This window comes from Flagellimonas sp. MMG031 (genome assembly GCF_040112705.1).
In the GTDB taxonomy this organism is placed as follows: Bacteria; Bacteroidota; Bacteroidia; order Flavobacteriales; family Flavobacteriaceae; genus Flagellimonas.
The window spans coordinates 3055650-3113194 of record NZ_CP157804.1 but is presented as its reverse complement, the minus strand read 5'-3'; the positions used below and the strand labels follow the sequence as shown (position 1 = coordinate 3113194).

The 57545-nt window shown below is 44.6% G+C and carries 58 protein-coding genes and 2 pseudogenes (2 of these 60 cut by a window edge); 30 read left to right on the top strand and 30 right to left on the bottom strand.

Going from position 1 to position 57545, the window contains the following annotated elements:
- The 4 genes and pseudogenes from ABNE31_RS14155 to ABNE31_RS14140 form a co-directional block, all read left to right on the top strand.
- On the top strand, positions 1-346 hold the end of the coding sequence (locus tag ABNE31_RS14155; protein WP_349351577.1) for a CusA/CzcA family heavy metal efflux RND transporter. It extends 4028 nt beyond the left edge of the window; 346 of the gene's 4374 nt are visible here — the last part of the coding sequence; its start codon lies beyond the left edge, outside the window; its stop codon occupies positions 344-346.
- A 4-nt stretch (positions 347-350) separates the two neighbouring features.
- Positions 351-1548: pseudogene (locus tag ABNE31_RS14150) on the top strand (efflux RND transporter periplasmic adaptor subunit).
- Between the two features lie 15 nt (positions 1549-1563).
- Positions 1564-1978, top strand: a pseudogene (locus ABNE31_RS14145) (transcriptional repressor).
- A gap of 42 nt (positions 1979-2020) precedes the next feature.
- Entirely contained in the window at positions 2021-3988 is a 1968-nt protein-coding gene (locus ABNE31_RS14140; protein WP_349351576.1) for a heavy metal translocating P-type ATPase, read from the top strand.
- Between the two features lie 445 nt (positions 3989-4433).
- Here the strand turns inward: ABNE31_RS14140 and ABNE31_RS14135 are convergent, their stop codons facing one another.
- A complete protein-coding gene (locus ABNE31_RS14135; protein WP_275648321.1) occupies positions 4434-4634 on the bottom strand; it encodes a hypothetical protein in 201 nt (66 codons plus the stop codon).
- A 237-nt stretch (positions 4635-4871) separates the two neighbouring features.
- Here ABNE31_RS14135 and ssb point away from each other — a divergent pair, with 237 nt between their 5' ends.
- From ssb to ABNE31_RS14085, 10 genes are all read left to right on the top strand, one after another.
- Positions 4872-5225, top strand: a complete 354-nt coding sequence (ssb, locus tag ABNE31_RS14130; RefSeq protein WP_036385938.1) for a single-stranded DNA-binding protein — start codon at positions 4872-4874, stop codon at positions 5223-5225.
- Positions 5226-5287: 62 nt separating this feature from the next.
- A complete protein-coding gene (locus tag ABNE31_RS14125; RefSeq protein WP_036379048.1) occupies positions 5288-5737 on the top strand; it encodes a JAB domain-containing protein in 450 nt (149 codons plus the stop codon).
- A gap of 150 nt (positions 5738-5887) precedes the next feature.
- Entirely contained in the window at positions 5888-6109 is a 222-nt protein-coding gene (locus ABNE31_RS14120; RefSeq protein WP_036379046.1) for a hypothetical protein, read from the top strand.
- Between the two features lie 306 nt (positions 6110-6415).
- Positions 6416-6595, top strand: a complete 180-nt coding sequence (locus tag ABNE31_RS14115; RefSeq protein ID WP_036379042.1) for a hypothetical protein — start codon at positions 6416-6418, stop codon at positions 6593-6595.
- A 469-nt stretch (positions 6596-7064) separates the two neighbouring features.
- On the top strand, positions 7065-7652 hold the full coding sequence (locus ABNE31_RS14110) for a BfmA/BtgA family mobilization protein (protein ID WP_349351575.1): 588 nt from the start codon (positions 7065-7067) through the stop codon (positions 7650-7652).
- Between the two features lie 2 nt (positions 7653-7654).
- Entirely contained in the window at positions 7655-8674 is a 1020-nt protein-coding gene (mobB, locus tag ABNE31_RS14105; protein WP_349351574.1) for a MobB family relaxase, read from the top strand.
- 10 nt (positions 8675-8684) lie between these two features.
- Positions 8685-10271, top strand: coding sequence for a type IV secretion system DNA-binding domain-containing protein (locus ABNE31_RS14100; protein WP_349351573.1), 1587 nt, complete (start codon positions 8685-8687; stop codon positions 10269-10271).
- 197 nt (positions 10272-10468) lie between these two features.
- Entirely contained in the window at positions 10469-11359 is an 891-nt protein-coding gene (locus ABNE31_RS14095) for a sce7726 family protein (RefSeq protein ID WP_349351572.1), read from the top strand.
- Positions 11340-12272 (top strand): sce7725 family protein, encoded by a 933-nt coding sequence (locus ABNE31_RS14090; protein WP_349351571.1) that lies wholly within the window; start codon positions 11340-11342, stop codon positions 12270-12272. Before ABNE31_RS14095 ends, ABNE31_RS14090 begins: the two co-directional genes overlap by 20 nt.
- Positions 12273-12275: 3 nt before the next feature.
- Positions 12276-13295 (top strand): RES family NAD+ phosphorylase, encoded by a 1020-nt coding sequence (locus tag ABNE31_RS14085; RefSeq protein WP_349351570.1) that lies wholly within the window; start codon positions 12276-12278, stop codon positions 13293-13295.
- 32 nt (positions 13296-13327) lie between these two features.
- Here ABNE31_RS14085 and ABNE31_RS14080 read toward each other — a convergent pair whose 3' ends face one another.
- From ABNE31_RS14080 to ABNE31_RS14050, 7 genes are all read right to left on the bottom strand, one after another.
- Positions 13328-13630, bottom strand: a complete 303-nt coding sequence (locus ABNE31_RS14080) for a hypothetical protein (protein WP_349351569.1) — start codon at positions 13628-13630, stop codon at positions 13328-13330.
- A 443-nt stretch (positions 13631-14073) separates the two neighbouring features.
- Positions 14074-14886 (bottom strand): hypothetical protein, encoded by an 813-nt coding sequence (locus tag ABNE31_RS14075; RefSeq protein WP_349351568.1) that lies wholly within the window; start codon positions 14884-14886, stop codon positions 14074-14076.
- A 107-nt stretch (positions 14887-14993) separates the two neighbouring features.
- A complete protein-coding gene (locus ABNE31_RS14070) occupies positions 14994-15335 on the bottom strand; it encodes a hypothetical protein (protein WP_349351567.1) in 342 nt (113 codons plus the stop codon).
- A gap of 20 nt (positions 15336-15355) precedes the next feature.
- Positions 15356-15868, bottom strand: coding sequence for a hypothetical protein (locus ABNE31_RS14065; protein WP_349351566.1), 513 nt, complete (start codon positions 15866-15868; stop codon positions 15356-15358).
- 60 nt (positions 15869-15928) lie between these two features.
- Positions 15929-18565, bottom strand: a complete 2637-nt coding sequence (locus ABNE31_RS14060) for a P-loop NTPase fold protein (RefSeq protein ID WP_349351565.1) — start codon at positions 18563-18565, stop codon at positions 15929-15931.
- A gap of 93 nt (positions 18566-18658) precedes the next feature.
- Positions 18659-19684 carry a hypothetical protein gene (locus ABNE31_RS14055; RefSeq protein ID WP_349351564.1) on the bottom strand — a complete coding sequence of 342 codons (1026 nt, stop codon included), beginning with the start codon at positions 19682-19684 and terminating at the stop codon, positions 18659-18661.
- Between the two features lie 145 nt (positions 19685-19829).
- Positions 19830-20294, bottom strand: coding sequence for a hypothetical protein (locus ABNE31_RS14050; RefSeq protein ID WP_349351563.1), 465 nt, complete (start codon positions 20292-20294; stop codon positions 19830-19832).
- Between the two features lie 775 nt (positions 20295-21069).
- Here ABNE31_RS14050 and ABNE31_RS14045 point away from each other — a divergent pair.
- The 3 genes from ABNE31_RS14045 (at position 21070) to ABNE31_RS14035 (ending at position 27923) form a co-directional block, all read left to right on the top strand.
- Entirely contained in the window at positions 21070-24105 is a 3036-nt protein-coding gene (locus tag ABNE31_RS14045) for a SusC/RagA family TonB-linked outer membrane protein (protein WP_349351562.1), read from the top strand.
- A 105-nt stretch (positions 24106-24210) separates the two neighbouring features.
- Positions 24211-25533 carry a RagB/SusD family nutrient uptake outer membrane protein gene (locus ABNE31_RS14040; protein ID WP_165357471.1) on the top strand — a complete coding sequence of 441 codons (1323 nt, stop codon included), beginning with the start codon at positions 24211-24213 and terminating at the stop codon, positions 25531-25533.
- A gap of 83 nt (positions 25534-25616) precedes the next feature.
- Complete coding sequence (locus tag ABNE31_RS14035; protein WP_129655941.1) at positions 25617-27923, top strand: zinc-dependent metalloprotease; 2307 nt, start codon at positions 25617-25619, stop codon at positions 27921-27923.
- Positions 27924-28220: 297 nt separating this feature from the next.
- Here the strand turns inward: ABNE31_RS14035 and ABNE31_RS14030 are convergent, their stop codons facing one another.
- From ABNE31_RS14030 to ABNE31_RS14015, 4 genes are all read right to left on the bottom strand, one after another.
- Positions 28221-28457 (bottom strand): DUF6520 family protein, encoded by a 237-nt coding sequence (locus tag ABNE31_RS14030; RefSeq protein WP_129655943.1) that lies wholly within the window; start codon positions 28455-28457, stop codon positions 28221-28223.
- A 52-nt stretch (positions 28458-28509) separates the two neighbouring features.
- The gene (locus tag ABNE31_RS14025; protein ID WP_129655945.1) at positions 28510-28962 is read right to left on the bottom strand and encodes a MauE/DoxX family redox-associated membrane protein; all 453 of its coding nucleotides are present in this window, start codon (positions 28960-28962) and stop codon (positions 28510-28512) included.
- Positions 28963-29058: 96 nt separating this feature from the next.
- On the bottom strand, positions 29059-29985 hold the full coding sequence (locus ABNE31_RS14020) for an AraC family transcriptional regulator (RefSeq protein WP_349351561.1): 927 nt from the start codon (positions 29983-29985) through the stop codon (positions 29059-29061).
- Between the two features lie 18 nt (positions 29986-30003).
- On the bottom strand, positions 30004-30390 hold the full coding sequence (locus ABNE31_RS14015; RefSeq protein ID WP_349351560.1) for a hypothetical protein: 387 nt from the start codon (positions 30388-30390) through the stop codon (positions 30004-30006).
- A gap of 198 nt (positions 30391-30588) precedes the next feature.
- Between ABNE31_RS14015 and ABNE31_RS14010 the strand changes: the two genes are divergently transcribed.
- The 13 genes from ABNE31_RS14010 (at position 30589) to ABNE31_RS13950 (ending at position 42644) form a co-directional block, all read left to right on the top strand.
- Entirely contained in the window at positions 30589-32994 is a 2406-nt protein-coding gene (locus ABNE31_RS14010; protein WP_349351559.1) for an aminotransferase class I/II-fold pyridoxal phosphate-dependent enzyme, read from the top strand.
- A gap of 12 nt (positions 32995-33006) precedes the next feature.
- The gene (locus ABNE31_RS14005; RefSeq protein WP_119618892.1) at positions 33007-33846 is read left to right on the top strand and encodes an RteC domain-containing protein; all 840 of its coding nucleotides are present in this window, start codon (positions 33007-33009) and stop codon (positions 33844-33846) included.
- 284 nt (positions 33847-34130) lie between these two features.
- A complete protein-coding gene (locus ABNE31_RS14000) occupies positions 34131-34409 on the top strand; it encodes a helix-turn-helix domain-containing protein (RefSeq protein WP_306013269.1) in 279 nt (92 codons plus the stop codon).
- A complete protein-coding gene (locus tag ABNE31_RS13995; RefSeq protein WP_349351558.1) occupies positions 34360-34950 on the top strand; it encodes a hypothetical protein in 591 nt (196 codons plus the stop codon). Before ABNE31_RS14000 ends, ABNE31_RS13995 begins: the two co-directional genes overlap by 50 nt.
- On the top strand, positions 34947-35609 hold the full coding sequence (locus tag ABNE31_RS13990) for an ATPase (protein WP_306013267.1): 663 nt from the start codon (positions 34947-34949) through the stop codon (positions 35607-35609). The genes ABNE31_RS13995 and ABNE31_RS13990 overlap by 4 nt, the downstream gene beginning before the upstream one ends.
- Before the next feature lie 292 nt (positions 35610-35901).
- Complete coding sequence (locus ABNE31_RS13985) at positions 35902-36189, top strand: hypothetical protein (RefSeq protein ID WP_163636516.1); 288 nt, start codon at positions 35902-35904, stop codon at positions 36187-36189.
- The gene (locus ABNE31_RS13980) at positions 36189-36467 is read left to right on the top strand and encodes a hypothetical protein (protein ID WP_163636517.1); all 279 of its coding nucleotides are present in this window, start codon (positions 36189-36191) and stop codon (positions 36465-36467) included. Before ABNE31_RS13985 ends, ABNE31_RS13980 begins: the two co-directional genes overlap by 1 nt.
- Positions 36460-38871 (top strand): TraG family conjugative transposon ATPase, encoded by a 2412-nt coding sequence (locus ABNE31_RS13975; protein WP_163636518.1) that lies wholly within the window; start codon positions 36460-36462, stop codon positions 38869-38871. The genes ABNE31_RS13980 and ABNE31_RS13975 overlap by 8 nt, the downstream gene beginning before the upstream one ends.
- The gene (locus ABNE31_RS13970; RefSeq protein ID WP_275648316.1) at positions 38868-39473 is read left to right on the top strand and encodes a conjugal transfer protein; all 606 of its coding nucleotides are present in this window, start codon (positions 38868-38870) and stop codon (positions 39471-39473) included. The genes ABNE31_RS13975 and ABNE31_RS13970 overlap by 4 nt, the downstream gene beginning before the upstream one ends.
- On the top strand, positions 39473-40312 hold the full coding sequence (locus ABNE31_RS13965; protein ID WP_275648315.1) for a hypothetical protein: 840 nt from the start codon (positions 39473-39475) through the stop codon (positions 40310-40312). The genes ABNE31_RS13970 and ABNE31_RS13965 overlap by 1 nt, the downstream gene beginning before the upstream one ends.
- Positions 40313-40322: 10 nt before the next feature.
- Positions 40323-40949 (top strand): conjugal transfer protein TraK, encoded by a 627-nt coding sequence (locus ABNE31_RS13960; RefSeq protein WP_090294852.1) that lies wholly within the window; start codon positions 40323-40325, stop codon positions 40947-40949.
- Positions 40930-41862 (top strand): conjugative transposon protein TraM, encoded by a 933-nt coding sequence (gene traM / locus ABNE31_RS13955; RefSeq protein ID WP_275648314.1) that lies wholly within the window; start codon positions 40930-40932, stop codon positions 41860-41862. The genes ABNE31_RS13960 and traM overlap by 20 nt, the downstream gene beginning before the upstream one ends.
- Positions 41859-42644 (top strand): DUF4138 domain-containing protein, encoded by a 786-nt coding sequence (locus ABNE31_RS13950; RefSeq protein WP_090294857.1) that lies wholly within the window; start codon positions 41859-41861, stop codon positions 42642-42644. Before traM ends, ABNE31_RS13950 begins: the two co-directional genes overlap by 4 nt.
- A gap of 271 nt (positions 42645-42915) precedes the next feature.
- Here the strand turns inward: ABNE31_RS13950 and ABNE31_RS13945 are convergent, their stop codons facing one another.
- From ABNE31_RS13945 to ABNE31_RS13860, 18 genes are all read right to left on the bottom strand, one after another.
- Positions 42916-45000, bottom strand: coding sequence for a copper-translocating P-type ATPase (locus tag ABNE31_RS13945; protein WP_275648313.1), 2085 nt, complete (start codon positions 44998-45000; stop codon positions 42916-42918).
- Between the two features lie 19 nt (positions 45001-45019).
- Complete coding sequence (locus ABNE31_RS13940; protein ID WP_090294862.1) at positions 45020-45313, bottom strand: phosphoribosylpyrophosphate synthetase; 294 nt, start codon at positions 45311-45313, stop codon at positions 45020-45022.
- Positions 45314-45319: 6 nt separating this feature from the next.
- Positions 45320-45970: a hypothetical protein gene (locus ABNE31_RS13935; RefSeq protein ID WP_090294866.1), complete on the bottom strand. Its 651-nt coding sequence runs from the start codon at positions 45968-45970 to the stop codon at positions 45320-45322.
- Positions 45967-46860 (bottom strand): ribose-phosphate pyrophosphokinase, encoded by an 894-nt coding sequence (locus ABNE31_RS13930; RefSeq protein WP_090294868.1) that lies wholly within the window; start codon positions 46858-46860, stop codon positions 45967-45969. The genes ABNE31_RS13935 and ABNE31_RS13930 overlap by 4 nt, the downstream gene beginning before the upstream one ends.
- Before the next feature lie 16 nt (positions 46861-46876).
- A complete protein-coding gene (locus ABNE31_RS13925) occupies positions 46877-48379 on the bottom strand; it encodes a thymidine phosphorylase family protein (protein ID WP_090294871.1) in 1503 nt (500 codons plus the stop codon).
- A 3-nt stretch (positions 48380-48382) separates the two neighbouring features.
- On the bottom strand, positions 48383-49759 hold the full coding sequence (locus ABNE31_RS13920) for an MBL fold metallo-hydrolase (RefSeq protein ID WP_275648312.1): 1377 nt from the start codon (positions 49757-49759) through the stop codon (positions 48383-48385).
- Positions 49746-50603: an ATP cone domain-containing protein gene (locus tag ABNE31_RS13915; RefSeq protein ID WP_090294876.1), complete on the bottom strand. Its 858-nt coding sequence runs from the start codon at positions 50601-50603 to the stop codon at positions 49746-49748. Before ABNE31_RS13915 ends, ABNE31_RS13920 begins: the two co-directional genes overlap by 14 nt.
- A gap of 3 nt (positions 50604-50606) precedes the next feature.
- A complete protein-coding gene (locus tag ABNE31_RS13910) occupies positions 50607-51437 on the bottom strand; it encodes a universal stress protein (RefSeq protein WP_349351557.1) in 831 nt (276 codons plus the stop codon).
- 163 nt (positions 51438-51600) lie between these two features.
- Complete coding sequence (locus tag ABNE31_RS13905; RefSeq protein ID WP_090294879.1) at positions 51601-52968, bottom strand: NAD(P)/FAD-dependent oxidoreductase; 1368 nt, start codon at positions 52966-52968, stop codon at positions 51601-51603.
- Positions 52969-52970: 2 nt separating this feature from the next.
- The gene (locus tag ABNE31_RS13900) at positions 52971-53693 is read right to left on the bottom strand and encodes a lycopene cyclase domain-containing protein (protein ID WP_090294881.1); all 723 of its coding nucleotides are present in this window, start codon (positions 53691-53693) and stop codon (positions 52971-52973) included.
- 18 nt (positions 53694-53711) lie between these two features.
- Positions 53712-53990, bottom strand: coding sequence for a DUF5676 family membrane protein (locus tag ABNE31_RS13895; protein WP_090294883.1), 279 nt, complete (start codon positions 53988-53990; stop codon positions 53712-53714).
- Positions 53987-54226 carry an SHOCT domain-containing protein gene (locus ABNE31_RS13890; RefSeq protein ID WP_090294886.1) on the bottom strand — a complete coding sequence of 80 codons (240 nt, stop codon included), beginning with the start codon at positions 54224-54226 and terminating at the stop codon, positions 53987-53989. The genes ABNE31_RS13895 and ABNE31_RS13890 overlap by 4 nt, the downstream gene beginning before the upstream one ends.
- Positions 54227-54292: 66 nt before the next feature.
- The gene (locus ABNE31_RS13885) at positions 54293-54499 is read right to left on the bottom strand and encodes a hypothetical protein (RefSeq protein ID WP_275648310.1); all 207 of its coding nucleotides are present in this window, start codon (positions 54497-54499) and stop codon (positions 54293-54295) included.
- Positions 54500-54561: 62 nt separating this feature from the next.
- Positions 54562-55014: a hypothetical protein gene (locus tag ABNE31_RS13880; protein ID WP_090294890.1), complete on the bottom strand. Its 453-nt coding sequence runs from the start codon at positions 55012-55014 to the stop codon at positions 54562-54564.
- A gap of 24 nt (positions 55015-55038) precedes the next feature.
- The gene (locus ABNE31_RS13875; RefSeq protein ID WP_139150385.1) at positions 55039-55356 is read right to left on the bottom strand and encodes a hypothetical protein; all 318 of its coding nucleotides are present in this window, start codon (positions 55354-55356) and stop codon (positions 55039-55041) included.
- A gap of 20 nt (positions 55357-55376) precedes the next feature.
- Positions 55377-56534 (bottom strand): hypothetical protein, encoded by a 1158-nt coding sequence (locus ABNE31_RS13870; protein WP_090294894.1) that lies wholly within the window; start codon positions 56532-56534, stop codon positions 55377-55379.
- Positions 56531-56938, bottom strand: coding sequence for a cytochrome c (locus ABNE31_RS13865; protein WP_036385883.1), 408 nt, complete (start codon positions 56936-56938; stop codon positions 56531-56533). The genes ABNE31_RS13870 and ABNE31_RS13865 overlap by 4 nt, the downstream gene beginning before the upstream one ends.
- Positions 56939-57013: 75 nt before the next feature.
- Positions 57014-57545: the 3' portion of a helix-turn-helix domain-containing protein gene (locus ABNE31_RS13860; protein WP_036385881.1), read on the bottom strand. Its footprint extends 50 nt past the window's final position; 532 of the gene's 582 nt are visible here — the last part of the coding sequence; the start codon falls outside the window, past its right edge; its stop codon occupies positions 57014-57016.

Below are 57545 nucleotides of genomic sequence, written 5' to 3'. Positions count from 1 at the left end.
TTTGTTTTCAGGTGGACAGCGTAGTCAAGCCAAGGCCGCCAAAATTGAAAGTGAAATCGCAAAGACCAATGCGGATTATACCAAACGCCAGCTGCAATCCGAATATCGGCAGGCGGTGCAAGCCTATCGGAAATGGAGCGCATCGTGGCAATTTTATAGGGACAAGGCCTTGCCGCTTGCCCAAGAGCAGCGCAGGGGAGCATTGTTGGCCTACGCGGAGGGTGCGGTGGACTATGCAGCGTTCACACAGATTATTCGGGATGCCATAAACACGGAAATGGATGCACTTGACGCTCTTGACAACTATCTGGAATCAGTATTTGAACTACAATATTTTAAACAATAGACAAATGAACAATCTTTTTAAATATAGCGTTATCGGGCTCGTGACGATGCTCTTGGTTCTTACTTCCTGTGGGAATTCCAAAGCCGATACTGAGGAAGCAAAGCAAAAAAATCCTGAAGTGGGTGAAATGCACAAAGAAGGTGAAGCCAAAGAAGCCATGCTAACGGAAACGCAATTCCGCAACCTTAACATGAAAATCGATACCGTTGCCCCACGTGTTATGAAGCAATATGTGGAGGCCAATGGCCAACTGGAGGTCCCACCACAGAACGAAGCGACCATTACTACCGTCGTGGGTGCCAATGTGGTGTCCATAGAGGTCATTGAAGGCGACAAAGTAAGCAAAGGTCAAACGGTTGCCTCTGTCCCACCCCAATATCATCCAGAAACAGACCGATTTCCTGAACGCCTACAGTAACAGCCAGTTTCTTAAGAAGGAATTTGAAAGACAAAAAACCCTGTATGATGCCGGGGTGGGCAGCGGGGCCAACTTTCAAAAGGCCGAAGCGGAATACCGGGCCTCCCAAAGCCTGGCAAAAGGATTGGAAGCACAGTTGGAACAATTGAACATTAGTGCATCCGGGGTCAGAAACGGTACGATTTACCAACGGGTGGCATTGCGAAGTCCCATTGAGGGATTTGTCCAAAAAGTAGCGGTGAAGACCGGGCAGTACGTAGAACCGCAGACCGACCTATTTGAAATCGTTGACACCCATCACGTCCATGCCGATTTAATGGTGTTTGAAAAGGATGTGTACAAAGTAAAGGTAGGCCAGCAAGTATCCTTCAATGTACAATCCATTCCCGGAAAGGAACTTACTGCGAAAATTTATTCCGTAGGGAAAACTTTCGAGCAAAATCCCAAAGCGATACACGTCCATGCTGAAATCGAGAACAAGGAAGGGCAGCTGATTCCAGGGATGTATGTTGAAGGACGGATTGAAATCCAAAAATCCGAGACCGTTGCGGTGCCTGAAAGTGCAATAAGTTCGAACGAGGGAAAGAAGTATATTTTTAAAGCGGAGCGTGAAGGCAATGACTGGAGCTTCAAACCTGTCGAAATTAACACAGGCCCAAATGACGGGGATTGGGTCGCCATCGATTTTGTAGATTCCGTTGGGCCATATACTACATTTGCATACAACAATGCCTACTATTTAATGGCCCAAATGAAAAAAGGGGATGCGGGACATAGCCATTGATAAAATTACAATATGATGACAGACATTGAAAAAACATTGGAAAACAAAGGTGTACGCCCAACGGCGATGCGTATTTTGATCTATAAATATTTGGCTGAAAAGGAAGTGGCCATTGCCCTGACCGATATGGAGAACGCTTTCTCAAAAGCGGACAGAACCATTGTACCGGACCCTGAAGACCTTTGAGGAAAAACGAATTGTGCACCAAATAGATGATGGCACCAATATTTCAAAGTATGCCCTGTGCGAACCAGGTTGCAATTGTGAAATGGAACAAGATCTGCACCTGCACTTTCATTGCGATAACTGTGATGAAACGGTCTGTCTCACTGAGCATAAGATTCCCCATATCAATCTACCTGATGGGTATGTGGCAGAAAATGCCAATTTGGTCATTAAGGGAATCTGCGACAAATGCAGCGGTCAATAAATGCACTTCCGTTGCACGAAACTAATTACGACCTTACCGTCTATGAAAAAGAAAAAAGTAAAACTACGTGATCTAGGTTCAAAGGAACGCCAAGGCGAACACGGACACGAGAGTGGCCATAACCATGGCGGTCCTGAAGGTGTATCTAAATTCAAGACCTATTTACCGGCCATTTTCAGTTTTGTAATGCTCATCATCGGCATAGCAGTGGACTATTTTGATGCTTTCCCGTTTTTCAAGGGCTGGATAAGGATCGCATGGTACACCCTTGCCTATTTGCCTGTTGGTTTCCCTGTCATCAGAGAAGGTTGGAACAGTATAAAGCATGGTGATTTCTTTACTGAATTTTTCCTGATGTCCATTGCCACTCTAGGGGCCTTTGCCATAGGCGAATACCCAGAGGGCGTGGCCGTAATGTTGTTTTACGCCGTGGGCGAACTGTTCCAAAATGCAGCAGTCAATCGGGCAAAGGGAAATATTAAGGCCCTTTTGGATGCGCGACCGGACGAAGCTTTGGTGCTTCGTAACGGGAATTTCGTTACCGTAAACCCCGAAACCGTCGAAATTGGCGAAAGGATACAAGTACGTGTGGGGGAGAAAATCCCCTTGGACGGTATTCTCTTATCCGAAAGAGCTTCCCTCAATACGGCGGCAATTACTGGCGAAAGTAGGCCCGACACCATAAACAAGGGTGAAAAGGTCTTCGCCGGAAGTATAAATCTCGATGGTGTTATCGATGTAGAAACATCCAAAGAATTCAAGGACAGTTCCATCACTCGAATCTTGGATATGGTACAAAACGCTACAGCCAGAAAATCAAAGACAGAACTGTTCATTAGAAGATTTGCAAGAATTTATACACCCATTGTGGTTTTCCTTGCCATCGGTTTAACGTTCTTGCCCTACTTTTTTTTAAATGACTATGTTTTTAGGGATTGGCTCTATCGCGCTTTAATATTCCTTGTGGTTTCCTGTCCCTGTGCCTTGGTTATTTCCATTCCGCTCGGCTATTTTGGTGGTCTGGGAGCGGCATCCCGAAACGGGATCCTCTTCAAAGGTGCATCTTTTTTGGAAGCAATCACCAAAGTGAACACGGTAGTGATGGACAAAACGGGAACCGTTACCAAAGGGGTTTTTAAAATCAAGGAAATCAAGGCTGTCAAATTTGAGGAAGTCGAGCTTATGAAATACTTGATGGCCATGGAGGAACAATCTACCCATCCCATAGCAAAGGCTATTTTGGAATATAAAGCCGAAGGCACGGATATGAAGGCAACCGATGTAACGGAAGTTGCGGGAAAGGGATTAAAGGGAACGGTCAATGGGAATACAGTGCTGGTGGGCAATAAAGCCCTAATGGCCTCAAACAACATTGATGTGCCTCCAGAAACCGATGATATTGTAAATTCAATTGTAATGTTGGCCATTGATGAAAAATTTGTCGGCTATGTTACCATTGCGGACGAACTCAAGGAAGATGCCCATCAAGCCATCAAACAAATCAGGGATGCTGGGATTTCGAAAATCATAATGCTTTCGGGTGACAAAGATTCCATAACGCAACATGTCTCGAAAAAGTTGAACATTGATTGGGCAAAGGGCGGCCTGTTACCAGAAGATAAGCTCAGCGAAGTTGAAGAACTCAAAAAACAATCCGACACAAAAGTGGCTTTTATGGGCGATGGCATTAATGATGCGCCTGTTCTGGCCGTCAGCGATGTGGGCATTGCCATGGGAGGCTTGGGTAGTGATGTGGCCATTGAAACAGCCGATGTCATCATTCAGACCGACCAACCGAGCAAGATGGCACGAGCCATTAAAATAGGACGCTCCACCCGAAAGATAGTTTGGCAAAATATTGGGCTCGCTTTTGGCGTGAAGGCATTTGTGCTCATCCTTGGAGCGGGAGGCCTAGCCACGATGTGGGAAGCAGTTTTTGCTGATGTGGGGGTTGCCTTATTGGCAATATTGAATGCTGTTCGACTTCAGCGGATGAAGTGGAACACTTAGTTTCAAAGAGGAACCATTTTTTGGGCTAACTTATATTTCAGCCGTTGTTGGCAGCTCCATGGTTGGCCAAGACCTTCAATAAAATTGTATATGAGACACTTCGCAGGTTGTGACACCCAAACAACTGTCCTTGTTTTGGAGGGGACTTCAGGAAGGTTAGGGGTCTGATTCTTCGAGAAACGGCGACAGGACTTATGAGACAATATGAAAGCTTCCGGGCATAAAGAATCTTATCCGAACAATTACGAAATGCTTATCACTGTAGATGAAAAATAATCCGGTCGTAGGGTAACTCCAATACTTTTGTTCCCTTATTGTCGTAATGTTTGATGAAACTTCATTTGGGCAAAACGGAAGTCGCCCAAACGGATTTTTGGTGCGTCCTTCCTTTGCAAACCCTTCTTGGGGTTTTGCCTATAAGGCCGCAAATCCGCTTGTCCGCCCATCAAATTTTAAGGGTCCCGTAATAAAAGAAGCCCTGATTGTTTTTCGGGGCATCGAAAAACAGGGCAGGGCCCAAGGACTTCCAATCAGGACACCATCGCCTGCAGTCGCTTAACTTCCCGTACGCTCCCTTGCCAATGGGTCGGATGGAATTCCTAGGGCCCTCATCGAACCTGTCAAGGCCAAGGCAGGTTTTGTCCATAAATAGGGTTTCCACTTCCTTGAAAACCTTAAGGTTTTACTACGTCGCGGAGCCTCCCGATTTCTGTCCAAAAGCCTTGACAGAACCCCCTTCTTTTATTGTGCTACGCACGTAAGAAGCAAACAAACGCCCCTTAAAATTTGGGAGACAAAAACCAAAAAAATAGAGGGGAAATTTTTAACCCTGTTTGCTGATCTGTCCATACTGGAGGACGGCAGGCCTTTAAAACTTTTTATCATGAGTACATTGAGAAACAAAGTGCAACTTATTGGAAACGTGGGGCAAGACCCTACCATCACAGACCTTGACAAAGGCAAACGTGTGGCAAGGTTCACCATGGCCACCAACGAACATTACAAGAACTCCGAAGGGGAACGGGTGACCAATACCGAATGGCACACCATCATCGCATGGGGGAAATTAGCCGACATCATCGAAGGCTTCGTGACCAAGGGCAAGGAAGTTGCCATCGAAGGGAAATTGACCTCCCGATCCTATGAGGACAAAGAGGGCAATAAAAAATATGTGACCGAAGTGGTGGCCAGTGAGATCCTGCTTTTGGGCGGTGGTGATAACAATACCACCGAGTAAAATGGATAGGGGGTGTCCAGTCTTTGGGCATCCCTTTCTTTTTCATCCTTAACACATTTGAAATGGAACACCGTGTCAATGAAATACAGATCAGTTATCGGGAAAAGCTCAGTACCCTGAAATCCCTGTCCGTGACGAACTCCAATGAGGTGGCGAATCTATTGTTCCAAAATTGGGACAACAAGACCATAGGCCTGCACGAGACCTTTAAGATCGTGCTGCTCAACCAGTCCAACAAGGTAAAGGGCATTTATCCACTATCCCATGGGGGCATCACAGGTACCTTGGTAGATCTGCGCATCCTTTTTGCCATTACCCTAAAGACCCTTTCCGTGGGGATCATCCTCGCCCATAACCATCCTTCTGGACAACTCAAGGCAAGTTATCAGGACAAACAATTGACCCAAAAGATCAAAAAGGCGGCACAGCTTTTTGACGTCAAGATTTTGGATCATCTTATCCTAGCGCCCGATGGTAGGTATTACAGTTTTGCTGATAATGGAATTCTTTAATCCAATGGTCATGGAAGCGAATACAGCGAATACAGAAATGACGGAATTTGAAAAATGGTTGGAAGAACAATATGACCCAAGGTATTACCCCGATGGGTTCGATCCAAGCCTATATGATCTGTGAGCAATGAACTATCAAAGTTTTGAATAATGGTCTATTTGAACGTTACCAACCTTGATAGCGAGACCCAGGAACGTTTGCTTTCCGTATCCAAAGAAGATGTGGAAAGCCGTTCCGGGACCGAATTGCTCCAATTTGCAGAAACGCATGATAAGGACTATGATACCCTCTTGGAAGATGCCTGCCCTGAGCGGAGTCGAAGGGAAGCTTTGCGAAACCTATACCATTATGATTTCGTATTCAATATGTGAATGCCAAAACACACCATCGAAGCCCATCCATCACGATGGGCTTTTTTTATGGGTTCATGGTTGGTTTTTAGGTGGGTCGAACACCCAAAAACCAATTTGGGAAATTCTTGTTTGCAAAGTACTGGGCAACCCCAAAGAATACCTATCCCTTATTTGACCGCAAGTTCGCCCTTCAAAAATGTTCCCATCAAAAGACTACGGCATAAACCGTTCGTACCTCACTCCTTATTCCGTTTCCTTTTGAGCTGAAATTTTTGGGAAGTGCGGGGATGCCCTCAAATAATTAATAATCTAAAATCATGTATTATGAAAGCAATTGTAAAAAAGTCATTGGAGATCCCTGCAAAGAAACATCCAAAGAAAAGCGTTGTCAAAAAGACAGCGGATGCCACGGTGGACAAAACCTACTCCTTAGTGGTCAATCTCTGGATATTCAGGTATGAATACTACAGGGAACAGACCACTACTGTCCCATCGGAGGACTGACGGGAACAAGACCCTTGAAAAAGGGTCTTTTTTTTGGCGTTCCGTAGCGCATCTGACGCTGGGGAAAACGAAAAATGCCCGTTTCATATATGTTGCGGGCAAATGATGCATTTGCCCGCAGAACGCATTTTTGTACCTAGAGGAATGTGGGTATATTTAAGAGGCTACATCGTAGTCAAGTTTGCACGGCATTACAACTTGATCTGACTTTCCGAAAGTCCGTGCTCCATAGGGTAAAATAGGATAAGGGACGACGGTCTTTTTAAGATGGTTTGTGCGATGCTTTTTGGGCCTTTGGCGCAAAAAGGAGAAGCAAGAGGATAGCGTGCTGGCGCAGCGCTACCGATCATGGTTGCTCCGCAAGGCCCTGTTTATGGGGGTTTTGGGGAATCTTGAAGATTTCAGGCAATCTGCTTTTGGTGAAAAAGTCCCCCGAGGCCAATAAAAACAAGGAATATTTGGTGAAAAAATGGATAAAGGATACGAAAAAGAACGGTTTGCGGCCATGAAGGTCAAAGTTTCCGTTGCTAGGAAATTTAGGCGGTTTTCCAAAACGTTTGGGAAATCACAATCCCTGACCCTTTTGGCCATGATGGAATTTTTTGAACGACATGGGATTTCCCCGGACCAACATTTTGGGGAGACCATCGCCAGTATGAAATTGTTCATAAAGCGACGCTTCAATGCCATGGTGGCCATCATGCGAAGCATCGAAAAGGAACAGACCCTGCCCACCGTCAGTATGATGCAGGCCCTCTTTCAGCAGGAACTGGACCCCGAGGAGGGGGACGAATGGGAAGGGGACTTTGAATTTTTTGAAAAACAATTGACCGAGATCAATACCCCTACCAACCCTGAACTCTTGGATAAGGAGACCACGGTGCCCAAGATCGTCCATGAACTGCTGAAGGAACAACTGGAGGAACTGAAACAGGATTTTGGCCATGTACTGGACCATGTATCGATGGCCAAGAACCGCTTCGGGAAGGATCATCTTAAACTGGACCTCAAACCAGGGGCCATTGAACAGTACCGCACCAAACTCAAAAATCTATAAGCATGTACATCGCCATCACAAGACAACACTTGGGAAATAACTATCATGGCAGTGCCGGTGATTTTGTCAAGTATTTGGAAAAGGAGAACGAAGGGAAGGCCTTGGAAGAGCAAGAACTTTTTTTCAACCAGACCGAAAATGACATTGATGCCCAAAGGGTCATTGCCGAGATCGATGCCAATACGGCCAAACTTTCGAAACGGGATCCGAAGTTCTATTCGATCATGGTCAGCCCCTCCCAAGCCGAGCTCAAGCATATCGGAAATGATCTTGAAAAACTGAAGCAGTACACCCGGGAACTGATGAAGACCTATGCGGCTTCCTTTTATAGGGACAAAGAGGTGACGGTCAATGAGGTATTGTATTTCGCGAAACTGGAAAGGGAACGTACCTATTCCGAAAAGGACAAAAAGGTCAAGGAGAACCAAGCTTATGCCAGTAAGATTTTGGAACTGCAACACCAGATCAGGGCCATAAAAGAGGGTAGGGAGCAAGGGGACATGGACAAACTTCAGGAAAAAATCAAGGCTCTGGAAATGGAGGTACCCCATAAACAGAATGGGAAACGCATTGTTCCAGGCATGGCCAAGGAAGGCCACCAGAGCCATATCCATATCATTGTCAGTCGTAAGGATGTCACCAATTCCCATAGCCTCTCCCCAGGGTCCAAGTTCCGGAACTCGGAAACCACACTTAATGGGGAAAAGGTAAAACAGGGCTTTGATCGGGACAGATTCTATCGGACGGCTGAAAAGACCTTTGACAAACAATTCGGGTACCGCCGGAACTTTGTGGAGACCTACCATGCCCGAAACTTGTTGGATAAGGATCCCAAGCAATTCTTTGCAGCCCTTTTGGGATTGCCAACCAATGAAAAACAGGCTGCCAGACAATTGTTGTTCAAGGCGGGAATCAAAGTGCCAAGCATCCCCACCAATAAAGCGCAGTTGGCCTATAAAGCGATGATGCAACTGAAAAAAGGTATCGGAAAGGCCATGGAGTCAGGATCGATTGGAATTTAAAATTAGCTATATGGAAAATTTAGGATGGATTGAAATAGTATCTGGTATGGTGTTCGGGGGAGGAATTTCCTATTTGGCCAATCGGTATCTCAAATTTGGGTTTGTGATATGGTTTTTGGGCATTGTTCTTTTGGCTGTGGCCAATGGTTTATTTTGGGGATGGGATGTTTTTATTAAGGGGTCATTGGCACTTTGGTTGCCGTTGTTTTTTGTCCATGTGGTGATCTATGGCCTTGTAGATCACTATAAAGACGATAAGAAACCCTCCAAAGTTTTTGAGGTGAAAATGAAAGTAAGAGGGATGCCCTTGGTGTTGAGTAATATCAGGCGAGGGGTTTCTGTCATGGCTTCTGCAGGGAGCGGAAAGACGGAGAGCGTCATCTATAATTTCTTAAAGCATTTTCAAAAGGAGCATTTTTCAGGGGTCATCCATGATTACAAGGATTTTGAGATTACAGAAATGGCCTATCCCCTTTGGAAGGGGGAACAGGTGCCTTTTAAGATTGTTTCCTTTGGACCTATTTATAATCGGGTCAATCCAATAGCTCCCCGATACCTTCCTGATGAGGAGAGTGTCCATGAGGTATCCCGGGTGCTGTTGGAGAATTTGATGGAACATCGGGACTCGGATGAGAATAGTACCTCCCGGTTCTTCAAGGATGCAGCAGAGGGCTTGATCAGTGGATTGATTTGGCGATTAAAGACCGATTATCCGCACTATTGTACCCTCCCGCATCTAATGGCTGTTTTCCAACAATTGGCCACCAAGAGCTTGATTAAGTTTTTAAAAGGGAACATCACTTCTCGGGCCATGTCGGATGCCTTTATCAGTGGCATTGGGTCGGAAAGGCAAACAGCAGGGGTGCTCAGTACCCTGGCCAACGGTTTTAAAAAGATCAGTACCCGAAAGATCTTTATGGTGCTTTCCAAGGATGAGATTTCCTTGGATATCAATAATGAAGACCACCCTTCCGTCATTGCCTTAGTGAATAACCCTCAAAAGGATGCTTCCCTTTCTCCTGTGATCGCCACGATCATCCATACGATCTCAAAGCAGATGAGCCAACGCAATCGGAAACCATCCTTTATGTTGTTGGAAGAAGCCTCGACCCTACGGCTATTGAACATGCATCGAATACCGGCCACACTCAGGAGCTATGACATCGTTAGTGTTTATGTGCTGCAGGACAAAATTCAAAATGATATGATGTACGGGGAGAAGGCGAGCAAGGCAATCCTTTCCAATCTATCATATCAGTTTTTTGGGAAGGTGAACGACCCGGACACGGCACGATACTATGAACGTTTTTTTGAGTTGGTCAAGATTCCGACTCGAAGTGTGAGCAAGAGTTCGGGGCTGAATCTGGAGCGGCGTATCACTGAAGGGGAGAAAGAGGTATCCAAACGAAGGGCAGAAGTGTTCTTTCGGTTGCGACAGGGGGAGTTTGTGGTATTCGCTGATGGTAAGGACAGGAAAGTGCAGTTTCAGAAACCAAGAATTGAAAGGGGATTACCCAAGCCTTTAGGGATTTCAGAATTGGAGTTGGAGCAGCATTATCTAAAAGTGCATCATGATATTGGGACGATTTTTAGTTGAAACAATAGGATTGTTTAGTTGTTCTTGATAGGTTTAGATTTCTTTAAAAACCAAAGTTTTTTCAAGGAATTTGCAAATGTCCAGTAATCTAATGCCAAAATATTGCCTTTTGCATTTTGAGACGATTAATACCATAACCAAAACTTGTAATTTCTTGAAAAGCAATGAAAATTAAATTTTAAACCTAACTTTGTTTTATGGCAAGTACTTCCTCCTTTTCAATTAATCAATTACGGGATTATTCCTCCTTGTTTTCCAGAAATCAGGTCAAATCATGGTTCAAAAATGATTTTACCTCCATTTACCATAAAATAATAAGATATGATGAGGATTGGTTGACCATGGACAATACCACATTTGTTGAATACCTTAGGTACGTTTATAAAATTCTTGAAGGTCATTACCAGAACGAGTATATATTTAAGAATAGCTTTTTGAATGAATGTTTGATTCAGGAGGTCAACGCCGGTGATTCACAGGTTTTCTCGGAATTCAGAGTAGGAAATTCAGTCGCCGACCTTGCCATGTTCAATGGGACTTCCAAGGTCTTTGAGATAAAGACTGAGATGGACTCGGCCAAACGTTTGGATTTCCAATTGGTAAATTATCAAAGGGCATTCAACGAAATCTACTTAGTACTTTCAGAATCAAGACTTGGTCAATATGAGCATTTTGGAAAGGAAATCGGAATAATTTTGTATCGGCCCGATAGTAATGAAAAATTTCAGGTTCACCGCAAGGCCATTCCCAATAGTGAATTGGACAAAAATACCATAATGAAAGTATTGCACACACACGAATACAAAAATCTGGTCAAAAGACATTTTGGAAGCTTGCCAAAAATGACTAGTTTCAACCAATTTGAGAGATGTAGGGAATTGATCTTACAGATTCCAAATGATGAACTCAATTCCTATTTCATTTCTGTTATGAAGGCTAGGCAAAAGCCCATTGCCCTCAATAAGAAACATTACAAGGAATTCAATCAAATGAGTCTTGCCCTGAAGTTGTCAACAGCGGACAGGAAAGCATTGATGGATCATCTTAAATCACCAATTAAACCTACCCATGTATTATCCACTACTTAGGGCACGGCAATTTGAATTGATTGCACTACGGGATTTGGCCAATACAAACACTTCCCAAGGTACCATTGTGCCTATTTTGGAACCGGTCAAAGAATCGTTCAACAATTTAAACATTGCACTTTCAACATTTGCCGCTACCAGTCAACAAGCGTTTATCATTGTGAACCCTTTGGTCGGTGAGGTGACCGGTGATCGTGAGGTTTTTTTGGAATACCTGCAGCAGGGTCAGTTCTCGATAGGAAGAGCATTTTATTTCAGAAACAATGCCGACTACATTTTAAAGGCAATAGCAGATTACGGATTGGGGGATTGTATGGTCATTTGTCAAAATGATCTTAATCCTGATGATCCTGAGTTCAGGAGGCTAGTGGAGTCCGCTTCAGTTCAGTCCGTTGTTGTGGAAGACCCGGGAAGAAATAGAGCCTTGGATCGTTATGTCAGGGGCTTAGGCAAAACCTATATCCGTTTGGATGATTTTTTCGAGAAGCAACAGCGGAACAGTGATTTTCTTGACATTCAGGAGCATCGATTTTCCGAGGAACATCTCCATTATGTAAATGAAAGCTTCAGTGGTTTTTCTGATTATACGGTGCTTCCCAGTGAATTCAGTGATAGTGGGAGCACTCCTAGGGCAGTGGTTATCCATTTGACATATATGAAAGCCGACAACCAAATTTGGATCAGGCATTTTACTTCCGACACCAATGATTCCATTGCCAACGTTCAAGGGAAATTCGCCGAAGCTGCTGAAAAAGCTGTAGGATTTTGTAGGGCTAACGGATTCAACAACCCAGCGATTGCGGAATTGGAGGATTACTACGACCGTCAACATTATCCTGGGCTTGGAACCGTAAAGAAAATCAGTATCAAGAACCATCTTCTTATCCTTCAAAACTATCTTAGCCAATATTGATACATGGAAGTTTGCCCTAGTTGTTTTACCGATACTGAATTGAAAGCCTTTGTTTCCGCCTCGAACTCAAAAGGGGATTGTGCTATTTGTACCGCCACAGATCAGCCTATCATGGACATCAACGAGCTCATGGATTTTTTTCAGGAACTCATCGATAATTATAGACTTGTCGAAGATGGGGATAGTATCAAAAACAAAATCCAAGGAAATTGGAGTTTTTTTTCTAATCATCAAGTGGCCGAAAGTATCTTAAACTATGTTTTGCCAAAAATCGATACCGAGATAAATAATGCCAGTAGCCCTGTTGATTATATCCAGGAAATAAACAACAACCATGAATATTGGGAAATTCTTAAAAAAGAGTTGAAATGGTCCCATCGATTTTTGTCCAATCTGGACCAGCTGCTTGAATTGGGTTGGGATGGATTCTTCAATACACAATATGGCTTGACACCAGACACTTTTCTATATAGGGCCAGGGTCCATCACCAAAGCGGGAACCAAGCCTATCCCCATGATAAGATGTATGCACCTACACGCGATTTTGCAAAAGGAGGTAGGGCTAACCCTATGGGAATACCCTACTTATATTTATGTGATAATCCGAAGACGGTGCTTTATGAAGTACGGGCATCCTATTTGGATGAACTCAGCATAGCCACATTTCAACTCAAAGAGGAAAATGAATTTGTCAATATAGTGGATTTTACTGAGGACACACCTCTGTTCCAGCCAGAAATGGTACGGGAGACGATTATGGCCAAGTTATTACGGGAAAGGGTCAGTCGAGATTTGTCCAAGCCTATGAGGCGGTATGATTCGGAAATAGAATATATCCCAACTCAGTATGTCTGCGAATTTATCCGAATCTATACTGGAGCCAGTGGCATACGATTTGCCAGTTCATTGCATCCCTCCGGAAAAAATGTTGTCATTTTTGACCAAGACCTTATGGATTGTACAAGTGTTAACCTTCATAAGGTAACAACCTATGATTTGAACAGCAGAGAATTATCGCAATAGATCAATCTATAAAATTTTTGGATTGAAGTTATTCAATCAATTTTAGCCTTGGACATTGTATCTATCTTGATTGTATCATGGACTTTTTCAAAATCTCTGTTCGTTGTATTATCTAAAAACTCTTTTTTAATTTGTGTTTCCAAGGGTTGTTTGGTGCCATTTTCACTTTCTTTACCGTTGATGAACAGAAGCGATGCACAGAGAAAAACTACCAGTACCGCGGTTGACACGATACCAAATTTGAAAAAATGATATCCCCTTATCAGATGGGTTGCCTTTCGGTTGTTCATTTCGATGTTATTGTTGATGCAATACAACGCATCCTTGATTTCCATTTGCATAAATTTTTTTTCACTCAAAGATTGGTGGTTCAATATGGTCATTGGGGACTTGTACCCATAATTAAACTTCTTTACATTGAAATTTTTTAACGAGTTGATTATCGCTAAAATGTAGCACAGAAAGCATATGATTAACAACATTATGAAAACCACCCGAAAAATAATATGCACATTCAGAACGAATTCAACGATGAAAGGAACGAACAAACTCAGTAGTGCAAATACAAGCCCTGTTTGCGAAACCAATTGTGCGGTCTTATTTTCAATCATTAACAACCTTGAATTCTCCTCGGATTCCATTTCTTTTAGATAGGATTTATGTAACTCCAATTGCTCTCTCCTTAGATTCCGATAATTATTTTTATCATAATCAAAGGGTTTTTTTGATTTCAATTGCCGGGGTAAGAAAAGAAATTTGAAAAAACTCATGGGATAATTTAAGTCAGACCATTTATTATTGCCTCGGATATTTTTTGGCCTGTTTGCAATTCAATCCATGCCCATTGACCATTAGGGTTCAGTTCTAGAAAAAAATATTCATTTTCCATTGTCTTTATCATATCGATGGCCCCAAATCCCAATTTGCATTCCTTTACCAGTTGAACACACTTCTTTTCTATTGTTTTGGGTAGTCTAGTTTCCCTGAAATCCAATTTTTTCCGTCTCCAATCCACCTTGGTGGCCTCATCTTCTTGACTATCAACAGCGGCGGCAAAAACCTTGTCTTTTACTACAGTGACCCGAATTTCATATTCCTTTTGTATGTTTTTTTGGAGAATACAAGGATTCATATCGAACGAATCAAGGTCTTTAATTACATCCTTCCCAACCACGTTTGTAAAGATAAATCCTGGCTGGTCCTGATAGTCAATCCGAGTTTTGGAAATTGGCTTGATGACAATGTTTCCATCATGCTGATCATAAAACGTTTTGACCAAGTCCCTTTTGTTCGTAATCAAGGTCGGGGGGATATTAAATCCCAAACCTTTGGCTTTCTTTAATTGTACTGTTTTGTTTTCTGCAAAATAGATGTGTCTGGGTTCGCTTAACCATTGACAATCAATCGATGATACTATATTTTGAACAAGTGCATCGTACTCCCCCAATAAATATAACCTTTCTTCCTCGGACACACCTTGGATTTGAGGGAGCTTTGTTCTTCGGAACCAACCCGACGTGAACGTTTTGATACCTTTAAAGTGGAAATTAAAGGTATAGTTAATTTCAAAGGCATAATCCTGGGAAATCAAGTTCTCACAGTTCAATCTTTGGTACGGAATATTCCTTTGGTTTAATTTATTAATAAGGAAATCAGTAGTATAATCGGTTCTATGGGTTATTATAAGAATCATACCTGTCAAACATCAGAATCTGCTGCCTCATCATACGTCCTTGTGGCCGTTGAAGTATCCATCATTTGGATAAGGTGGTGCACATTGTTGTCCAAATCCGTGGATTCCATTTGCGTATTGGTACGAGTTGCAGTGTCCATATAGGAGGCCTTCAAGGAGTCATCCGCATCGGAAACTTCTACATAATCTTTTGTCCCAGTGCTGGTATCCATGGATAGCACATCAAAGGCGGGCAATCCCGTTTTACGGTCTACGGATAAATTTAGGTCTTCATCGTAATACAACACTGAATCATTAAATCCATCCTCAGCGCATTGTTCCAAAAATTGAAATGTGATTGGCTTCATAAAAGGCAATTTATTAGGCATTAAAGATTATACTTCATCAATATATTGATTTGAGCCAAATCATACTCATTAAAGGTAATCATATCACGTTTCAATAAAAAACAATAGTCCATTAGCTCATTGACAAAACAGATGGGTGGTTTGCTGGCATGGGTACCCTTCCAGCCTTTGGAATTGATTTTTTCCCTAATGGTAACTCCAACAAAAAACTGACCTCTTTGTCCGTGTATCTTCATACCATTACGATCAGAGGTATAAACTGTAATGCCATTTGTAGCCATATGTTTTGCCTTAAAGTTGAAGACATTGACCAACCATTCATGGGTTAGGTACAATGGGACAAAATTAGGTTCGGATGTCTTCTCCTTTTTGTTTTCATATTCAAGGATTTCCTCCAGAACCGCTATGTCCACCAATACAATTCTTTGTTGCCGAATATTATAAATAAAGTGGCCGACCTTTAACTTGTCCAGTAATGAATTGTGGTAACTTAGTTCCGGGTTGGTATAAAGTTCAATATTGTATTTTTCCATTTTTTAGTTTAATTCTTTCAGCCACATACTTTGATGGTCAAAAAAACGATTGATTCATAACTATGCCCTTCGCCATACCTGGGATGCCACAACCTCCATGGCTGGAGGGAATTCAAATTCAAACTCAATTCCATCTTTCCCAGAAGCTTCCAATTGCATTGCAAATTCTTGAAATTCATCGATAAATTCAGAAGTTAATTGTCCTTCATCCTTCTTCATTTTCATATCATCAAGAAATGACATAAAGTTGGATCTATTGCCAAATATATCGTTTACAATACTTTCAATGCCTAATTTATTTGCCTCTGTTAATCCATGGGGAGTTTGTATGAACCTAATCAGAAATTGATCTAGATGATCCTTGATGAAAGCGATAAAAATGTCATTAGCCTCAGTAAACCGAACCCTTCTAGACGTTCGTGAATTGGGACCTGAGGGATCCCATTCTGTGACTAGGCAATATCCGTAATAGTTCCAAACATCATCATCAGGGAAGCGTACTGTCTGAGTATAATTTTTAAAGGCTCCGATAAGCAAGGCTTTGATTTCCGGTTTACTGAGAATCCACTGATACCCATGGTAATAGCTGTACCATCTATTCAGCAAACAGGCACAAAACTCCAAGGAGTAATCTTCGAAGTTGAGCAACTCAATTGTAAACGCTTTTAAACTTTCCCGTTTTCCATTATAGAATTTCTTTGAAGTTCTTTCTTCATAATCCCCAATCACATTTCTTAGATTGTCCAAGTCATAGCCATAGAACCCAATGGTGTGTTCCTCTTTTTCAATGGGAATGCTGGCTAGAACAAAGATTGCACGTATAAATTTTTCGAATGACGCCCTATCGGGGAGATTATAGATACTTACCTCATAAAACCGTGCGCGTACCGCATCCAACTTGCCTTCTCCGTTCCATCTTGAAATTGCATCCTGTATACTGTCCAAATCCCTTCTAATCTCAGATTTGAATACCTCCTCTGAAATTTCGTGTTCTTGCAACATATCCTGGAAATATCGATAATAGTGTGAGGGGAAAACAATGGATAGATGGCTTTTCGATGCATAGGTGTTGTTCGTAAATAGGTCGGATACCAGCTTTTTTAAATCTTTCAGGGAATCATTCCCCATATTGAGCACCTGTGTTGCATAGATCCCCAACCTTGATTCCTCGAATTTTCTATGACGGATGGCTAGTCCGGTGTTATTCTCGCCTTCATATGCCAATAATAGGGCATCTCGGGCCACCCCACTGGCACTGCGTGTATTCTGTGAAGGATGTAGGTAGTAATAAGAATCCAAAAATAGTATTCTGTACACATCATAAAATTTGAATTTCAAAAGTTTGACATTGAGATAGTCCTTAAAGTCCACTTCTTGTTCCATTTCCTTGTACTCTCTAAGGAAATTTTTTAGAAACCGTTTTACATCGCGGATATGTTTTAGGCAAAAGTTTCCTCTGTCCCTGGTCAAGTAACGTACTAAATAACCAAAGTAATTGTCAATTTCCTGTTTTTTTGAGGGGAGTTCTTCTTTTAACCGATCGGCGAGATACTTCTTGATCTTGGCCTCAGTAATTGGTAGGAGGTGCTCTTCCTTGAGAAAGATTTTTTCTGCGAAGGCATCGTTTTTAGGTATACCAATCTTACTCAAGGATTCTGAAATATAGGTCTTGTCATAGGCAACCAGATATATGAAGTTGTCAAAATTGGCCGTGTTCCTTATCAGCTTCAATATTTCAAATACTTCATCCGCTTTTAACCGATCCATATCATCCAGCACAATCAAAAACTTTTTTCCCAAGTTTTTCAAAGAAATGTTGATCCGCTTAAAATCTTCCGTGACACTATTGTCTTTGCCGAATTCCAATAGATGCCCTATAAACTTAAAAAAGGAACTTGGGCTTGATTTCAAAATGTTTCTGGAGTACTTGCCCATATCCATATAGATGTCAAAACTGTGGGGACGAATTTTTAATCGTAGAAGTTCAAAAAATTCTTGGATTATTGTGTTTGTACCCAAATTCAACCATGGATTGAAGTTTATTACCAATAAATCCTTTTGGTCTCTGTTGCTGATTTCACGCTCAACTAAATTCAAAAACGAGGTCTTGCCGGATCCCCATTCACCGGTCACCCCAAATGCTATGGAATTCTTATTTGTAGCTGCAACGATTTCATCAACAAGTAATCGGACCTTGGGCATACGTTCCAGTACATCCTCCTCTTCATCATCTATGGGTTCATCCACCAATCCAGAAGATTGGCTGACTTCAGGGCCCTTCTTGCCTTTCATTTGATTAATAGGCCGAAGAATCACCAGCAAAAAGCAATACAGCATGACTATATCCAAATAAGCAATTTCCGAAATCAGATGAAGGCCGGTAAACTGATATCGAATCGAGAAAAATCGGTAGTAGATGTAAATCCCCAATACAAAGACCAACACAGCTGAATATCCTCTTCCCAAATCGGTAGGTTTGGTGAATTTTCCCCGGATATCATGCCACATCCAGATTAAAAAACCAAGCATTGTAAGGTCAATAAAAATGTTGGATTGAACTTGGCCAAGAATTGGCTTCACTATTAATGAATTGAATACGTCTTCCAAAGGATTCTGAAAGATGATTACCAGTCCTATCGCCAATAGAAACAACCTGACCTCTTTCTTTATCATATTTTTGGCAAACCAATTTTTCATAGTTTAGACACACCAAAATTTAGGATGGTACGTTTAATCATTAAACTGAAAATTCTCACACATATTCAGTAGTAGTTAAAAAGAAGCAATTACTTATAGCCTTCTTTGTTGGCCAACACTTTTATTAATAAAATTCTTAAAGGCCATTTTAAAATCTGTTTTAAATAAATCAAAGTTAAATGTCTTTCTTTCATTTCCATTTTTTGCAGAGAACTTCATCGCTTTGAAAAATTCAGAATCAAGTCCTTCAAATTTCTCTTTGTAAAATGAGTTAGAACAAACCCAAGTTTCACAATTGAAAATTATTAGGCTTGATAATCTTTTATGAGTTCTTTTAATATTTTCCTTGAAAAAAAGATTTACATATGATTTTAATTTTGCTGTATCATCCTTATGATAGCCCATTAGTAAAATAGATTTGTGTTTATATGGAAAATATGATATAAAAATTTCAGAAGTTCGTTCCATATCCTTTCTGTTTTTGTATTGATAATCCATTATCTCACTTGAAGTATCATAAGTAAATATTGCATTCAGACAAATTTCTTTAAAGTCCATTTCCCTATTCTCAAAAACAAAAGATTCTGTTTTGTTTTCCAAATCGCTCCACATTGATTTTGTATAAAATTCTAAATCTTTAATTCCGAGTTTGTTTTGACGAATAGTCTCTTTTAGCATTTCGTTATCCGTATCAACACCTGAATGATCAATAACACATCCTAGCATTTTTATGACTACTTCTTTTAGCCATAATTCATTATAAGTTGTTCTTAACGCAAATAACAAACAAGACTCATAATCTTGGAAATCAATTGCTCCTTCAGTCTCAATTTTGCTAAATATCGATGTGTCGTGATTATTACAAAAACCAGTAAAAGTGTAAATTTTATTAATTCCCTTTCTGTGAAACCTTGTATATTCTTGCTTGAAATGGTCAATTGATGATTCCCATAAGTGTTTATCCTCCGCTATCGAAGATAAAATTCCATTTTTTTGCATTATATGAGAATTTATAGCTTTCTCATTGCAATTTGGATGCATGCAAATATTTGTTTCTGACTTAGCTTTATTAGCACAATCAGTAAAAATTTTAGCAATCTTCGGGTGTTTTGTTTTCAATTTTCGTCAAATGTTGGCTGTGCCCAAGTTTTGCATTTAAATGCAAAGCATAATATACCTATTGCTAATTAAAATTTTGGGGAAAGAATGGAATTAAATTTAAGAAATTTTAAAAAACGAGTGACATAGCTCGAAAATTAAACCGTCATTTATTGTAATATATATTGCGGCTTCCTTTTTTCGAGGATTTTAAAAGCCTACCAAGAATTGAAGAAACATCCTTTGAAATAGCTTCAAGGTTATATTCCTCTTTCAGTTTTTTTACAACCTCACTAGTCGTTTTTGGTGTTTTGAAGTAACCTCCGCTGATTAGAACTCTAATTCTTGAAGTCAATCGGGATTTCTCTTTTCGACTAGGCGATAATTCATATCTTGATCTAATCTTGACTTTTATATCAAAAATGTCCTTAGGATGAACACCAATAGCCAAGCACACCTCAACAAGATAGGACAAATATGTTTCAGAACCATTTTCAATATTTACTATTGTATTATAAGTAAAGCCTGTCATTTCGGCAACATCTTCAATCTCTAGCTCTTCACTTATCCTTTGATTCCGAATCCTCTCGCCTATTAACTTTAATAATTTGTCATTCTTATATCTTGCCATATTCAAATTGACAAATGACATGAGCGACATAAAATAGGTTCAAATGAAATTTTGTCGTTTAATATCTGTTCCTTATATTTAGCTTTTGAAATATTTATGCGATAAATCATAATTTGAAATATTTGAAGCAATTGCTTTGAGTCTTGTATAGGAAAACTGGTAATTTTTAAGTACACAAGATGATTAGTAAGTTTGCTCACGACCCGGGCGTGGGCTCACTTATTCGTGTACGGGTATACCAGTACCTCCTATACTATAAGTTGAGTTTCCACGCCCAACTTTTTCTAAGCGCTTGATTGCCTTTTTCTATTTTGATGTGTCGCATGACCATTTGGGTTATGGGAAACAAAAGGCTTGTGTGCTTTATAGAGAATTCATCTTCTGTCGGCTCTGGTTCTAGAGCGGGCCTGACCCTATTTGATATTCTCTTTAAGAAAAAGCCCAAAAATCCTGTCTAACCCTAAGACTATAGCTATGGGATAAGCGCAACATTTTTCCGGTTTACGATATCCTCCGTCCCATAACTGACGCATACACTTTCAGGGCAACCGGCCCAAACTCGAAATCTAAGTCATTTTTATCTAGGAATCCTATTTCCAAAAGCCATTGCTATTTGGACAGGGTGGCCTATGCCTGAAACTTAATGCCCTCAAGGAAGTTACGGATTTATCCTGACTTTTTAGGCAGTGTCGCTAAAAACCTATGGGCATTCATGTGATTATACCGTAGGGAATGCAATACTAACTAACGCTTTAATCAAAAAGAACTCAACATAATGAAGAAATCACCAAAACGCCTAGGCTGGAAAAACCTGTTCCTGCTCTTATATATCCTAATATCCCCCCTACTAACCCAACAAATACAAGCGGGCAAAATCTTGGAGCCACCACAGTCCATCATTTCCGGCACCGTGACCAATAGCACGGGAGAACCCCTTGCCGGGGTGAATATTGTGGTGGAGTCCAAGAATATCGGTACCATATCCGATATGGATGGAACCTATACCATTCAATCAGGAACCAATGACATACTGGTCTTTTCCATGGTCGGCTATAAATCTTTGAACGTCCCTATCGATGGAAGAAATACCATCAATGTCCAAATGGAGGAAGATGTCACCCAATTGGGGGAAGTCGTGCTCAATGCGGGTTATTACTCCGTGTCTGAGCGTGAACGTACGGGAAACATCGCCACCATCAAGGCCGATGTGATGGAAAAACAACCCGTGGCTAATCCCTTGGCGGCCATGCAGGGACATCTATCCGGAGTGAACATTGTCCAGTCCACAGGGGTTCCGGGAGGTGGTTTTTCCATCGAGGTGCGCGGACAAAACTTTATCAACGGGGTGACCGATCCTTTATACATTGTGGATGGGGTGCCCTACGGATCCCAATCCCTGGGTTCCGAAGATATATCCAGGGATATCGTGAACAGCGATATCAGCCCCTTGAATGCCATCAATCCCAATGACATTGAGAGCATCGAAGTACTTAAGGATGCCGATGCCACTGCCATATATGGTTCAAGAGGGGCCAATGGTGTGGTGCTGATCACCACTAAAAAGGGGAGGGCAGGTAAAACACGGTTCGATGCCCACCTGAGTACTTCCCTTGGCCAGGTTTCCCATTTTATGGACCTGATGGACACCCAGCAATATCTGGAGGTGAGAAGGGAAGGGGTCAGCAATGATGGCCTTGATGATTTTTTTGGCGTGCCAGCCTATGACTTTTATTGGCCCGATATTACCCTATGGGACCAAAATAGATATACCGATTGGCAAAGGGAACTTATAGGGGGAACGGTGTATCGGAACAATGCCCAACTTTCGGTTTCCGGGGGAAGTGAACGTACCCAGTTTTTGGTCAGTGGCGCCTTTTTGAAGGAAACGACAGTCTTTCCCGGGGATGCCAATTATAAAAGGGCCAATGTGCATAGCAATATCAACCACCGATCGGACAATGACCGGTTCAGGTTGAACCTGTCCACCAGCTATAGCCGGGAGGATAATCTATTGCCACGGTCGGACCTAAGCTTTCAAGCATATACATTGGCGCCGAATGCACCTGCACTATTTGACGGGGATGGTAATCTCAATTGGGAAAACAATACATGGGACAACCCCTTGGCAGCCCTTGAAGAGAAATTTGGGGTCAAGACCAGAACTGTTATGGCAAATGCCCTGATCTCGTATGAGCTTGTGAAGGATTTGGAAGTAAGGGCGAGCATGGGCTATACGGATTATAGTTTGGATTCGTACCGGACCCTGCCGAGTTCGGCAAGAAACCCAAGGTTCAACTTTACCCCGCAAAGTTATTCCAGCCTGACCACAAATAGTTCCAAGCGGAATTCTTGGATCATTGAACCCCAGTTACAATGGAAAAAGGTTTGGAAAAAGCTTTCCATGGATGTACTCTTGGGGACCACTTTCCAACAGGAAACCACCGAGCAACTGGTGATGCGGGGTACGGGCTTTCCCAACAATTCCCTGATCTTTAACCTGACAGCTGCCGATCGTGTGGAGGTCCGAAACAGTGTCGACAGCGATTATAAATATAATGCGGTGTTCGGGAGGGTCAACCTTAAGCTTTTGGACAGGTATATCCTAAACCTGACGGGAAGGAGGGATGGGTCTTCCCGCTTTGGTCCGGGCAAACAGTTCGGGAATTTCGGTGCTGTTGGATTGGCATGGATCTTTTCCGAAGAGGCACTCCTTTCTGATAGTTCCGTACTGAGTTTTGGAAAACTCCGAGGCAGTTATGGTACCACAGGGAGCGATAATATCGGGGATTACCAGTTCTTGGATACCTATACTGTCACAGGTTCCGATTATGACGGGGTCGCCATTCTGAGTCCTTCGGGCATTTTTAATCCCTTGTTCGGATGGGAGGTCAACAAAAAACTGGAGGCAGGGCTTGAACTTGGGTTCTTTAGGGACCGTGTATTTGTAAATGCATCTTGGTACAGGAACCGTTCCTCCAATCAACTGGTGGGGGTGCCCTTGGCGGCCACGACCGGCTTTTCCGAGCTTACCGGTAATTTCGATGCCACGGTGGAGAACTCCGGTATTGAGTTGGATTTTCGTTCCGCCAATCTAAGTACGGAAACCTTTAAATGGTCCACGACTTTTAATATATCGGTTCCCAAGAGTGAACTTGTGCGCTATGATGGTCTGGAAACTTCCACTTTTGCCAATCGCTATGTCATAGGTGAACCTTTATCCATCGTAAAGCTGTACAGATCCCTTGGGGTCGATCCCGACACTGGACAATACGTGATCGAGGACTATAACGGGGACGGGAACATCAGTAGCAGTGGGGACCTTGAATGGATTGAGGACCTGGCACCCAAGTTTTATGGGGGTCTCGGGAATACCCTCAACTGGGGCAACATGACCTTTGATGTTTTCCTACAGTTCAAAAAGCAAAAGGGTTATAATACCCTCCGGGACAACGCGGTTCCCGGGTTTAGGAGAAATGCCGGTGTCGAACTCTACCATGATAGATGGCGGGAACCGGGTGACATGAACAACTATCAAGTCGCCTCGTCCGGATTGATAGCCGGCTCCAACAATGGAGACCTTCAGCGAAGGAGCAGTTCCGCCGTGTCGGATGCCTCTTTTATCAGGGTACGCAATATTTCCTTGAACTATAGAGTGCCCCATCTAGAAAATGGTCTGGATGTCAATGTATACCTGCAAGGGCAGAACCTCTTGACCTTTACCAAATACAAGGGGCCCGATCCGGAACAGACACTCAACAACCGATTGCCCCCACTGAGACAACTGACCTTGGGACTTAAAGTAGGGTTCTAACCATTTAAAAAAAGTATCATGAAAACAATAACGAAGTATTTAATAATGAAATGGAACTCCTTGTATGGGAAAAGGTGTCTATCGATAATACCCTTAATAGGAATTATGGGCTGTACGGCATTTGTGGAAGTCGACCCTCCAAAGAACATCATGGTCTCCGAGACCGTGTTCAATGATCCATCTACGGTGGAATCCGCCATGGCCGACCTGTATTTTACCATGCGGGAATCTGGAATGGTCTCCGGCAACTATGGGTTTACCACTAGATTGGCCATATACAGTGATGAACTGGACTACTATGGCTTCAATCCCCAATTGTTGGAATTCTACCAGAACCGGGTGCTGCCACCCAATACCGAGGTTTTGACTTGGTGGAGTGAAGCCTATAAGGTCATTTACGGGGCCAATGCCATTGTCGAAGGGATTGAAGGGGCCACCGATTTGGAAGAGAGTGAGCAAGACAGGTTTATGGGACAGGCACTTTTTGTCCGCGCCTTCATGCACAGTCTTTTGGTATCCGTTTTTGGGGATGTTCCCTATATCACAACCACAGACTATGCCTTTAACAATCAAGTCTCACGGATGTCCGAGGACTTGGTTTATGAAAGGATCATTTCGGATCTGGTGCGGGCTGTGGGACTTATGGAAAGCAGTACCATCGACAATGAAGAACGGTTGGTTCCGGACCGAAATGTGGCCAAGGCTTTGTTGGCAAGGGTATACCTCTATACGGACCAATGGGACTTGGCCGAGGCCGAGGCAACCGATGTCATTGGCAACTTTGGTTTGGAGGATGAACTGGGAACGGTGTTCCTAAAGGAATCAATGGAAACGATTTGGCAATTGCAGCATGGTGAATTTCCTGGGAATACCCAAGAGGCCAGCCAATTGATCATCCCATTTGTACCTGGCCAGTCTTTTGCCTTGACCGATGGGCTCCTTTCCGCTTTTGAGGATGGTGATGGTCGAAGGTCGGCATGGATCGATAGCATCTCCAATGAAGAGCAGACCATCACGCTGTATTATCCATACAAGTACAAGGCACGGTTTGATGTTACCGAGTCCCTTGAATATTCCATCCATTTTAGATTGGCGGAACAATATCTGATCCGATCAGAAGCAAGGACACGTCTAGGAAATTTGATCGGTGCCCGTGAAGACCTTAATATGATTCGAAATAGGGCAGGGCTTGCCAATACCACGGCCAATTCGGAAAGTGAACTTTTGGAAGCTATTCTTGCCGAACGGAGGGTGGAATTGTTCACCGAACAGGGACATCGTTGGTTCGATCTTAGGCGAACGGGTAGGGCCACAGCGATTTTGGGAATGTTCAAACCGGATTGGGAGGATTCAGATGTACTTTTTCCGATACCTGAGATCGAATTGGAGGCCAATCCCAATCTATTGCCACAGAACCAAGGATATTGATCGGATGGGCACTCTCTGGAAACAAGTCTGGAAATGTTCAGTACTGTGGTAGGGGAGTGCCTGTCCTTAAAAACCGAAAAACAATGAAATATTTTTTATGGATGGGGCTGTTCTTGACTGTTCCCTTTTTTGGAATGGCCCAAAATCCGATTGGAGGGACCGAGTTTAGGGAAGTCCCATCAACAACACAGACTTTTTTGAACCCATCCCTAGTGGAAGGTCAGCTTTTTATGGACCTCTCCAAATCCTACATGGGGCAACCCATGCTTCTTACCAGGATCGGTCGATTACATAGATATGAAACCAAACAGGTGGTGTTCAGGAAATATGGCAACCAGATTTATTTGGAGGAACCTAGGATTTGGTCCGAGACAGGTATTTGGTTGCCTGTGGGAAATGATCCGGATGTGGAATCGAACATATTGGGTGTTTTTGATATCATGGAAGAAAACGAAGCTAGGTTCCGTATCAATATCACCGATATCCTATTTGATGGATCCCTGGGATGGGAAACGCTATCCAATGCACCCAATGTACCAAAATTGACCGGAGTTGTCGGCACCAAGGTGATGGGGGATGAGGTAGTGGTCAAGGTACACCTGGGCCAACAAAAGAAAAACGTCAAAATCATACAGCCGGTTTATTATAGCCTTATGAAGCTGTCAAGTCCCATGGATCCCAGACGGTTTGATTATCGAATGAGTTTTTTGATCGAGGGTATGCCCAACCACCGCGATCGTACCAAAAATGATATGGGAAGCATTGTCCGTTGGCGTTTGGAAAAAAAATATAAGGATAGGCAGACCAGTGTTCCCATCCGCCCCATCACCTTTATCATGTCCCCTGACATCCCGAAGCAATGGAGGCCTTATGTCAAAGCCGGTATCTTGGAATGGCTGCCCGCATTCGAGTCGGCAGGTTTTAAAGATGCCATCGTTGTGCATGAGGTCGATTCCTTGGATGAGTGGTCGAGCCATTGTCTGGGAACTTCAGTAGTTCGATGGTTCAGGAATGGGAATATCAGGGAGTTCGGGGAAAAAAGAAGCGGTTCGACCGTGACCTTGGTGGTGGACCAAAGGTCGGGAGAGATCATAAAATCCGATATTCTGTTGGGTTCTTCCTATGAACATCTGATGGATGCATACTTTATCCGATGCTCGGCCTTGGATGAGCGTGCCCAAACCTATCCCTTTCCCGATGAACTCATGGGGGAATTGATACAATCCTTGGTGGCCCATGAAACAGGTCATGCTTTTGGGATTACTGACAATAGCTATGGGGAATATCGGTACCCCGTTGATAAAATGGGTGATGCACAATGGCTTCGGACAATGGGCCATACCCCGAGTATCATGAATTATACGCGCCATAACAATATGGCACAGCCCGAAGATAGCATTCCCCCTTCCCTTTTAATGCAAAAAGTGGGCCCCACTGATAAATACTATATCCGATGGGGGTATCAGGAGTTTCCTGAGGGTTGGTCGGCTGAAAAAAAGAACGATAGTCTGGAACGCTTCATCAGATTGCAGGATACCATTCCTTGGTATCGCTATACGAACGATCAGGGTGAATTCATCGGTCCGACCGCAACGGATGAAGTCGTCGAAACGGATGATCCTGTCAAAGGAGCCAAATTGGCCATGAAAAATCTGGAGCGGGCCATGGCGCTCTTGCCTAAACTGAACCAGGGCCAAAAGGACAATGCACGTATGGAACGTATCCATAGGGAGGCCATTGAACTTTGGTATTTCACCATGAGGCATGTCTTTTCACTTGTAGGTGGATATGAGGTATTCTATAAATCGATGGATCAACCCGGAAAAATGTATGATCCCATTCCCTTGGAAACCCAGCGGGAGGCCATGGATTTTTTGGTCGATCAGGTTGTTGCTCCCCCAGAGTGGTTGGCCCGACCAACGTTCAGTACCTATTCACGGTTTACGACTTTTCCCGACGAGTTATTTACATACCAACAGTTATTGGTACAGGAGATGTTGAAACCGAAACTCATGAAACGTTTGCAATATATGGAGACCATCCAAGGCTTCGAAGGGGTTATGAATGCCTATTTTGTACAACTGCAAAGGGGACTTTTTAGTGAATTGAATGGGAAGGGTGGGTTTGTGGAACCCAGAAAACAAGGGTTGCAGGCAGCCTATATCGATTGGTTGGTAAAGATTGTTTTGGAAGAAAGTACAGATGTGAAACGCAATCTTGAGGTATTTGCGCAAACCGATTATGCCAAAGGCATGATGATGGGACAACTCATACAATTAAAAAAACAGATGGATGAAAAGTTGCGGCAGGAAAGGCATCTGGAACAGAAAGGTCATTGGGCCCTATGCCTTGCCAAGCTGGAGAAGGTACTTCAAGTGGAACCAAAATGACCTTTCTTTTTTTATAGTAGATCATTTTTTTTGAATTAGTGATCAAGTCGTCTGGAAAGCAATTTCTGGGCGGCTTTTTTTATCAGGAAGGATATGGCAACCTTAACGGGTCAACCAAGCTTTTTGGCGCCACTTTGAAATAATGATTTGTGGCCAGGCCTATAGTACAGAAGATCATTTGTGTCGACATGTGGTGTTGCATCGGGCAGTGCAATTAGTTGATTTTGGAATGGCTTTTCATAAAATAATGAGGCTGTCCAAAAGGACAGCCTCATCTTGACAAACGTATTATGGTGTTTAATCCCATGTACGCTTAGGGTCTGTCAACCCACTGTCATTGAACACCTGATTAAGTCCATCATAACAGTACCCCCCACTAAGATTGGGACAATCTGTTTGAATTTCAGCATACCCGGATTGGGTTGCGATATAGCCCACATAAGGAAGATTGCTTTCCTCTGTGGCAAAGGCTAGGCCAACCGCCAACAGAATGGCGAAGGCCGGTAAAACAAGTTTTAAAAAATTAGATTTCATAATACTTAGTATAAAAGTTAATGCCTACTCTTTTCTAGGTTTTCGGCTTCCCCTACTGCACAGTATTTTGATTTATTTGGATGTTGTTTTGTTTCTTTGACCAAAGGATTCCCAATAGGGAAAGCACCATAAAGGAGATATTCAATATTACATGGTCCTTCCACCTCAAGGCTGAAATGACCCCGCCACAGGAACAGGGGATGGACTCACTGTACTTTAACACTACAATGATATAGGTGGTGAATGAGCCCAATAAGATTAAGCTGGCATAAAGTGACATGGTTCGGTATTTAGGAAACCACAATAGGCCTGCGATCACCAGCTCCAAAAAGGGCACGGCCCATGAGATCAAAGAGGCATAGGATGAAATATAAGGCATCCGTTCCAGGCGCCATTGAAAGAGATCCAAATGGTTCAGTTTACTTACCGCTGTATACATGAATAGAATGGTCAGCAAAAGGCTGAACAGGGTAATAAGTTTGGAGTAGATTCCTTTGTGTGACATATCCTTTGATTTGATATGACAAAGTTCGGTAGTCTGATGTATCTCTAAGGGAGTATTTGTTATCTGAAACGGAGTAAATATATGATTTTAAGGATTTTACAACCTTAAATCCGTAGGGGACATTCCATATTTGTCCTTGAATGCCCTTGAAAAATGGGTCTTGCTCTTAAAGCCGGTCATTTGGATGATTTGCTTTATCGTTAAAGAGCTGTGCTGGATCAGGGTCCTTGCCATTCGAAGACGTTCCCTGATCAGAAATCTAAAAATGGTCGTACCATAGATTTGTTTGAAGCCATATTTCAGTTTGTACTCGTTGGTACCCTTCTGACGGGCAAGATCCTGCAAGGTGGGAAGGTCTTTGTCCAGATTGTTGATGATCATATCATGAACGTCCCTGATGATTTGGATGTCCTCTGGCGTCAACGTGACCTTATGCTCCTTGATGCCCTTGGTTACTTTGAGTTTATTTTTGGGCAGCCCCGTTTCAAAAGGTTCCCCCTTGGAAAAGAAGACGGAGTTCAACAGGGTTTTTTGACCGCTCCCATCCAAGGCCTGATATACCGATATTTGACAATCCTTGGCCAGCAAAAGACCATCGTTGGTAATGAATTCTAGGAACAATACCGTTTCAGACCGCTCCCGTTTCAAATGTTTTGCCATTTTCTTGGTCCACCTTCCCCGGGACCTTTCGGTCATGAATTCAGTGATATGTTTTCCGATTAGATTCTTAGGAGGATTGGACAATAGGGAGCATGTGCCGTTGGTGAGCAATTCGATGTGACCATTCCCATCTAAGATCATGGACAGTTGGACGACACATTGTGGGGTGTTGTGAGCGTTTGCAAAACCTTGATGGATAAAGGCCGCCCCTATTTCCTCATTGACCATGTTCAGCATGACCACCAAAGAAGCAATATTGTCATTCTTGTCCATGGGTTCAATGCTATAGAAGAAATTGCCCTTGGCCATTTCCAAGAGCATCTTTTGTATCCGTTTTACCCTAAAGTCATCGCTGTTCGGCATATGCTTTCATTAAATTGGTTAGTTATCATCGGTTTCCCTAATGTCCAAATAGGCCAGTGCCTCCGCTTTTTTGGTAAAGGATTGTGTAGGAACCTTCTGGGAATGGGTGTCCAGATAAATGGAGCTTATCATATCCGTAACTGGCGGATCGATCAAAAAGGCCAGTTTCTCGATCCAAAGGGAACCTTCCAAAGCCAAATAGTCCCTTGCGGCCTTATCGATATTCCTGACCTCCCGTATATCGCATAGCACCGGCATCGCTTTACCTTCTTGTAATTCCATACGATCCTTGACTATGAGTTGTGCCGCCTTACGATTGATACAAGGCACTTTCTTGTAAATAATATGTAATAGGTCATCGGTCAACAGATATATGGCATAGCGGTTTTCATGTGTTTTTTTCATCTCCGGAAAACTGGTTAGCGCAATCAATTTACAAAATTACTGCAATTGATTTTTATACAGGAGGGCTATTTAGCTTAATAAAAGGGTTTAAGTTATCTGAAAAGGAGTATTTGTTATCTGAAAAGGATTAATTGGAATATGTATGCTTTATCAACTTACAAAATACGTTTCTTTTTATCACAAATAAAATCAAATAAAATGGCCAAGATCAAACACCACAATTTTTTGAACACTGTACATGAAGTATTCACCGATGCAAAACAAGCTGGGGTATTGCACCTTTATGCCGAAGGAAAGTCTTTTTCAGGAAGGACGATAGAAGTCGGGGGTAGGGAACTGTACCATTTTGGGACCACGGGTTATTTAGGGCTGGAACAGGATTCCAGATTGAAAAAGGCCGCCAAGGAGGCCATTGATAGCTATGGGACGCAATTTCCCTTATCCAAATCCTATATCTCCAATCCGTTATATGAGGAATTGGAAAACTCGATTTCCGAAATGTATGGCTATCCCATTGTCATTACCAAAAACAGTACCCTTGGGCACTTAGGTGTCATTCCAAGTGCCGTGGATGATGACGACGTAATCATTCTGGACCACCAGGTCCATTGGAGTGTACAGAATGCGGCCAAAATGCTAAAAACCCGGAGTGTTCCCATCGAAATGATCCGGCATAACCATTTGGAAATGTTGGAGGACAAGATTAAAAAGTACCAACATTCCAAAGGCAGGATTTGGTATATGGCCGATGGCATTTATTCCATGTACGGGGATTATGCCCCGGTTAAGGAACTGATGGGGTTGGCAAAGAAATATTCCCAATTGCATTTTTATTTCGATGATGTTCATGGCATGAGTTGGGTGGGAAGGAATGGTACCGGATATGTGTTGGACCAATTGGGGGAATTGCCCGAAAATGTATTGCTCTTCGGTACCCTGAGCAAGACTTTTGGGGCCAGTGGTGCAGTATTGGCCTGTTCCAACCCACAACTATATGATAAGATCAAGACCTTTGGTGGACCGTTGACCTTTTCTGCCCAATTGGAACCAGCCTCGGTAGCTGCTGCCATGGCCTCGGCACAAATCCATCTATCCCCGGAGATTTATGTGCTTCAACAAGAATTGAGGGAACGTATCGATTATTTCAATGATTGCCTTTTGATAACGGAACTTCCCTTGATCGATAGAAATGAATCACCGGTGTTCTATATCGGGACCGGTATGCCCAAGACCGGGTACAATTTTGTGAACCGTTTGATGGGGGAGGGCTTCTTTGTCAATCTCGGTATCTTTCCAGCAGTACCTGTAAAGAATACAGGTGTAAGGATTACGATTTCAAGGCATAACCAAAAAGAGGAAATCAAAGCATTGGTGGACGCCATGGAATATCATTTTCCAAAGGCATTGGAAGATACCCAGACAGATGCCCAAAGGGTATTCCACGCCTTTAAAATGGAACCAAGGACCCTAAGTGGACCGAAAGTATCCTCTGAACTTACCGTTGAAGTATTCGATACCATTGATCAAGTTGAAAAGGAAGAATGGAACCAAAGTTTAGGTGGGCAGGGGGTTTACGATTGGGAGGGGCTGAAGTTTTCGGAAGAGGTATTCCAGGGTAACCCAAGAAAGGAACATAATTGGTTGTTTCGATATGTGGTCATCAAGGATGCTGATGGGGTACCAGTATTGATGACCTTTGTGACGCTTTCCCTTTGGAAGGATGATATGTTGGCACAAGCACAAATTTCTGCTGCCATTGAGGAGGAAAGGAAAACAAATCCCTACCATTTGTCATCCATGGTCCTGTCCCTCGGTTGTCTGTTCACTGAAGGTGATCACCTGTATTGGAATGCATCACATAGGTTGGGCAAGGAGGCCAGGGACAAGCTATTGGCAACCATGGAAAAACTGGAACAGCAGTTTGGAGCCAAAATGACCGTGTTACGTGACTTTGGTGAAGATACTTCATGGAACGAACCGCTTTACGGGCAGGGATTTTTAAGGGTGCAAATGCCCAACTCCTGTTATGTTGTCCTGGACGAGGTGGATTCCATGGAAGATTATTTGCAAAGATTGTCCTCCAGAAACAGAAGACATTTTCGAAAGGATGTCCAACCCTATCTCGATAGGGCAAAGACAGTTGTTCTCCCATCCATGTCAACAAATCAAATTGAACAGGTCAAATCCTTGTTCGGGGAAGTACAGTCCAGAAATTTGGGGCTCAATACCTTTTCCTTTCCGGACTCCCTGTTTGAAAAGATGAACGAAAACCATTTGTGGGAGTTTATTGTCCTTTGTTCATTATACCAACCTGAAAAGATAGTGGGTGTAATGTTCTGCTATACCAACTTGAAGCAAGTCTATGTGCCGGCCTTTGTGGGTATGGATTATGACGGTCTGGAAGAGTTTGCCATTTATCGCCAGTTGCTCTACCGGACCATTGAACGGGCCATTGGATTGGGCATTCCCAAAATCGATTTTGGGTTGACCGCTGCCTTTGAGAAACGGAAACTCGGTGCAACGGTAGAGAAAAAATATGCCTATCTCCAGACCAATGACAATTTCATCCTGGAATTGCTCGGAATCATGGAAGGCCAGCATTAATGGAAAATCGTCATGAAATACCAAAAGCTGCTATCAGAATTTGAAGGCCAATTGGATTCGTTGGAAAGCGGGAACGGGGATATCCTTTTCAAAGCGGAAAAGGGAATCGTACTTGTGGAGAAGAGCATCCGAAAACTACAAAAACAGATTACGGGCAAGACCTTTGATACCCAAGCAGACGAAATCTACTTCTTTAAGCATGTCAAACCCCAAATTTTTAGTAAGCTGATCTATTATGTAAAATTGTTCAATATCGAGAGCAAGCGGCCTAGGGGAAATGATACGGCACAGATCAAGTACCTACAACTTCAGATTGACAAGTTCCAGACCTTTTTTAACGATAATCTGGAGTTTTATAATTATTACCGTCGTGGGGCGATGTCCCTGGACGAACAATATTTTGTTAGGGGGAACCGAGATCTAAGGCTTCCCCTTGAATCCTTCCACTTTTTGATCGATGACCAGTTTTCCACCTGTCAGGATGGTACCGTGGCCACGATTATGGCCTATGACATGCTCATCGTGTACCTGAGAAAGGAGGTGGATGACCTACAAAACAATTTAGAACCCCAAAAGAACATGACCATGGAAAAACCTTCAAAACTCTTCTGGACCGGAAACAAGACCGATTTGATCGAACTTTTATATGCACTCCAATCCAGCAAATGCATCAATAGCGGTACCACGGACATCAAGGAGTTGGCCTCGCATTTTGAACATTTTTACAATGTGGACCTCGGTAATTACTACCACACTTTTATTGATATCCGGTCCCGAAAGACCAGTAAGACCCGCTTTTTGGACAAGCTCATTGAGATGCTCAACCAACGGATGGATTCCCTGGATGAATGAGTTTTAGTTTTTCCCAAGTTGGTACCAACTTGGGAATTTGCATTTTGATGGGCCATAGTGCCAGGATTATGGGTTTTCTGAGGTTTTCAATAGGTTTACAAAGGTCAAATTCAACCAAATACCATCAAATCCTATGCATTGAAAAAAACACCCACCTTGGTACCAACTTGGGAAGTTTTTTCAATTTTGTTTTTGAGTTTTGTCCCAGAAAGTCAAATCAGTGGATGGGTCACCAAATGACATGAAAATCATGTAGTGGCCCTTCCTATTAAATCACAAAACACATGGGAGCGACCATCATTACCACCGAAGATTTAAGGGAGTTCAAGATAGAACTGTTGGAGGACATCAAGGACCTTTTGCAGAACGAAAAGGGACAACGCAACAAAAAATGGCTCAAATCAAATGAGGTGCGGGACCTCTTGGGCATATCCCCGGGCACCCTTCAAAACCTAAGGATCAATGGGACCCTGCCCTATACCAAGATAGGAGGGGTGCTCTACTACGAATACCATGAGATCATGGAGGTATTGGAAAAGAACAAGGTCCATAACCGTATCTAGGGTGGAGGACATCAATTATATCAAACACCTGAACGGGGTGTTTGCCCAATTTGCCAAGGACAACCGCTTGAATCCGACACATATCAGCCTGTATATTGGACTCTTCCAATTGTGGAACCAAAACTATTTTGTGGCCGAGTTCTATATCAGTAGGGAAGAGGCCATGGCCTATGCCAAGATTGGGTCCAAATCGACCTATCACCGCTGTATCCGAGAGCTCAGCCATTGGAACTATATCCTGTATTCCCCGTCCCACAATCCCTACAAGGGCAGCCGGATCAAGATGTTCGATTTTGGGACAAGTACTGGACAAGTACTGGACCAGTACCGTACCAAAATCGGGACAAGCAATGGACAAGCTTTGGTACCTATAAACAAACTTATACAAACAACTAAAAACAATACAAACGGGAAGAAACAAAAGAAAATGAAAAAGAAAGTTTTTGAGATCGAAGAAAACATTGCCGAACATCCCCCCACTGTCCCAAATCTGGACAACTTGCGGACCAGCAAAGACAAAGACTACAATGAGCCGTTATGAATTTTAAGGCCCCACATATCATCACCGAAGGTGACATAAGTTATGAACTGGGCTCCCTGAAGGGCAGGGAGATCAAATACGATTTCGAGAAGATACTGGTCTATCTCGATGCCAAGGGAAAACTCCTGTTCGGCAAGAAGTTCAGGATCCATCGAGAGGACAGGGAGATGCTGTACAAGCTCAGTCTCTACTTTATCCGGGACAGGGAACGTTGCAAACAGTTGGGCATCGATGTGGATAAGGGCCTTCTCCTCTCAGGTCCGGTAGGCTGTGGGAAGACCAGCCTGATGAAACTGTTCAAGTTCATGGTGCCCCACCAAAGGCCTTATGAGGTCATTCCCTCCAGGAACATTGTCTTTGGCTTCAACCATTTGGGCTTTAAGATCATTGGGGACTACGGGAATTCCCAATCCTTTTGTTTTGATGATCTGGGTGTGGAACCCGATGGGGTCCATTTTGGAAAGGAGTGCAATGTCATGGGGGAGATCTTATTGTCCCGCTATGAGCTGTTCACTGACCATAAGATCAAGACCCACGCCACTACCAATCTCAATGCACAGGAACTGGAAGCAAGGTATGGGAACCGGGTAAGGTCAAGGATGCGGGAACTTTTCAACCTTGTAGGGTTTGATAAGGACTGTAAGGACAAAAGAAAATAAGGTTTTGTGGCTGGTGTAGCATGTAACCTTGAATTTGGGCGAATTGCAACACTTTTTGATGGGCCGATCAGCCACTTTTGACGTTTTTGGGCTGGAGGGATTGGAACCAGATGGCACTTATCAACAGGGAGTGTTCGCTTTTTCATTAAATCTGCATGGATTCCAGACCAATTGAACCTGTTTCAATGCAACTATAATGATATTCACAAACAACTGATTATCAATTATTTGTGATGTGTATTCCATTAATTTTCACATATCAATAATCGTCTAACCCTTAAACGTTTACGATATGCGAAAATCTTTCTTCATCACCTTAATGTTGCTTTTTACCTCCAGTGCCCTTTTGGCCCAGATCGGGGGTATTGAGGATTCGGTCAACGATATTTCAGACACCATTCGGGCCATATTTCCCATCATATTGGGGGTCATCTTTTTAGTGGGCTTCCTTTTTAATGCCGGACATTTCTTTGGAGAGAATGCTGACCTAAAAAGGGGCATTACCCGGGTCTTGGTCTTTGTGTTGATTGCCGGGGCCGTTGTGGGCATCTTTACCTATCTCATCGGAATTGTGGTCTGATGAAACAGTTCGAGGTCTATAGAAATATACGAAAACGGGCCATGATCATGGGACTGTCCATTTCCCTGTTTGCCTTGATGATGGTTGCTGTCATCGGTTCGCTTTTGATCATCATTTTTTCTTTTCATTTTGGTGTCATCGTGTGCCTACTGCTCTTCAATGCCCTGCTCTATGGGGCATTGTTGCAGTGGGTGAAGAAACCCTTCCAATTCAAGGTAGTGCAAACCTTTCCCAAGATTATAAGCCTCAAACAATTGAATCCCATTGACTATGTCTAAGCTCAATTTCAATGCATATCACCCAATCCTGGATATCCAGAACCATGTGGTTTTTGGGAGCAATGGCGATGTGGTGTTGTGTTATCAAGTGGAATTACCTGAGATATACTCCCTTTCTGAGACGGATTTTGAGGAGCTGCACGGGATGTGGTTCCAGGCCTTTAAATCCTTGCCCGTGGGTGCTATTATCCATAAGCAGGATAGGTATCAAAAGAAAGGTTATGATGCTAGGAACCTTCCAAAGGAAACCTTTCTGGCCAAGGCCACCCATGATTATTTTGTGGGTAGGGAGCATTTGGACCATCAGAGTTATCTCTTCTTTGTACTTCCTCTTGATAAAGCCCTTAATGCCACCAAATATGTCAATCCCTTTCGAAAAGTAGAGAAAGGGTTGCACCGGAAACTGGATGTGCAGGTAGCGGAATTTGTGACCGCCGTCAACGATGCGGTATCCTATATCAACAACTCCAAAAGCGTGTCCATGGTACCCATGGAACCTGAAGCCATATTGGAGCATACCCATGCTTATTTCAATGGATACAATCTTGATTTTGATACGGATATCCAGTTTGGGAAAGGCCCCATAGAAATTGGTGACCATTATTTTGATGTGATGGCCATCAACCATGAAGAATGTTTTGGAGAAACCGTGCAAAGCAGTGTGCCCAACGGGAAATTCAGTTCGGACGGATTCAGTTTTCATAAAGGTTTTTTGGACGGTCTGGGACTGGAATTGGGGGAGAACCATATCATCAACCAAATCCTATATCTAGATGATACCCATCAATGGCGTAAACTATTGGATAAAAAAATTGAGGAACTCTCCAAGAGCTCCAATTTTGGTTCCCAGAACAAAGTGGTCCGCAACAAGGTCCAACATATCTTGGACAGGATCAATGGGGATGATACCGCACGAATAATTCGTGGCCATGTGAATATTGTTTATTGGCATACGGAAGTTGGGGTGTTGAAGCGAATTGCTTCTGGCATCAAGGCGCAATTGAAGGAACTGGATATACGACCCTATCATCCCCATGGGGAGGAGCGCAAACATTATTTTTTGAACTCCTATCCCAGTTATGCTTCCAACTTTTCCAATGAAGATCTTTTTGTGATGGACCTGAAGGCAGCCCTTTGTCTGTATATCAACAATACCAATTATCGCTCTGATGAAACAGGAATCGTTTTTAATGATAGACAGTACAATATTCCTGTGGTCAAGGATGTATGGGACGAGGGGAAAAGGCGTATCAAGGCCCGGAACTTTGCCATTTTTGCCCCGACAGGAGAAGGGAAATCCTTCTTGGCCAATAATATCCTACGTCAATACTTTGAGGCGGATGTACGACTGGTCATTATCGATTTAGGGGGTTCTTATGCCAAATTTGCCCAATTGTATCCCGATGATCACGTGGTCCTTCGCTATGAGCAAGGCAAGAATTTGGGTATTAATCCCTTTTATATCGCCGATCCGTCCGATTTGACCCCTGAACGACTGGAAGATCTGGCCCTCTTTCTTTTGGAGCTCTTGGCTGAAAACCAGGTGACCAAATCCAAGGAAGTGGCCTTGAAAAAAGTGTTGTTGCACTATTATGATGCTGTCAGGGCGGGGCATTCCTTGGCTTCCCTATATCAGTTTGTTGATAAGCACAAGGATACCTTGATCGAGGAGACCCGAGTTCATGAATCCGATTTCAATGTCTATGGATTTTTGCACATTCTTTCCGAATATGTGGATGGGGGACTGTACAGTTTTCTGTTCCATGTGGCAGAAGACCAGACCTATAAAATAGAGGACAAGCGCCTGATTGTCTTTGAACTGGACGAAGTGCGAGACAATAAGGAAATCCTGTCCGTAATGCTCAAATTGATCAAGTCCGCCATCCAACGCACCATTTGGAGGAACAGGTCGGAACGGGGCATTATTCTTTTCGATGAGTTTGCCAAGCAGCTTAAATTTCCCCATGTATTGGAGAGTGTGGAGTTCTATTACCAGGCCATCCGAAAGCAAAACGGGGCCATTGGTATCATCCTGCAATCCATCAACCAATTACCGGAAAATGCCACTTCGGCAAGTATCCTGGAGAATACGCAGGTCGTGTACAGTTTACGGAACGAGAAGGGCTATGATGAATTGGTTAGACGGTTGCACCTCTCCAACCATGATCTCAATCAATTGAAGTCCCTTAGAAACAACCTTACCGGGGTGCGCAAATACACCGAAATCTTTATCAAAATCGGGAAGGAAAGCAATGTCTTTCGCTTGGAGGTGCCCCCAGAGGTCTATGCCGCCTATCTCACCGATGGGGTGGAACATGGCCAGCTTATGGAGCTCTTTGAACAGTTTGGGAATATGGAACGGGCCATTACTGAATTTATAAATCAACAAAAGAAAATGATATGAGAGTAACAATAAAACAAACCCTTTGGAAGAATCCCAAGACTTTGATACTCGCTCTGATCTTGGCCATTTCCTTGCCCGGCCGTGCTACGGCCCAGGGAATGCCGGTGTATGACAATACGAACTTTATCAGCATGACCAAATCCCTGTTGGAATCTGCAAAGCAGACCTCTGAACTGCTAAAGACCGTGGAGTTTTTAAAGGAACAGAAGGACAATATTGTCAAAGTCAACAATACCATTAAACAATTGAAGGCGGTGCGGGAACTCGCACGGAACAATGAAATCCTTTTCAATACCGTGCAAAATGAATTGAGGGATATTTTGAATTCCCCCTATATCAAAGCCGGGGAGGTGGAACAGGTATCCAGAGCCTTTGAACAGATCATGGATACGGCCATTGATGATCTCGATTTTGTAAACCAGATTTTGTCCAGTGATTTTTTGAAGATGTCCGATGCGGAGCGCACGGCCATTTTGATGGAAAAAAAAGTGCAGTCGCAGGAAATGGTGGCCGAGTTGGAGGTCAAGACACGAAGGTACCGGGAAATCATCTCCTTTCGGCGTATGCAGGATATCATCAATAACCGGGAAACCAATTACTGATGGCGGGAATCTTTTTGGGCATAGGATTGGAATATGTGGATGCCGTCTTCCAGACCATCAAGGACAGTGATTTCTCCCAATATACCATTGTGGGGATGAAGACCCTGGCCGTACTGTTTTTTTTGATCAATATTTTGAAGAAATACAATGAGGGAATAGCTTCCACCGATGGCCATACCTGGGGGTTGACCCCCACGGAACTGGCCAAGAATTTTTTGGTGGTGCTCTTGGTCATTTTCTCCACTGAGGTATTGGGAGTGTTCGATGGGATCCTGGTGGCCATTGAGGCCCAATACCGGGACACGGCTCCGGCACTCCTCCCATTACAGTTGCAGGATGTGGACCTGGAACGGGATGTGGGTGCCTTGGAAGCCGCCAAGAAAGCCATGGCACTGTTGTATGAGGCCTTGGTCACTCCTTTGTACGGATTAAAGGTCTTGGCCTTTATCATCGGGGTCATTCTTTGGTTGATGGACCTGTTCATCTATCCTTTGTTCCTTGCAGAGCGATATTTCCTATTGGGGATCCTACAGGCCTTTTTTCCCTTGGTCATCAGCTTGGCCGTCTTTGAAAAGTTCAGGCCATTGGCCTATAATTATTTCAAGCTCTATGCAGCAGTATATATGCTGGTTCCCGCCTTCTTTTTGGTCAATGTCTTCGTCAACAACCTTTATACGGAGATCAGTACCAACTTCTGGGGGAACCTCTTTGGTTTTGATTTTGGGCGTGAATTCTTTGCCTCCATCATTGAACTCGGGACCATTGGCTTTATTGTCTTGCTCAAATTTAAATTGTACCGAAGGGCGACCAGTTTTACCCTTCGATTGTTCACCGGTTAAATTGAAGTCTATGAAAACACCTTTTAAAAGTATTGTTCATGTGCTGCGGCTCAACCGTTTTGTGGTTCTTGGCGTGGTTATCGCCTCGGGTTTGGTCTGTATGGTTGCTATGGTCCTAGTGGGCAGGATATACCGTGAATCGTTGAACGGGGCCTTCGTGGTCAATGGGGAAGGGGAGGTCATACCGCTTTCCTGGGCCGAACAACGAGATCATCTGGAAGTGGAGGCCCTGGCCCATTTGGAACAGTTTCATAGGTGGTTTTATGGGGTGGATGCCGGCAGTTATGAGAAGAACATGGAGAAGGCCCTTTGGTTGGGCAATGCCTCCGTTGGTGCTGTCTTTCAACAGAAAAAGGCAGACGGTTTCTATAACCGGTTGTTGCAATATTCCCTTGTGCAAGAGGTCATCCGAATCGATACAGAGCTGGATTGGGATGGGTCTTCCTTTGCGTTTAGGACCCAATTGCACATACGGATCAATCGGGGAACCGTCACCGATACCTATGAACTGGTGACCTCGGGACATTTGATCCAGGTGGAACGGAATTTTCCCCATAATCCTCATGGATTGTTGATCACTGATTTTTTTGAAAACTCACTTCGTAAACTAGAAACTCATGAAAACACAGAAGAATAAAATAGTTTTTGTGCTGGTACTGGCATGTATGGTACTCTTTATCACCATATATAGCATCGTCACTTTTGGTAAGCCAAAAAAGGAAAGCCTTGATGTAGGGAGGATCCCCATGCCGGATCTGGAGGACACTTCGGTGGAGTTTGAAACCAAACTGGAAGCCGTGGAAGCCATCAAGGTGGAAAAACAATCCACGGCACCACAAGTGTATCCCGACCACATGGTGGATGATAAAGGGTATTTCAATCCCGATTATATGGAATATGAAAAGCAGCGTATCATAGACAGTGTCTTTGATACCAATGCCTTTACTGCGAAAAAAGTTTCTGTGTCGGATGCAGGCGTAATGTCCAGGTTGGGGACTGTAAAGAAGGTAAAGGTAGACGATGAAAAGTTGACAATGGGTTCCCCAAGGACGGAAACGGAGCTAGGATTGGTACATCAACTGTTCTTTGCCTCCAATCCAAAAAGGAACCGTTCCGATGGAAATTTACCAACTACTGCTGTGGCCAAGGTGTATGTGGATGGGGACCAGACCCTTCGGGATGGACAACGATTGGACTTGCGACTCGCCCATGACTATGTTGTGGATGGGAAAAGGATGCCAGGAGGTACCCGCCTCTATGGCTTTGTAAAGATAAGGCCCAACCGGGTGATGGTGGAACTTACCCGATTGGGGACAACCCTTATGGATATGCAAGCCTATGATGCCCAGGATGGGCAGGAAGGGATTTATGTGAAGAACCATCTGCTGGGTGAAGTGGTGGATCGGTCTTTGGATGAGGGCCTTGGAGAGATCAATGTGCCGGGTGTGCCCCAGTTCAATGGGATCAAACGCATATTTCAGCGTGATCAACGTACCGTTAAAGTTCAGATTTCCGACCATTATCAATTTTTCTTAATACCTAGATCATGAAAACACTAAACGTCATCATTGCAGTAATGCTAATGGCCTATGGGCACACCGTATCGGGCCAAAAGGTTTTGGACACCATCCAAGCCAATTCACAAATGAACGTGGCCCTCTTTTTTCCCAGTCCCATCAAACAGGCTATAACGGGAAACACTAAAGCGATCTTTACCTATAACCGGGAAGAAGCTCAATATTTTGGGCTATTGCAGTCCACAGCCAACACCATTACCAACCTTTTGGTGGTCACCATGGACGGACAAGCATATGAATTTAAGGTGGCCTATAGGGAAAACGTTGCCCAAACCCATTTTTTTGTGGACAAGGCGCATAGCATTGGTCCAGTACAGCCATTACCTGGAAAAAAAGGGGATTCCTTGGCTTCCCACACAGCTCGATTTCCTCTTTTAAGGGGATTGCCATCAAGTGATGGGAATGGTGCCTTGGCATCGGTGCGAAGAAAGGGAATCCGATTGCTGTTGAAAAGGTTGGTCTACCGAAACGCTCAAGTATTTATGGTTGTAGAGGTGCGCAACCGATCAGGCATTGATTTTGAAGTAGGCACCCTTGAGGCCCTAAGGATAAATGGCAGCTTGAAACGGAGATCCTCGTATCAAGAAACCAGGTTGGAACCCCACTTTATCTTTGAACGACCCAAAATTATTAAAACCGGGACTTCCCAACGATTTGTACTTGTGCTACCCAAATTTGTCCTATTCCATAAGGAGCATCTAAGACTGATTCTCTTGGAAAGCCGTGGAGGCAGAAGGTTGGAGCTCAACTATTGACCTATCGATAAAGAGAAGTGGAATCCCTTATAGGGTATACACTTTAACATGAAAACAAAATTTTGCCATAACAAAGGTTATAATGGTTACCAAGAAAGGAAATAAATTAGGAATGGTACACCTCAGGAAAAATGGAACTGGCTTCCAGCAGTATTAATACCAGAATCCAGTATTCTCTTCGTAGTGGCCTAATAGGATTGCGGGAACACTGAAAATCCGTATTGCTATTGGGAATGCACCCTTTTATATGCTAAATTGCTCTATTTGCCTATCATCCTTTTATCTGATTACTTCCTATCTTACGTTTTAACAACTGCGCATTGATGGCCACAATGATGGTGCTCAGGCTCATGAACACCGCACCGACGGCAGGGCCCATGACAAACCCTGAGGAATACAGTACACCGGCGGCCAACGGAATGGCGACCACATTATAGGCCGTTGCCCAAATCAGGTTCTGGATCATTTTGTTGTAGGTGGCCTTGCCGAACAGGATGAGATTGGCTATATCCTTGGGGTTACTGTTGACTAAGATGATGTCGGCGGTTTCCGCCGCAACGTCCGTACCGGAACCAACGGCAATGCCCACATTGGCCTTTGCAAGGGCCGGGGCATCGTTCACACCGTCCCCGGTCATGGCCACGAACTCGCCCTTACGTTGGAGTTCTTCCACTATTTCCACTTTTTGGTGGGGCAACACTTCGGCATAATAGCCATCCAAACCGAGTTTTTCGCTAACGGCCCTGGCCGTTTTTTCATTGTCCCCAGTGGCCATCAATACCTTGATGTCGTTCTTCTTGAATACCTGAATGGCCTCTTGGGATTCCGATCGTATCTCATCGGCCAGTGCAATGTATCCGGCCAGTTTTTCCTCGATCAACACAAATACCACGGTTTCGGCGGCATCGCTATAGGCGTCTTTGGGAATGGGAATGTTGTTGTCCCTTAAAAAACCGGGACTGACCACTTTTACCGGTTTGTCCTCCACGGTTGCCTCGACCCCTTTTCCAGTGATCGCATGAAAGTTCAAGGGATTGGGAATGGTGACCTTTTTCTCTTGGGCCCTTTTGATGATACCCACGGCAATGGGGTGTTCCGAGCTTTGTTCCAAGGCACTTGCCAGGCGAAGGACTTCATCCTGGGAATAGTTGTCATCGACCGATTGGATTCGGGTAACGCCAAAATCACCTTTGGTCAGGGTCCCCGTTTTATCAAATAACAAGGCCGATATCTTCCGGGATTCCTCAAAGGCGGTCCTGTTGCGGATCAATAGGCCGTTTTGGGCGGATACCGCGGTGGAAATGGCCACCACCAAAGGGATGGCAAGACCCAGGGCATGGGGACAGGCAATGACCATAACGGTCACCATGCGTTCCAGGGCATAAACAAAGGGGAAACCCAGGGCCAGCCATACCGCCAGGGTTCCAAAACCAATGGTCAAGGCGATATAGGTTAACCATTTGGCGGCCCTATCGGAAAGGTTCTGCATTTTGGACTTGGTCTTTTGGGCCTCTTCCACCATCGTGATCACTTTGTTGAGGTAACTATCCTTGCCCGTGTGCTCCACTTTGACCTTTAAGGTGCTGTTGCCATTGACCGAACCGCCGATCACCTTGTCCTTTTCCTCTTTCTTTACAGGTTTCGATTCCCCCGTGAGCATGGATTCGTTCAGGTAACTGCTGCCTTCGACGATGGTACCGTCGGCTGGGACCTTTTCCCCCGGCTTGACCAGTATGATGTCATCTTTCAATACCGCTTCCAACGGTATGTCCTCTATGGTTTCCCCTTTGACACGGTGTGCTTCGGCAGGCATCATGCTGACCAACAACTGTAAGGCTTTTGAGGCACCAAGGACGCTCTTCATCTCTATCCAATGCCCGAGTAGCATGATGGCTATAAGGGTGGACAGTTCCCAGAAAAAGTCTTGGCCCTTCAGTCCGAATACGGTGGCCGTGCTATAGAAATAGGCTACGGAAATGGCCATGGAGATCAAGGTCATCATTCCCGGTGCACCCTGTTTTATTTCTGACCAAAAACCTTTCAAAAAAGGCCATCCCCCATAGAAATATACAATGGTGGAAAGCCCGAAAAGAAAGTAAGGGTTACCGGGAAGCAGGAATTCATATCCAAAGAAATCCTGGATCATCGGCGATAGGAACAAGATGGGTATGGTGAGTACCAGCGTTGCCCAAAATCGCTTTCGAAAGTCGGCGATCATCATTTTGTGGTGGTCGTGGCCCATTTGGCCATGTGCGGGGTTGTGCCCCGAATGGCCCCCGGGGCCATGGTCCATTTTGGAGTGGTCGGTCTTATCGTGGTTCATCTGTGAATGGTCGTGGTGTTGGTGCTTTTCCATGATCGGTCCTTTTTATGGGTTATCGTAATTTTTTTCTCATTTTTTCAGAAATGTTTTCGGCATAGACGCCATAGGCATCCACCAGGATGCCCCTGATGCCATCCTTGGAGGATATGGCGTACAGCACGCTGTTGTCATCGGTGCTGCTCATCCCCTCAAAACGATGGGTCTGGTCGACCTTAAAGTCCTCCGGTCGAATTTCGATTTTAAGGGAAGCGCATTCCAGGCAATGGGGCTTGAGGTTAAAATCATAGGTATAGCCCTTTGCCTGTAAATCGGATATGGCTTCTGAAAGGGTATCGTAATTTTTCATGGGCTTTCAATTATAGGTCATCGTGAAATAACTTTGGTCCTCTTCGGTAAATTTCTGAAATTTCAATAAACCGTCCTCGTTCAATTCCTCCTTGACGGTATAGTGGAGTTGTTTTATCCGTATGCCCAGGGCATAGGCCTTGATCTCGATTTTTGAATCAAGTTCATTTTGCCCGTTGTCCCAAGTCCGCCCGTAGATCCGTATCAGGCTCTTGGATCCAAAAAAGTTCAAAAGGCCCGAATCAAAGGTCAACTTCATCTCAATGTCCCCAAGGTGGTCCAAGTCATACAGCCCCTTGAATCCCGTGGATGTGGCGTTGATCTCGGTCTCCTTTGAACCTGGGTCGGAAAACGGGAAGGCCATGACCATCATACTGGCCTGATCGGGCTTGCAGCTATAGAGGGTGGAGTAGGTGTCGGTCGGTTCGTTGTCCCTATCGAACATTTGTGCGACCACCTTAATGGCATAATTGCCATTTTTCTCCATGATCGCGCCGACTTTGAACGTTTGTTTGTTGAGCAATGCTCCTTGGCCATCAAAATTTTCCCGTACGATGGATCGGCCTGAAATTTGGCCGATAAGCATGTCCGTCTGTCCGTTCGCGGTGAGAGCGAACATCAGGAATGGGAACAATAACAAAAAACCTTGTTTTTTCATAAGTGATGCATCATTTTTTGTACTTCACTTGCCAATATACCACTCAAATCGATGGCATTCGATGGGTGGGGGATGGTATTGCAGGTCACCACATTCCCGACCCCGGCGGCCAATAGGTCACCATAGGCATTGCCCGAGAATACCGCGTGGACACCGATACAAACTGGTGGTTTCATGCCCGCATTTTTAAGATGGCCGACAGTCTCGATCATGGTTCGTGCCGTGGATATGATATCATCCACCAAGATCGGGGTGGCATCCCTGTAGGTATCTATTTCGGGGACCGAAACTTCCACGTCCCGATCGCCGTGGCGAATCTTTTGCAATACGGTAAATGGGGCACCGGCATTCTTGGCGACCTCCGAGACCCACTGCTCACTTTCTGAATCGGGGCCGATCAATACCGGATCTTTGATATGTTCCGTTATCCACTTGGATATGTTGTCGGCCGCGGGGATGACCTTGTTGGGGATGGTATAGACCTTGCCCAAGGAGGTGATCCTGTGCAGATGGGGATCCACCGTGACCATGCTATCGGCAAAGCCCGAAACCAACTTTCCGAAAAATGCAGCGCTCACACCTTCCCCTTCCTGAAAGATCGTATCCTGTCGCATATAGGCGAGATAGGGGGCCACCAAACAGGTACACTTTGCCCCGAGTGCCTTGGCGGTGTGGCTTAAAAAATAGAGGGGCAACAGTTTCTCATCCGGTTCGTGAAGGGTACATACCAGGACAACACACTTGCCTTCCACCTTTGAAAGGATGCGTGTGTAGGATTCCCCGTCGGGGAATTTCCTCAAGATGGCCCTTCCCACTTCGGCATTCATTTGCTTGGCCATAAGGGCAGTGAGCTCTTCATTTCCGGGTAGACTGAACAAAATGGTTTCCATAGGTGTTGTTTAAGTTTTATAGGATGGTTATGATGTCTTCATGATCGTTTTTATAGTCCAGTGCATATCGTAGTTCACCCTCTGTTACCGCATGCAGGGTATAAAGGGTTTGGCCCTTTGTTATACGGTCCCCCAAACGGACGTACAGTGAAATCCCTGCGGATTTGGCCCGGGGCGCCCCTGAAAGCTTGGCGAGCTTGGCAATTTTTCTGTTGTCAATGTGGTGTAGGACACCTGATCTTTCAGCTTTGACCTCCAAGGTATGGGGTGCCGGGACGGGGAGGGAGAAACGTCCCTGGGCTTCACAAATGGAAATGAATTTATCGTAGGCCTTTCCCGATTCCAATACTTGAAGTGCTCTTCTGTTGCCTTCCCCTGACACCACCTTTCCTGAAAGTTCCAACAGTTCGCCTGCCAATAAAACAGCACGTTCCTTTAGGTCCTGTGGGGCCTTGGCCTCATTTTTCAACACACTGAGCACATCCATGGCCTCCAGGGATGGTCCTATGCCCCTTCCCACAGGTTGGGTACCGTCCGTTATCACAATCTTTACCGTGAGGCCAACGGCCCTGCCGACCGCCTCCATATCCCTCTGAAGTTTTTGGGCCATCTCCATGCTTCGAACCTTGGCGGTCTCGCCCACAGGAATGTCTATGACCACATGGGTGGAGCCTGCGGCCGCTTTTTTGGATAGGACCGAGGCGATAAGTTGCCCTTCACTATCGATATCCAAGGCCTTTTCAATTTTGATGAGCACATCGTCCGCAGGGCTCAGTTGCGCTGTTCCGCCCCACACAAAACAGCCTCCTTCCTGGTTTACGACCCGCTCTATTTCATCCGATGAAAGCGTAACGTTGGTCATGACCTCCATGGTGTCCGCAGTACCTGCCGGGGAGGTGATGGCCCTTGAGGATGTTTTGGGCATCGTTAGTCCATATGCGGTGACCATGGCCACCACCAAGGGAGTCGTGCGGTTGCCGGGAAGTCCACCGATGCAATGCTTATCGACGATGATGCTTTGGTTCCAGTCCAGGGTTTTGCCCGAGGTGATCATGACCTTGGTCAGGTCGGTGATCTCATCCAAGTCCATACGGTCACCGGCACAGGCCGTGATGAAGGCCGACAGGTGGATGTTGGAATAGTCCCCCGCAAGGATATCCGTAATGATATGCCCATAGGCCTCACGGTCGAGTTTGTTGTTGTAGATCTTTGCCCTGACATGGCCAAGGGACGCTATGGGCTCCAAATGGGAGACGTGCAACAGGTCGTTTTCGGAAACGTCCAGTTTCTGGGCCGCAGCATCGGACAGACCGATCTCACCGGGTAAGAGCATGTTCGAACTTACCACGTTCAGGCTTGCCACAATGGAACGGGGTGCCTTGGAGACCCTTATCCGGACAAGGGCTTCGAATCCTTCCGATTTACAGACGTGGCAATCATACCGCATGTACACCACATTTTCATTTTGGGTGTATATGCCAAGGTGTTTGTATGTTAAGGTGTTTGAATTGGGTTCCATGGTCTATGCGATTTCTTCGATTTGATATAATTGTGGGATCTCGGCCTCCCAACCATAGGTTTCCTTGATGCCCCTTTGTAGGGCGATGGCACCATCCTTTTCCCCATGGACGATGAATATCCGTTCCGGTGCATTGGCCATCCTGTCCATCCAGCCCAGGAGTTCCTCATGGTCCGCATGTGCCGATAGGCCTTCGACCTCGCAGACCTGCATGTTGAAAGGCACCCATTTTCCATATACTTTTAGTTCTTTTTCACCTTCCAACAGCTTTCTGCCCCGGGTACCCTCGGCCTGATACCCTACAAAAAGCAAGGTATTGTTCGGGTTTGGGGCCTGGGTCTCTAAATAGTTGAGCATTCTCCCCCCGGTTAGCATCCCGCTTCCCGCAATGACGATTTTGGGGCTATGGTCCATACGCAGCTCCATGGTTTCACGATAGCTGCTTACCACGTTGAAGTGGGAACACATCTCATCACATTCATGGTCTTCCAACTTGTGCCAATCCCTTGTACGATGGAAAAGCTCCAATACATCGGTACCCATCGGACTGTCCATGATCATTTGGACCTTGGGGATTTTGCCCTCCTTCAGCAACCTCCAAAAAATGAGCATCATGAGCTGGGCCCGTTCTACCGAGAAGCTGGGGATAAAAAGGCTACCGCCCCTGGCTATGGTGTCCTGGACCAATTTTTCGATCAAGGGGAGGGCTTCCGCCTCATCGGGATGGAACCTTCCACCATAGGTCGATTCAATGAAAAGCACATCGGCCTTTCTCGGTTTTAGGGGTGGGTAAAGCAATAGGTCCTTGGTTCTTCCAATATCCCCTGAAAAAACAAAGCGCTTTCCGTGTATATCCAAGTCGATATGTGTGGCTCCCAGGATGTGTCCGTTGTATTGGAACCGTACCCTTATGCCATCGAATAGGGTAATCCATTGGGATTGGGGAACCCCCTTGAAATGCGGAAGGGTCTTTTCCACATCCTTTAGGTCGTAGAGAGGTTGGGCAGGACGGTGTTTCGAATAGCCCTCCTTATTCGCACGTTCGGCTTCCTGCTCTTGTATTTTGGCAGTGTCGTTTAAAATGATCTTTGTGATGTCCAAGGTGGGATATGTTCCATAAATGGACCCATTGAATCCCTGTTTCACCAATCGGGGAAGATATCCCGTATGGTCCATATGGCCATGGGTGAGCAATACCACATCTATTTCCGAAACCGTTACGGGTGGATATTCCCAGTTTTTAAGGCGCAGTTCCTTCAGTCCCTGGAACAGTCCACAATCCACCAGTATTTTTCTGTCTCCTGTGTCCAAAAGATATTTTGAGCCGGTGACCGTACCTGACGCCCCCAAAAAATGAATGTTTGTTTTATCTAGGTCCATGACTATGGGTTTTGCATAATTCCCTTGAATCGTTCAAGATGTTTTTTTGCCGGGATCTGGAGATTCCCATGTCATCCAACAACATTGGGTTTTCGTGGATGTCCTTGCAAAGGACGATGCCCTTATCCAGTAATTTTGTTTTTTCCCCTTTGGTAAGGGTCGTCAAGGCGGTCAAGGGATGAAGACCCGCCTTGTCTATTCTATCCTTGAGTCCGTTTCCGTTCGGATGGTCCCAACTGCACAGGAGCAATCCAACACAGTTCCCATATTGGATGGCGTCAGTGGTCAACCGGGTATTGGTGTACACCCCACCTTTATGGAGTTTGGCACCATGTCCCTTTTGGCGGACCCATTGCTTTTCCACATCCAGAAAGCGGGAATGGATATACAAAGGGGTCTTGACATTGCAAAACCGGCCTTGGTCACTGTGGTATTTGCATTCGATCATATAATGTACATTTTCCTTTTGGGCTATGACATCCACTTCGTGCTGTACGCAATTGCCCGCTACTATGACACCTACCTGGGTGGAGAATCCTTCGCGCCCCATGAGTTCACCGACCAATTTCTCGAAGGGAAAACCGGAGGGGCCCAATTCCATCAATGCTTTTTTGAGCTTGTATCTAGAGGCACTCACACGGGACTTTTTCCGAAGCATTGTAAAGGCCAGCTGATATACTTTTTTTGTGGTCATGCCATCCTGGATCTGGTGCTCGACTTGCTCCACAATTTGTTGTATGAGTACATCGCTTGCGCGGGCACGTTGTAAGGAATGGATCAGTTTTTTACGATCGAACGGGACTACATCGCCCGAATGTTTGATAAGGTTAACGGATTTGGCCATGGCTTAGAGGTGTAAGGTCATTACGGGCAAGGACGCATGGTTGGTGACGCCCTCGGCAATACTGGTTCGGAACAGGCTTAAAAACCCTGTTTTGCCGTGGGTGACCATGGCGATAAGATCAATGGGATGCTGTGCAACAAAGGTATTGATCCCCGTTTCAACGGAAGGTTCATTATAGACCGCCAGCGCATAGTTTTCCAATCCCGGGAATTTCTTCAGCAAATTTTCAATGGGGGACAGGCCCAATCGGATACTGTTGTGGTCGGTTTCGGTATTGATGCGCAAGAAGTGTATCCGGGCATTGCATTTTTTGGCAATGGAGATGACCTTCTCGAAGGCTTGGCTGCAATCTTCCTCAAAGTCCGAAACGAACACGATGTTCTTGAAGGGAAAGTGTAGCTTTTCATCCTTTACAACGATAACGGGGACATGGGCCATTCGTACAATTTGTTCCACATTGCTTCCCGTCAATTCGCGAACGACTCCTTTGGTACCGCTGCTCCCGGTAATGATGAAGTCATGGTGAAAATGTCCCGAATGCTCCAGGATATCTGCTTGTCCGGCATCAAACTGAAGAAAGGTCCGGCACTTCAGTCCCTTCCGTTCGGCCGTTTTTTCCAACTCCCGTAAGGCGGCTTTGGCCTTGCCGATCTGTTTAAGGGTCTCCGGATAGCGCTTTTCCTTTTCCTTATCCAGCTTTATCCAATCCACGGGTGTTTTCATAAGGTGCAAAAAATGGATCTCGGATTGGTATGCCTTGGCCATTTCCAAGGCCAATTGTGCTGCTTTTTCACAGTTTTTGGAAAAGTCGGTGGGTACTAGAATATTGTTCATGGCTCATAGGGTTTTATGTGTTCTGCAATTGTGGTCGTGTCGTCCAGATATATCCATTGGACGTTGTTCAAAAATTGGATGCTACCCCTGAAGGGTCCATGGAAGGCCTTTCTTTCAAAAATCAGCCTCCCTTTGATCACATCATAGGATATTGGTTTCCGCTTCATTGGACTTTTTCTTTATGGTTCCCGAAGTTTCCCGTTCTGGATTTTTTAGGTGGGCCTTGGTCTGGAGGGCTAAAATTCCTTATAATCAAACGGTTGCCCTTTTCATAGGTGAAATAACTTGCGGCCCAGTTCAAACCGACCAGGATTCTATTTCTAAAACCACTGATGGACATAAGGTGAACGATGGACCACAATAGCCAGGCGGGATACCCGCCAAACCTGAATTTGCCCAAATCGGCGACGGCCTTGCGCTTGCCCACTGTGGCCAATGATCCCTTGTCTTTGTAGGAAAAGGGTTTTGTTGGTTTTCCATGAAGGGTGGCCCAAAGAGACCGCCCAAGGTACCTGCCTTGTTGGATGGCTACCTGCGCCACTTGGGGATGCCCTTTGGGAGTCGTTTCCCCGATCAAGGCGGCTATGTCCCCAATGGCAAAAATATTCCCATACCCCTCAACATGTAAATGGGGATCGGTCTTGAGCCGGTTGCCCTTTACCACTTTATCAGGGGCAATGCCTTTGGGGAACTGCCCCTGCACCCCTGCGGTCCATATGAGGTTTTTTGCCTTGATCTCCTTTCCACTTTTTGTGGTGACCACACTACCGTCATACCCACTTACCGATTCGTTGAACAGTACGTTTACCTCAAGTTCCCTTAAATAGGCCAGTGTCTTGGTGGAGGCCTTGTCCGACATGGTGCCCAATAGTTCGTCAAGGGCTTCCACCAAGTAGATTTCCATGGTGGAGGATGGGTACTCTGGATAGTCCTTTGGCAGGATGTATCTACGAAATTCGGCCAAGGCCCCTGCCATTTCAACCCCGGCCGGACCGCCGCCCACGATGACAAAATTGGTGAGGGCATCGCGTTCCTCCCCATCACAGGTAATGGCGGCCTGCTCCAGATTTTGCAGCATCAAATGCCGGATGTTGAGGGCATCACGTATGCCCTTCATGCCCAAACTGTTCCTAGCAACGCTTTCCATACCAAAAAAGTTGGTCGTTGTCCCAGTGGCCAAAACCAGGTAATCATAGGAAACGGCCCCCTTGTCGGTCACTACCGTATTGGACAAAGGTTGGATTTCTGATACTTCCGCCAATCGGAACACTAGGTTTTTGAAGCCATTGAACTGCTTTCTGAATGGGAAAACTATGCTGTCCGGTTCCAGGGCACTCGTTGCCACTTGGTACAATAAAGGCTGAAACGCATGAAAGTTGTTTTTGTCCAATAGGACCACTTGAACCTTCTTGTTTTTCAATTCCTTTGCCAAGGCCAGTCCGGCAAAACCACCGCCAATGACCACTATCCGGGGCATACCCGGCTCTGGTAGACAGATTATCTTTGATGTGTCGCAATTTGTTGTGTCCATGTTCAATTAGGGTTTGGGTCAATGGATAGGGTTTCGGATTTCACGGTTTTTCTCCAGAATAGGTGTTCGTACAAACCGGACCAGTACATTCCAAAAGTGAAAGCGAACCATAGCTCTTCCATGGGAATGCCGAAAACAAGGATACCGGTAAGATTGTCCAGGTTCCAGTACAGATCGACGTATTGGGGGTAGAAGGGAAGTATGCTCCCGAAATACAAAAAATACAACAAGGTGAACAGGAAGCCGCCCACCCAGACCTTTCCCTTTAGATCGGGCCTGCAATAAAGGGTGGCCAACCCACCCGCAAGCAGGGCCAAAACACCACAATAAATGGGATTAAGCTTGGTGAACAACGCCATGGGGACAAAGACCAATGCGGGCACAAAAAGAAGATATAGGTGCAGATTATGCCTTTTATGATGGCGCTCGATCAAAGGGATTTTGGAAAGGACCCTTCCAAATATCAAATTGTAGAGCACGGTGCCTATCCCACCTATCGCAAAGGAAAACAGCAAGCTTTCCAGGTCAAAACCCGTTTTTTCGGCCAATTGGAACAAAGAGGGGGGAAGCCAATATTCCGGCACGAACAGGGGCTCGGTCAATCCAAAGGGCATGGTGATAAGACTCATCTTGAGCATTTCTTCCCTATACCCTTTTTTCAACACAAAAAGGAGTGCCCAGAGTGCCAGGATGATAAGGGACCATATGAACCAAACGTACTGCATGATCTTCGAAACGTAAGGCTATTTTCGATGTTTGATCTGGGCATTGTAAAGCCCACCTATGCACGCCCCGATGAGCCAACCTATGATGAAGGTCTGTACAAGCCCCAAAAAAGCCTCGGACAGGGGAACATCCATTCGTATGATGCTGGTGGTGTCCAATCCGTGCAGTAGACTGTTGAAAAAGGATATCGTACCCTCTTTGCCGGCCGTTGCCATTACGATCATACAGCCCAAATAGATTATGGCCCCAGTAAGACCAAAGGCAAAGCCTAATTTTTTTACATTAAATCGATTCATGGTTTTTCTGTTTTAGATTCATTGTCAGTTTGAAGGACCTTTTTTGATTCCTCAAATTCCTCCTTGGAAATTTCGCCTTTCGCAAATCTTTTTTTTAAAATTTCCAGTGGGCTATCCTCTTGGTGCCTTTTATAGGGAATGTCCGATGGGATAAAGAATATCCAAGCCAAAAAGATGATCCAGATAATCCACCATATAAGGTGCATACCTCCAAAATGTCCGTCGTAATAATGCATGATACTTGATTTAAGGTTGTATTAAAATATTTCGTTCCTTGGAGTCCATGGGTGCTATTGTTCCGATCAACCCTGTTCGTTTTCCCTGTCATGGGTGTGGCCATTTCCACCATGTCCATGCGAACCGTGCGGTATGAACAGGTGGATGGCGAACATGACCAGGATGAAAATGAAAAGGGAAGCGCCCTCGCCCATCCCGATTGAAGGCGCCAAAAAAATGAACAGCAGTGGTAGTCCACATCCCAGGACCATCCATATCCAGTGATTTTTCATGAGATATCCGTTTTAGTTGTCAAGAATTCAAAGTGTTCGGCATGGCCGATCGAACCCATGGTCTAATGGTTCATCCCCATTCCTTTGTCCCCCATCATTTTCATGCCGGATTGAATGCATTCCTCGCTCATCATCCCTTTGTCATGCATCATTTGCATCATTTCGCCCATCATCTCGCCATCCTTCATCATTCCGTTCATCATGGAATGCATCATTTGTCTGTTGCCCATCATTTGGTTCATCATGGTGCTGTCGCCCATCATCATTTGCATGCCTTGTCCCTTCATCATGGTGCCCATCATTTTTTTGTTTCCCTGCATCATTTGCATGGCATGGTCGCTCCCTTGCATCTGTTCCATGAATTCCATCATATAATCATGGTTTTGTACCAGATCTTTAAGGATCTCGCTTCTTGTTTCCTCGTTTTGAAGCAAGGCTTCTACATCGGTTGATTGTTTGCAACCGTTTAAGGACATAAGACCCATCACTGAAAAAAAAATTACTAAAGTTCTCATTGTATATGAATTAAAGATTATACGTCAATTGGCTGATTTCAGAAAGGTTTCGATTTTGGTGATCTCCTCTTCCGTCAGGTTGGCCCGAACCCGCATGTGCAGGCTTATGGTTTCCCAATCGGTATCGTTGTAATCCGCGGGTGAAGGGGCGATATGACATCGGTTGCACACCTCGCCCCAGAGCTGCGCCCCGGATTTTTCAATTTTGAAATCCACTTCACTCCCCGCCACCTCGGTCGCGGTATCCGTCGCAATGGGTTTTTTATTGGAGGAGCAGGCGACCATGATCGATGCCATGACGGACAGGATTATTGCTGCTTTAAAATTCGTTGTTGTTTTCATTTCACTTTCTTTTTTTGATTTTAAAATCCAATGGCCCAATGCACAAACAATCCATTGGTTCGGGTCGTGCCATCACTGTCATGACCACCTTCCATCTTGGTGGTTTGATAGCTGAGTTTGACCACGGAACGCCAACTCAGCCAATAGTTCAAACCAAAAGCGTACTGCGTTGACTTCTCTTCCCACTCCGCTCCTTCAGGGGCGTTAAAATCGGAATATCGACCCACAAATTCGAGTTGCTTTATAAAGTCGCTTCCCGACATGATGGGGCGATAGCTCAATTGTGTATAAAAGGAGCTGCTTTGGTTGTCAAAGGAGTAAGGTTCGGAAATCCCATCTTCGATTTCATAGTAGGTGGCGGTATCCACATTGGAACTGTTGTACTGGGCCTTGATGTCCACAACCCCTTGTAAGGGGGTGATCGATTTTACATAGGAAAGATCCAGCGCCCAAAGAAAGGCACCCACTTCCTTGTAATCGGAGTCCTCTGCGCCGGTACTGTTGGTGGTATAGGCGGAAATCCCCCATTCCATGGATGAATCCGAGAGCGGGAGTAGGCCGATCCTGCCACCCAAGGCCTTGGCCAGGTTCACATCTTCATAATAACCGAAATCCAGCATACCCGCTTCTTCAGGCTCCTCACTTCCATCCTTGATGCGCGGACCGTTGGTCACATAAACCGCATAGTTCATTTTGGGACCGCCCAGATCGAATGCCCCCCTGAGTTCGACACCGATATCGGAGGCCGGTGCAATTCCGTCGTGACCAAATCCAAGGGGTCTGCTTGGAAGTCGGTTGATCCATGCAGGGTGCAAACGCTCCATAAAGGTTCCAAAGGGAAGCAGGAATTTACCGGCCCTTACGGTCATGTGCTTGTTGAGCACATACATCACATCGGCATATTCCAGTCCCGTTTTCAATTCATTTCCTTCGAGCTCAAACTCCAGTTCGGCCTCGAACATGAGCTTGTCGGAATGCTTGTAGAGGAATATAGGGGCGAATGTGGCCCCTAGAAAGGTGGATTCTTGTTCACCACCGGTATCCAAATATTCAAATCCGGTGTGTCCGTAACCACGCAGCATGAACTGCGTCTTACTGGGTTCAAAGGTGTTGTAGGTCTGGGCCAAAGCCGAAGATCCCAACCCTAAGATAATTAGGGTCATTAGTAGTTTTTTCATTTTTTCAAGGTTCTGATATAGTTGATCAATTCCCATCTCTTGTTTTCGGGAAGTGCGGTTTCATAGGAAGCCATAGGGGGCTTACCGTTGGTCAATTTCCAGAATAGGGCACCGTCCGATTGGGACTGTACCTTGGCACTGGTCAAGTCGGTGGGTTTTGGGGTCAATCCGGCTCCGCCCATGCCGTCTCCCTTACCCTTGGCCCCGTGGCAGATCACACAGAGCATTCTGAAGGTCCGTTTGCCGCTTTCTGTCGCCGTGGCATCATTTTTTAAGGGATTGTTCAAATTGTCCGCACTGGCCGGGGCTTCCCATTGGGTCTGTGCTCTGGTCGCCTGTAGGGCCAAAAGGGTCATTAGGAACGTTAGCATTATGGGTATTGATTTTTTTTGTGTAAGTTTCATTTTATTATTTGTTAGGTTGTTGCGTTAAAACTACTGTTTGACCTGACAGGCCATCTTCATAATATTCCTGGATTTTTATATTATTTCGTCAAGAAAATCCCTTTGCCACATTTGTCCGTTTTTGTAATCCGTCATGCTCATCCCCATAATTTCCTTGAACTGTGCGGACAAATGGTTGACGCTGCTGTAATCGAGCATATAGGCGATATCGGAAAATGAATATTGTCCCAGTTGGATAAGCTCCTTTACCTTTTCGATCTTGAGCTTGATAAAGTACTTTTCGATCGTGATGTTTTCATTTCTGGAAAAAACCTTGCTCAGTACTTTGTAATCGCGATGCAATAAATCGACAAGGTAGTCCGAGGTGTTCCCTTTGTGGTTAATCGGGACGTTGGTCACTAAGGAAATCAAGCCTATCTTGATTTTCTCAACGATCATTTCCTCTTCGCTTTTGGCTATTTCAAAGCCATTGGAATGTAGGACGTCCACGACTTTTTGGTCAACTTCGGCAATCCCTATTTCCGGGGCATTTACCGTAAGTTTCCCCAGTTCAAGGGATAGAACCTCAATGCCCAGGTCATGCAATTCTTGTCTTATGACCTTGAGG

What these genes read in the sequence shown, in the direction of transcription:
- ABNE31_RS13875 (WP_139150385.1), bottom strand. Translation starts at nt 55,356, where the DNA reads ATGAAAACAACAACGAATTTTAAAGCAGCAATAATCCTGTCCGTCATG.
- ABNE31_RS13995 (WP_349351558.1), top strand. Translation starts at nt 34,360, where the DNA reads ATGAGATCATGGAGGTATTGGAAAAGAACAAGGTCCATAACCGTATCT.
- ABNE31_RS14110 (WP_349351575.1), top strand. Translation starts at nt 7,065, where the DNA reads ATGGATAAAGGATACGAAAAAGAACGGTTTGCGGCCATGAAGGTCAAA.
- ABNE31_RS13885 (WP_275648310.1), bottom strand. Translation starts at nt 54,499, where the DNA reads ATGAAAAATCACTGGATATGGATGGTCCTGGGATGTGGACTACCACTG.
- ABNE31_RS14085 (WP_349351570.1), top strand. Translation starts at nt 12,276, where the DNA reads ATGGAAGTTTGCCCTAGTTGTTTTACCGATACTGAATTGAAAGCCTTT.
- ABNE31_RS13980 (WP_163636517.1), top strand. Translation starts at nt 36,189, where the DNA reads ATGAAACAGTTCGAGGTCTATAGAAATATACGAAAACGGGCCATGATC.
- ABNE31_RS14125 (WP_036379048.1), top strand. Translation starts at nt 5,288, where the DNA reads ATGGAACACCGTGTCAATGAAATACAGATCAGTTATCGGGAAAAGCTC.
- ABNE31_RS14070 (WP_349351567.1), bottom strand. Translation starts at nt 15,335, where the DNA reads ATGAAGCCAATCACATTTCAATTTTTGGAACAATGCGCTGAGGATGGA.
- ABNE31_RS13950 (WP_090294857.1), top strand. Translation starts at nt 41,859, where the DNA reads ATGAAAACACTAAACGTCATCATTGCAGTAATGCTAATGGCCTATGGG.
- ABNE31_RS14045 (WP_349351562.1), top strand. Translation starts at nt 21,070, where the DNA reads ATGAAGAAATCACCAAAACGCCTAGGCTGGAAAAACCTGTTCCTGCTC.
- ABNE31_RS14060 (WP_349351565.1), bottom strand. Translation starts at nt 18,565, where the DNA reads ATGAAAAATTGGTTTGCCAAAAATATGATAAAGAAAGAGGTCAGGTTG.
- ABNE31_RS14090 (WP_349351571.1), top strand. Translation starts at nt 11,340, where the DNA reads ATGTATTATCCACTACTTAGGGCACGGCAATTTGAATTGATTGCACTA.
- ABNE31_RS14005 (WP_119618892.1), top strand. Translation starts at nt 33,007, where the DNA reads ATGAAATACCAAAAGCTGCTATCAGAATTTGAAGGCCAATTGGATTCG.
- ABNE31_RS14095 (WP_349351572.1), top strand. Translation starts at nt 10,469, where the DNA reads ATGGCAAGTACTTCCTCCTTTTCAATTAATCAATTACGGGATTATTCC.
- mobB (WP_349351574.1), top strand. Translation starts at nt 7,655, where the DNA reads ATGTACATCGCCATCACAAGACAACACTTGGGAAATAACTATCATGGC.
- ABNE31_RS13915 (WP_090294876.1), bottom strand. Translation starts at nt 50,603, where the DNA reads ATGGCCAAATCCGTTAACCTTATCAAACATTCGGGCGATGTAGTCCCG.
- ABNE31_RS13910 (WP_349351557.1), bottom strand. Translation starts at nt 51,437, where the DNA reads ATGAACAATATTCTAGTACCCACCGACTTTTCCAAAAACTGTGAAAAA.
- ABNE31_RS14050 (WP_349351563.1), bottom strand. Translation starts at nt 20,294, where the DNA reads ATGGCAAGATATAAGAATGACAAATTATTAAAGTTAATAGGCGAGAGG.
- ABNE31_RS13890 (WP_090294886.1), bottom strand. Translation starts at nt 54,226, where the DNA reads ATGCATTATTACGACGGACATTTTGGAGGTATGCACCTTATATGGTGG.
- ABNE31_RS13965 (WP_275648315.1), top strand. Translation starts at nt 39,473, where the DNA reads ATGGCGGGAATCTTTTTGGGCATAGGATTGGAATATGTGGATGCCGTC.
- ABNE31_RS14015 (WP_349351560.1), bottom strand. Translation starts at nt 30,390, where the DNA reads ATGAAAAAAACACATGAAAACCGCTATGCCATATATCTGTTGACCGAT.
- ABNE31_RS14030 (WP_129655943.1), bottom strand. Translation starts at nt 28,457, where the DNA reads ATGAAATCTAATTTTTTAAAACTTGTTTTACCGGCCTTCGCCATTCTG.
- ABNE31_RS14120 (WP_036379046.1), top strand. Translation starts at nt 5,888, where the DNA reads ATGGTCTATTTGAACGTTACCAACCTTGATAGCGAGACCCAGGAACGT.
- ABNE31_RS14040 (WP_165357471.1), top strand. Translation starts at nt 24,211, where the DNA reads ATGGGCTGTACGGCATTTGTGGAAGTCGACCCTCCAAAGAACATCATG.
- ABNE31_RS14080 (WP_349351569.1), bottom strand. Translation starts at nt 13,630, where the DNA reads ATGGAAATCAAGGATGCGTTGTATTGCATCAACAATAACATCGAAATG.
- ABNE31_RS14035 (WP_129655941.1), top strand. Translation starts at nt 25,617, where the DNA reads ATGAAATATTTTTTATGGATGGGGCTGTTCTTGACTGTTCCCTTTTTT.
- ABNE31_RS13940 (WP_090294862.1), bottom strand. Translation starts at nt 45,313, where the DNA reads ATGAAAAATTACGATACCCTTTCAGAAGCCATATCCGATTTACAGGCA.
- ABNE31_RS14000 (WP_306013269.1), top strand. Translation starts at nt 34,131, where the DNA reads ATGGGAGCGACCATCATTACCACCGAAGATTTAAGGGAGTTCAAGATA.
- ABNE31_RS14020 (WP_349351561.1), bottom strand. Translation starts at nt 29,985, where the DNA reads ATGCCGAACAGCGATGACTTTAGGGTAAAACGGATACAAAAGATGCTC.
- ABNE31_RS13905 (WP_090294879.1), bottom strand. Translation starts at nt 52,968, where the DNA reads ATGGACACAACAAATTGCGACACATCAAAGATAATCTGTCTACCAGAG.
- ABNE31_RS14100 (WP_349351573.1), top strand. Translation starts at nt 8,685, where the DNA reads ATGGAAAATTTAGGATGGATTGAAATAGTATCTGGTATGGTGTTCGGG.
- ABNE31_RS13930 (WP_090294868.1), bottom strand. Translation starts at nt 46,860, where the DNA reads ATGGAAACCATTTTGTTCAGTCTACCCGGAAATGAAGAGCTCACTGCC.
- ABNE31_RS13945 (WP_275648313.1), bottom strand. Translation starts at nt 45,000, where the DNA reads ATGGAAAAGCACCAACACCACGACCATTCACAGATGAACCACGATAAG.
- ABNE31_RS14115 (WP_036379042.1), top strand. Translation starts at nt 6,416, where the DNA reads ATGAAAGCAATTGTAAAAAAGTCATTGGAGATCCCTGCAAAGAAACAT.
- ABNE31_RS13960 (WP_090294852.1), top strand. Translation starts at nt 40,323, where the DNA reads ATGAAAACACCTTTTAAAAGTATTGTTCATGTGCTGCGGCTCAACCGT.
- ABNE31_RS13990 (WP_306013267.1), top strand. Translation starts at nt 34,947, where the DNA reads ATGAATTTTAAGGCCCCACATATCATCACCGAAGGTGACATAAGTTAT.
- ssb (WP_036385938.1), top strand. Translation starts at nt 4,872, where the DNA reads ATGAGTACATTGAGAAACAAAGTGCAACTTATTGGAAACGTGGGGCAA.
- ABNE31_RS14065 (WP_349351566.1), bottom strand. Translation starts at nt 15,868, where the DNA reads ATGGAAAAATACAATATTGAACTTTATACCAACCCGGAACTAAGTTAC.
- ABNE31_RS14010 (WP_349351559.1), top strand. Translation starts at nt 30,589, where the DNA reads ATGGCCAAGATCAAACACCACAATTTTTTGAACACTGTACATGAAGTA.
- ABNE31_RS14140 (WP_349351576.1), top strand. Translation starts at nt 2,021, where the DNA reads ATGAAAAAGAAAAAAGTAAAACTACGTGATCTAGGTTCAAAGGAACGC.
- ABNE31_RS13900 (WP_090294881.1), bottom strand. Translation starts at nt 53,693, where the DNA reads ATGCAGTACGTTTGGTTCATATGGTCCCTTATCATCCTGGCACTCTGG.
- ABNE31_RS13865 (WP_036385883.1), bottom strand. Translation starts at nt 56,938, where the DNA reads ATGAAACTTACACAAAAAAAATCAATACCCATAATGCTAACGTTCCTA.
- ABNE31_RS14025 (WP_129655945.1), bottom strand. Translation starts at nt 28,962, where the DNA reads ATGTCACACAAAGGAATCTACTCCAAACTTATTACCCTGTTCAGCCTT.
- ABNE31_RS13985 (WP_163636516.1), top strand. Translation starts at nt 35,902, where the DNA reads ATGCGAAAATCTTTCTTCATCACCTTAATGTTGCTTTTTACCTCCAGT.
- ABNE31_RS13935 (WP_090294866.1), bottom strand. Translation starts at nt 45,970, where the DNA reads ATGAAAAAACAAGGTTTTTTGTTATTGTTCCCATTCCTGATGTTCGCT.
- traM (WP_275648314.1), top strand. Translation starts at nt 40,930, where the DNA reads ATGAAAACACAGAAGAATAAAATAGTTTTTGTGCTGGTACTGGCATGT.
- ABNE31_RS13975 (WP_163636518.1), top strand. Translation starts at nt 36,460, where the DNA reads ATGTCTAAGCTCAATTTCAATGCATATCACCCAATCCTGGATATCCAG.
- ABNE31_RS13920 (WP_275648312.1), bottom strand. Translation starts at nt 49,759, where the DNA reads ATGGACCTAGATAAAACAAACATTCATTTTTTGGGGGCGTCAGGTACG.
- ABNE31_RS13870 (WP_090294894.1), bottom strand. Translation starts at nt 56,534, where the DNA reads ATGAAAAAACTACTAATGACCCTAATTATCTTAGGGTTGGGATCTTCG.
- ABNE31_RS13895 (WP_090294883.1), bottom strand. Translation starts at nt 53,990, where the DNA reads ATGAATCGATTTAATGTAAAAAAATTAGGCTTTGCCTTTGGTCTTACT.
- ABNE31_RS13925 (WP_090294871.1), bottom strand. Translation starts at nt 48,379, where the DNA reads ATGGAACCCAATTCAAACACCTTAACATACAAACACCTTGGCATATAC.
- ABNE31_RS14135 (WP_275648321.1), bottom strand. Translation starts at nt 4,634, where the DNA reads ATGGACAAAACCTGCCTTGGCCTTGACAGGTTCGATGAGGGCCCTAGG.
- ABNE31_RS13880 (WP_090294890.1), bottom strand. Translation starts at nt 55,014, where the DNA reads ATGAGAACTTTAGTAATTTTTTTTTCAGTGATGGGTCTTATGTCCTTA.
- ABNE31_RS13970 (WP_275648316.1), top strand. Translation starts at nt 38,868, where the DNA reads ATGAGAGTAACAATAAAACAAACCCTTTGGAAGAATCCCAAGACTTTG.